This is a genomic window from Microcoleus sp. BROC3 (assembly GCF_036702515.1).
GTDB lineage: Bacteria > Cyanobacteriota > Cyanobacteriia > Cyanobacteriales > Microcoleaceae > Microcoleus.
The window spans coordinates 1-57671 of the sequence record NZ_JAUBTQ010000047.1 but is presented as its reverse complement, the minus strand read 5'-3'; the positions used below and the strand labels follow the sequence as shown (position 1 = coordinate 57671).

The 57671-nt window shown below is 46.3% G+C and carries 57 protein-coding genes (1 of these 57 running past the window's edge); 29 read left to right on the top strand and 28 right to left on the bottom strand.

The genetic code is table 11. The features are described from left to right. From QUB30_RS25165 to ureC, 4 genes are all read left to right on the top strand, one after another. Positions 1-779: the 3' portion of an urease accessory protein UreD gene (locus tag QUB30_RS25165; RefSeq protein ID WP_333339081.1), read on the top strand. 97 nt of this gene lie to the left of the window's left edge; 779 of the gene's 876 nt are visible here — the last part of the coding sequence; the start codon falls outside the window, past its left edge; it ends in the stop codon at positions 777-779. A 112-nt stretch (positions 780-891) separates the two neighbouring features. Further along, positions 892-1194, top strand: a complete 303-nt coding sequence (ureA, locus tag QUB30_RS25160) for an urease subunit gamma (protein WP_015179363.1) — start codon at positions 892-894, stop codon at positions 1192-1194. 33 nt (positions 1195-1227) lie between these two features. Continuing rightward, on the top strand, positions 1228-1539 hold the full coding sequence (locus tag QUB30_RS25155; protein ID WP_333339078.1) for an urease subunit beta: 312 nt from the start codon (positions 1228-1230) through the stop codon (positions 1537-1539). A 49-nt stretch (positions 1540-1588) separates the two neighbouring features. Next, positions 1589-3325: an urease subunit alpha gene (gene ureC, locus QUB30_RS25150; protein WP_333339076.1), complete on the top strand. Its 1737-nt coding sequence runs from the start codon at positions 1589-1591 to the stop codon at positions 3323-3325. Here the strand turns inward: ureC and QUB30_RS25145 are convergent. From QUB30_RS25145 to QUB30_RS25130, 4 genes are all read right to left on the bottom strand, one after another. Continuing rightward, positions 3322-3465, bottom strand: a complete 144-nt coding sequence (locus QUB30_RS25145) for a hypothetical protein (protein ID WP_333339073.1) — start codon at positions 3463-3465, stop codon at positions 3322-3324. The genes ureC and QUB30_RS25145 overlap by 4 nt on opposite strands. 155 nt (positions 3466-3620) lie before the next feature. Beyond that, complete coding sequence (locus tag QUB30_RS25140; protein ID WP_333339070.1) at positions 3621-4250, bottom strand: hypothetical protein; 630 nt, start codon at positions 4248-4250, stop codon at positions 3621-3623. A 528-nt stretch (positions 4251-4778) separates the two neighbouring features. Beyond that, on the bottom strand, positions 4779-5774 hold the full coding sequence (locus QUB30_RS25135) for a pentapeptide repeat-containing protein (RefSeq protein WP_333339067.1): 996 nt from the start codon (positions 5772-5774) through the stop codon (positions 4779-4781). A 106-nt stretch (positions 5775-5880) separates the two neighbouring features. Next, positions 5881-7575 carry a hypothetical protein gene (locus QUB30_RS25130; RefSeq protein ID WP_333339064.1) on the bottom strand — a complete coding sequence of 565 codons (1695 nt, stop codon included), beginning with the start codon at positions 7573-7575 and terminating at the stop codon, positions 5881-5883. A gap of 70 nt (positions 7576-7645) precedes the next feature. On the opposite strand from QUB30_RS25130, the gene QUB30_RS25125 reads away from it, so the two are divergent. Continuing rightward, positions 7646-9145: an NAD(P)/FAD-dependent oxidoreductase gene (locus QUB30_RS25125; RefSeq protein ID WP_333339061.1), complete on the top strand. Its 1500-nt coding sequence runs from the start codon at positions 7646-7648 to the stop codon at positions 9143-9145. Positions 9146-9431: 286 nt separating this feature from the next. Here the strand turns inward: QUB30_RS25125 and QUB30_RS25120 are convergent, their stop codons facing one another. Further along, positions 9432-10445, bottom strand: a complete 1014-nt coding sequence (locus QUB30_RS25120) for a leucine-rich repeat domain-containing protein (RefSeq protein WP_333339058.1) — start codon at positions 10443-10445, stop codon at positions 9432-9434. Between the two features lie 267 nt (positions 10446-10712). Between QUB30_RS25120 and QUB30_RS25115 the strand changes: the two genes are divergently transcribed. Next, complete coding sequence (locus QUB30_RS25115; RefSeq protein ID WP_333339055.1) at positions 10713-11171, top strand: ABA4-like family protein; 459 nt, start codon at positions 10713-10715, stop codon at positions 11169-11171. A gap of 443 nt (positions 11172-11614) precedes the next feature. Here QUB30_RS25115 and QUB30_RS25110 read toward each other — a convergent pair whose 3' ends face one another. Beyond that, on the bottom strand, positions 11615-14533 hold the full coding sequence (locus QUB30_RS25110) for a GAF domain-containing protein (RefSeq protein WP_333339052.1): 2919 nt from the start codon (positions 14531-14533) through the stop codon (positions 11615-11617). A 231-nt stretch (positions 14534-14764) separates the two neighbouring features. On the opposite strand from QUB30_RS25110, the gene QUB30_RS25105 reads away from it, so the two are divergent. Next, positions 14765-15925, top strand: a complete 1161-nt coding sequence (locus tag QUB30_RS25105) for a quinone-dependent dihydroorotate dehydrogenase (protein ID WP_333339049.1) — start codon at positions 14765-14767, stop codon at positions 15923-15925. Positions 15926-16270: 345 nt separating this feature from the next. Here the strand turns inward: QUB30_RS25105 and QUB30_RS25100 are convergent, their stop codons facing one another. After that, entirely contained in the window at positions 16271-17719 is a 1449-nt protein-coding gene (locus QUB30_RS25100; RefSeq protein ID WP_333339046.1) for an anthranilate synthase component I, read from the bottom strand. Between the two features lie 116 nt (positions 17720-17835). Next, entirely contained in the window at positions 17836-18507 is a 672-nt protein-coding gene (locus QUB30_RS25095) for an aminotransferase class IV (RefSeq protein WP_333339044.1), read from the bottom strand. 122 nt (positions 18508-18629) lie between these two features. On the opposite strand from QUB30_RS25095, the gene QUB30_RS25090 reads away from it, so the two are divergent. After that, positions 18630-19016 carry an ElyC/SanA/YdcF family protein gene (locus QUB30_RS25090; protein WP_333339041.1) on the top strand — a complete coding sequence of 129 codons (387 nt, stop codon included), beginning with the start codon at positions 18630-18632 and terminating at the stop codon, positions 19014-19016. Between the two features lie 112 nt (positions 19017-19128). Here QUB30_RS25090 and QUB30_RS25085 read toward each other — a convergent pair whose 3' ends face one another. After that, positions 19129-19359, bottom strand: a complete 231-nt coding sequence (locus QUB30_RS25085; RefSeq protein ID WP_333339038.1) for a hypothetical protein — start codon at positions 19357-19359, stop codon at positions 19129-19131. Between the two features lie 279 nt (positions 19360-19638). Here QUB30_RS25085 and QUB30_RS25080 point away from each other — a divergent pair, with 279 nt between their 5' ends. The 4 genes from QUB30_RS25080 (at position 19639) to QUB30_RS25065 (ending at position 24823) form a co-directional block, all read left to right on the top strand. Beyond that, complete coding sequence (locus QUB30_RS25080) at positions 19639-20277, top strand: transaldolase family protein (protein WP_333339035.1); 639 nt, start codon at positions 19639-19641, stop codon at positions 20275-20277. Positions 20278-20685: 408 nt separating this feature from the next. Then, positions 20686-22386 (top strand): calcium-binding protein, encoded by a 1701-nt coding sequence (locus QUB30_RS25075; RefSeq protein WP_333339032.1) that lies wholly within the window; start codon positions 20686-20688, stop codon positions 22384-22386. A 139-nt stretch (positions 22387-22525) separates the two neighbouring features. Then, positions 22526-24226, top strand: coding sequence for a calcium-binding protein (locus tag QUB30_RS25070; RefSeq protein ID WP_333339030.1), 1701 nt, complete (start codon positions 22526-22528; stop codon positions 24224-24226). 45 nt (positions 24227-24271) lie between these two features. Beyond that, the gene (locus QUB30_RS25065; protein WP_333339028.1) at positions 24272-24823 is read left to right on the top strand and encodes a GUN4 domain-containing protein; all 552 of its coding nucleotides are present in this window, start codon (positions 24272-24274) and stop codon (positions 24821-24823) included. Between the two features lie 112 nt (positions 24824-24935). Here QUB30_RS25065 and QUB30_RS25060 read toward each other — a convergent pair whose 3' ends face one another. Together QUB30_RS25060 and cax are read right to left on the bottom strand one after the other, a co-directional pair. Further along, positions 24936-27005, bottom strand: a complete 2070-nt coding sequence (locus tag QUB30_RS25060; RefSeq protein ID WP_333339025.1) for a serine/threonine-protein kinase — start codon at positions 27003-27005, stop codon at positions 24936-24938. A 773-nt stretch (positions 27006-27778) separates the two neighbouring features. Beyond that, positions 27779-28900, bottom strand: a complete 1122-nt coding sequence (cax, locus tag QUB30_RS25055; RefSeq protein WP_333339022.1) for a calcium/proton exchanger — start codon at positions 28898-28900, stop codon at positions 27779-27781. A gap of 203 nt (positions 28901-29103) precedes the next feature. Between cax and QUB30_RS25050 the strand changes: the two genes are divergently transcribed. From QUB30_RS25050 to QUB30_RS25020, 7 genes are all read left to right on the top strand, one after another. Further along, positions 29104-29652 (top strand): GNAT family N-acetyltransferase, encoded by a 549-nt coding sequence (locus QUB30_RS25050; protein ID WP_333339021.1) that lies wholly within the window; start codon positions 29104-29106, stop codon positions 29650-29652. An 83-nt stretch (positions 29653-29735) separates the two neighbouring features. Further along, on the top strand, positions 29736-30260 hold the full coding sequence (locus QUB30_RS25045) for a GrpB family protein (RefSeq protein WP_333339019.1): 525 nt from the start codon (positions 29736-29738) through the stop codon (positions 30258-30260). A 64-nt stretch (positions 30261-30324) separates the two neighbouring features. Further along, a complete protein-coding gene (locus QUB30_RS25040; RefSeq protein ID WP_333339017.1) occupies positions 30325-30741 on the top strand; it encodes a VOC family protein in 417 nt (138 codons plus the stop codon). A 79-nt stretch (positions 30742-30820) separates the two neighbouring features. After that, a complete protein-coding gene (locus QUB30_RS25035; protein WP_333339014.1) occupies positions 30821-32020 on the top strand; it encodes an FAD-dependent monooxygenase in 1200 nt (399 codons plus the stop codon). A gap of 32 nt (positions 32021-32052) precedes the next feature. After that, entirely contained in the window at positions 32053-32874 is an 822-nt protein-coding gene (locus QUB30_RS25030; RefSeq protein WP_333339011.1) for an alpha/beta hydrolase, read from the top strand. Continuing rightward, positions 32871-33704, top strand: coding sequence for a class I SAM-dependent methyltransferase (locus tag QUB30_RS25025; RefSeq protein ID WP_333339008.1), 834 nt, complete (start codon positions 32871-32873; stop codon positions 33702-33704). Before QUB30_RS25030 ends, QUB30_RS25025 begins: the two co-directional genes overlap by 4 nt. 18 nt (positions 33705-33722) lie before the next feature. Further along, positions 33723-34187 carry a GNAT family N-acetyltransferase gene (locus QUB30_RS25020; protein WP_333339005.1) on the top strand — a complete coding sequence of 155 codons (465 nt, stop codon included), beginning with the start codon at positions 33723-33725 and terminating at the stop codon, positions 34185-34187. A 3-nt stretch (positions 34188-34190) separates the two neighbouring features. Here QUB30_RS25020 and QUB30_RS25015 read toward each other — a convergent pair whose 3' ends face one another. The 4 genes from QUB30_RS25015 to QUB30_RS25000 all read right to left on the bottom strand — a co-directional run bounded on the left by QUB30_RS25015 (position 34191) and on the right by QUB30_RS25000 (position 35781). Then, positions 34191-34739 carry a hypothetical protein gene (locus tag QUB30_RS25015; protein WP_333339002.1) on the bottom strand — a complete coding sequence of 183 codons (549 nt, stop codon included), beginning with the start codon at positions 34737-34739 and terminating at the stop codon, positions 34191-34193. Continuing rightward, a complete protein-coding gene (locus tag QUB30_RS25010; protein ID WP_333339091.1) occupies positions 34736-34951 on the bottom strand; it encodes a DUF4365 domain-containing protein in 216 nt (71 codons plus the stop codon). The genes QUB30_RS25015 and QUB30_RS25010 overlap by 4 nt, the downstream gene beginning before the upstream one ends. Before the next feature lie 56 nt (positions 34952-35007). Continuing rightward, positions 35008-35190 carry a DUF4365 domain-containing protein gene (locus QUB30_RS25005; RefSeq protein ID WP_333339088.1) on the bottom strand — a complete coding sequence of 61 codons (183 nt, stop codon included), beginning with the start codon at positions 35188-35190 and terminating at the stop codon, positions 35008-35010. Between the two features lie 69 nt (positions 35191-35259). Then, on the bottom strand, positions 35260-35781 hold the full coding sequence (locus QUB30_RS25000) for a hypothetical protein (RefSeq protein ID WP_333338999.1): 522 nt from the start codon (positions 35779-35781) through the stop codon (positions 35260-35262). A 10-nt stretch (positions 35782-35791) separates the two neighbouring features. On the opposite strand from QUB30_RS25000, the gene QUB30_RS24995 reads away from it, so the two are divergent. Then, positions 35792-35929, top strand: coding sequence for a hypothetical protein (locus QUB30_RS24995; protein ID WP_333338996.1), 138 nt, complete (start codon positions 35792-35794; stop codon positions 35927-35929). Between the two features lie 199 nt (positions 35930-36128). On the opposite strand, the gene QUB30_RS24990 is transcribed toward QUB30_RS24995, so the two are convergent. After that, positions 36129-36332 (bottom strand): DUF1016 N-terminal domain-containing protein, encoded by a 204-nt coding sequence (locus QUB30_RS24990; RefSeq protein ID WP_333338993.1) that lies wholly within the window; start codon positions 36330-36332, stop codon positions 36129-36131. 792 nt (positions 36333-37124) lie between these two features. Between QUB30_RS24990 and QUB30_RS24985 the strand changes: the two genes are divergently transcribed. Both QUB30_RS24985 and QUB30_RS24980 read left to right on the top strand, forming a co-directional pair. Beyond that, positions 37125-39893 carry a DUF3536 domain-containing protein gene (locus QUB30_RS24985; protein ID WP_333338988.1) on the top strand — a complete coding sequence of 923 codons (2769 nt, stop codon included), beginning with the start codon at positions 37125-37127 and terminating at the stop codon, positions 39891-39893. Positions 39894-40175: 282 nt separating this feature from the next. Continuing rightward, on the top strand, positions 40176-40409 hold the full coding sequence (locus QUB30_RS24980) for a ferredoxin-thioredoxin reductase variable chain (RefSeq protein WP_242722517.1): 234 nt from the start codon (positions 40176-40178) through the stop codon (positions 40407-40409). Between the two features lie 291 nt (positions 40410-40700). Here the strand turns inward: QUB30_RS24980 and QUB30_RS24975 are convergent, their stop codons facing one another. The 4 genes from QUB30_RS24975 to QUB30_RS24960 all read right to left on the bottom strand — a co-directional run bounded on the left by QUB30_RS24975 (position 40701) and on the right by QUB30_RS24960 (position 44171). After that, positions 40701-40934: a hypothetical protein gene (locus QUB30_RS24975; protein WP_333338985.1), complete on the bottom strand. Its 234-nt coding sequence runs from the start codon at positions 40932-40934 to the stop codon at positions 40701-40703. A gap of 290 nt (positions 40935-41224) precedes the next feature. Then, positions 41225-42019: a YdcF family protein gene (locus QUB30_RS24970; protein WP_333338983.1), complete on the bottom strand. Its 795-nt coding sequence runs from the start codon at positions 42017-42019 to the stop codon at positions 41225-41227. Positions 42020-42192: 173 nt separating this feature from the next. Continuing rightward, entirely contained in the window at positions 42193-42420 is a 228-nt protein-coding gene (locus QUB30_RS24965; protein WP_333338980.1) for a hypothetical protein, read from the bottom strand. 185 nt (positions 42421-42605) lie between these two features. After that, positions 42606-44171: an AAA family ATPase gene (locus tag QUB30_RS24960; protein ID WP_333338977.1), complete on the bottom strand. Its 1566-nt coding sequence runs from the start codon at positions 44169-44171 to the stop codon at positions 42606-42608. 166 nt (positions 44172-44337) lie between these two features. On the opposite strand from QUB30_RS24960, the gene QUB30_RS24955 reads away from it, so the two are divergent. The 3 genes from QUB30_RS24955 to QUB30_RS24945 all read left to right on the top strand — a co-directional run bounded on the left by QUB30_RS24955 (position 44338) and on the right by QUB30_RS24945 (position 46581). Beyond that, positions 44338-45354, top strand: a complete 1017-nt coding sequence (locus tag QUB30_RS24955; RefSeq protein ID WP_333338975.1) for an adenosine kinase — start codon at positions 44338-44340, stop codon at positions 45352-45354. Between the two features lie 200 nt (positions 45355-45554). Continuing rightward, positions 45555-46208, top strand: a complete 654-nt coding sequence (locus tag QUB30_RS24950) for a Uma2 family endonuclease (protein ID WP_333338973.1) — start codon at positions 45555-45557, stop codon at positions 46206-46208. Between the two features lie 121 nt (positions 46209-46329). Beyond that, a complete protein-coding gene (locus tag QUB30_RS24945) occupies positions 46330-46581 on the top strand; it encodes a DUF2281 domain-containing protein (protein ID WP_333290344.1) in 252 nt (83 codons plus the stop codon). An 89-nt stretch (positions 46582-46670) separates the two neighbouring features. On the opposite strand, the gene QUB30_RS24940 is transcribed toward QUB30_RS24945, so the two are convergent. The 3 genes from QUB30_RS24940 to QUB30_RS24930 are packed head-to-tail and all read right to left on the bottom strand — an operon-like array spanning position 46671 to position 47366. Further along, positions 46671-46943, bottom strand: coding sequence for a type II toxin-antitoxin system RelE/ParE family toxin (locus QUB30_RS24940; RefSeq protein ID WP_333338970.1), 273 nt, complete (start codon positions 46941-46943; stop codon positions 46671-46673). Continuing rightward, a complete protein-coding gene (locus tag QUB30_RS24935; RefSeq protein ID WP_333290342.1) occupies positions 46940-47143 on the bottom strand; it encodes a hypothetical protein in 204 nt (67 codons plus the stop codon). The genes QUB30_RS24940 and QUB30_RS24935 overlap by 4 nt, the downstream gene beginning before the upstream one ends. 40 nt (positions 47144-47183) lie before the next feature. After that, positions 47184-47366 (bottom strand): hypothetical protein, encoded by a 183-nt coding sequence (locus QUB30_RS24930; protein WP_333138223.1) that lies wholly within the window; start codon positions 47364-47366, stop codon positions 47184-47186. Between the two features lie 308 nt (positions 47367-47674). Between QUB30_RS24930 and QUB30_RS24925 the strand changes: the two genes are divergently transcribed. Beyond that, positions 47675-47998: a DUF433 domain-containing protein gene (locus QUB30_RS24925; RefSeq protein ID WP_333338968.1), complete on the top strand. Its 324-nt coding sequence runs from the start codon at positions 47675-47677 to the stop codon at positions 47996-47998. After that, positions 47982-48317 carry a DUF5615 family PIN-like protein gene (locus QUB30_RS24920; RefSeq protein ID WP_333338966.1) on the top strand — a complete coding sequence of 112 codons (336 nt, stop codon included), beginning with the start codon at positions 47982-47984 and terminating at the stop codon, positions 48315-48317. Before QUB30_RS24925 ends, QUB30_RS24920 begins: the two co-directional genes overlap by 17 nt. Here QUB30_RS24920 and QUB30_RS24915 read toward each other — a convergent pair. After that, entirely contained in the window at positions 48312-48482 is a 171-nt protein-coding gene (locus QUB30_RS24915) for a hypothetical protein (protein WP_333338963.1), read from the bottom strand. The two genes, QUB30_RS24920 and QUB30_RS24915, sit on opposite strands and share 6 nt — an antisense overlap. 49 nt (positions 48483-48531) lie before the next feature. Then, positions 48532-52386, bottom strand: coding sequence for a hypothetical protein (locus QUB30_RS24910; protein ID WP_333338960.1), 3855 nt, complete (start codon positions 52384-52386; stop codon positions 48532-48534). Between the two features lie 364 nt (positions 52387-52750). Between QUB30_RS24910 and QUB30_RS24905 the strand changes: the two genes are divergently transcribed. Next, a complete protein-coding gene (locus tag QUB30_RS24905) occupies positions 52751-54361 on the top strand; it encodes an ATP-binding protein (protein ID WP_333338958.1) in 1611 nt (536 codons plus the stop codon). Between the two features lie 120 nt (positions 54362-54481). On the opposite strand, the gene QUB30_RS24900 is transcribed toward QUB30_RS24905, so the two are convergent. Continuing rightward, complete coding sequence (locus QUB30_RS24900) at positions 54482-55462, bottom strand: ABC transporter ATP-binding protein (protein ID WP_333338954.1); 981 nt, start codon at positions 55460-55462, stop codon at positions 54482-54484. Between the two features lie 110 nt (positions 55463-55572). Here QUB30_RS24900 and QUB30_RS24895 point away from each other — a divergent pair, with 110 nt between their 5' ends. Continuing rightward, complete coding sequence (locus QUB30_RS24895) at positions 55573-55779, top strand: hypothetical protein (protein WP_333338949.1); 207 nt, start codon at positions 55573-55575, stop codon at positions 55777-55779. A 202-nt stretch (positions 55780-55981) separates the two neighbouring features. Here QUB30_RS24895 and QUB30_RS24890 read toward each other — a convergent pair whose 3' ends face one another. Continuing rightward, positions 55982-56911, bottom strand: a complete 930-nt coding sequence (locus QUB30_RS24890) for a phosphoribulokinase (RefSeq protein WP_333338946.1) — start codon at positions 56909-56911, stop codon at positions 55982-55984. Between the two features lie 263 nt (positions 56912-57174). Then, on the bottom strand, positions 57175-57330 hold the full coding sequence (locus QUB30_RS24885) for a hypothetical protein (protein WP_333338944.1): 156 nt from the start codon (positions 57328-57330) through the stop codon (positions 57175-57177). Positions 57331-57671 lie beyond the last annotated feature (341 nt).

The window sequence follows — 57671 nt, the reverse complement described above, 5'->3', positions numbered from 1 at the left end:
AAATCATTCACAATCAAATGCAAGCGCCCCTCAAGGTGCAGCGTCCGTTTTATCCTGAAGGGAAAGAGATTTGCCACAGCGTCATTTTGCACACGGCTGGGGGAGTTGTCGGGGGCGATCGACTTTCCAGCCATTTTAACCTCCAACCCAACGCCCAAGCCTTGATTACCACGGCCGCCGCTGGTAAAATCTATCGCAGCAGCGGACTAGAATCACAACAAAATATTGACATTCAGCTAGATACTGGTGCTAATTTAGAATGGCTGCCACAGGAAACAATAGTTTTTGACGGCGCAATATATCGGCAAAATTTGCGGGTAGAATTAGCACCAACAGCAAGGATTTTACTGTGGGAAATTACCAGATTTGGACGCAGTGCTAGGGGCGAAAAGTTCTTGTCTGGAGAATGGCGATCGCACACCGAAGTCTGGCAACAAAACAGCCCTTTATGGATTGACAGACAATTGCTCAAAGGTGGAGAAAAAATGCTCGAAAGCCCTCACGGTTTAGCAGGAAAACCCGTAGTCGCTACCCTCGCTTGGGTAGGCGAACCCGTTACAACCGAACTCGTGGAAAAAGTGCGAAATTTGCCATCTGAGGCAACAATTTATCCTGGTAATTCCACCGTCGGCGTGACTCGTATTCCTAACGGTTTGCTGTGCCGATATCGCGGTACATCCACCACCGCAGCTAGAGACTGGTTTGTCAGCATTTGGCACTTGCTGCGCTTATCTTTTTCACAACGCCCTTGCTGTTTGCCTAGAGTTTGGATAAAATAGGATGATCTTTGAGTTTCAAATCTATGATAGTATAAAAAACTAGCATTGAAAAGCTAGCGCTACTGATAATTAAACTCTCACAAATAATTCGATCGCACTTACAAGAATAAAAATGCAACTCACCCCCCAAGAAAAAGACAAACTGCTGATTTTCACCGCAGCCCTCGTAGCAGAGCGCCGGAAACAAAGAGGTTTAAAGTTAAACTATCCAGAAGCACTAGCTTACATTTCCGCAGCCATTTTAGAAGGAGCCAGAGATGGTCTCACGGTCGCCGATTTAATGAGTTATGGAACAACTCTCCTGACGCGGGAAGATGTGATGGAAGGGATACCAGAAATGGTGCATGAAGTCCAGGTTGAGGCGACTTTTCCCGATGGAACTAAACTCGTTACAGTACACGATCCGATCCGTTAAAAAATCAACCACAGAGACTCACAGGAGGAAAAAATGATTCCAGGGGAAATGATGGTTTTAGCAGGTGAAATAGAACTAAATGCAGGGCGTAAAACAGTACGGTTGCTGGTAGGAAATAAGGGCGATCGCCCGATCCAAGTTGGTTCCCACTACCATTTTTACGAAGCTAACGAAGCCTTAGAATTTAATCGAGAACAAGCAAAAGGAATGCGATTGGATATTCCGGCGGGAACAGCAGTTAGATTTGAACCCGGAGATGAAAGGGAAGTGCAATTAGTACCTTTTGTAGGTAGTCGTGAAGTCTACGGCTTTAATGGAAAAGTGAATGGTGAGTTAGATGGATGAGATAAAACTCGACTATTATCAATAAAAATGAAGTAAGGAGTGCATTAATATGAGTTATAGAATGGATCGCCGCGCCTACGCGGAAACCTTCGGGCCGACAACGGGCGATCGCGTGCGTTTAGCCGATACAGAATTATTCATAGAAGTTGAAAAAGACTTCACAACCTACGGGGATGAAGTTAAATTTGGTGGTGGCAAAGTCATTCGCGACGGCATGGGACAGTCGCCTATTTCTAATGCTGACGGCGCAGTTGACACGGTAATTACTAATGCTTTAATATTAGATTGGTGGGGAATTGTCAAAGCAGATGTTGGGATTAAAGAAGGCAAGATTTTAAAAATTGGCCAAGCCGGAAATCCTTACATTCAAGACAGAGTAGATATTGTTATCGGGCCCGGTACAGAAGTAATTGCCGGCGAAGGAATGATTCTCACTGCCGGGGGAATTGATACTCACATTCACTTTATTTGTCCGCAACAAATTGAAGTAGCGATCGCCTCCGGCATCACTACAATGATCGGCGGCGGTACAGGCCCCGCAACGGGTACAAACGCCACCACTTGCACTCCGGGGCCTTGGCATATGTACCGAATGCTGCAAGCAGCCGACGCTTTCCCCGTAAATCTAGGATTTTTAGGTAAAGGAAATAGCAGTCAACCCCAAGCATTAATTGAACAAATATTGGCCGGTGCAATGGGTTTGAAACTCCACGAAGATTGGGGAACTACACCAGCAACGATCGACACTTGTTTGAGTGTCGCTGACGAGTACGACGTACAAGTTGCAATTCACACCGACACTCTCAACGAAGCGGGATTTGTGGAAGCTACAATTGCCGCTTTTAAAAATCGGGCGATCCACACTTACCACACCGAAGGTGCAGGCGGCGGACACGCGCCGGATATTATTAAAGTCTGCGGGCAAGCTAATGTTTTGCCCTCGTCAACTAACCCGACTAGGCCTTACACAGTCAATACTTTAGAAGAACATTTAGATATGTTGATGGTATGCCACCATTTGGATCGAGGTATTCCTGAAGATGTGGCTTTTGCTGAATCGAGAATTAGAAGGGAAACTATTGCTGCTGAGGATATTTTGCACGATTTAGGTGCGTTTAGCATGATTTCTTCTGACTCTCAGGCGATGGGAAGAGTGGGAGAGGTGATTATTCGGACTTGGCAAACGGCTCATAAAATGAAGGTTCAAAGGGGTAATTTACCCCCCCTAACCCCCCCTTACCAAGGGGGGGAAACAGAGGAAGTTAACGATAATTTTAGGGTAAAGCGGTACATTGCGAAATATACAATTAATCCGGCAATTACTCACGGAATTAGTCAGTATGTCGGTTCGGTGGAAGAGGGGAAATTGGCGGATTTGTGTTTGTGGCGGCCGGCTTTTTTTGGGGTGAAACCGGAACTGGTAATTAAAGGAGGGGCGATCGCCTACGGGCAGATGGGAGATGCTAACGCCAGCATTCCTACACCGCAACCGGTGCATATGAGGCCTATGTTTGGGAGTTTTGGCGGTGCGATTGGGGCGACCTGTCTGACGTTCGTTTCGCAAGCTGCGCGCGATCGAGATATTGCCGCACAGCTAGGTTTACAAAAGCCAACTGTAGCAGTTTCCGGGACACGGCAGATTAGTAAAAGAGATATGAAACTCAACGATTATTTGCCACAAATGGAAGTCAATCCAGAAACTTATGAAGTTAGGGCGGATGGGGAATTGTTAACTTGCGAACCGGCAACAGTTTTGCCAATGGCGCAGCGCTACTTTTTGTTTTAACTGATATTTTGCACCATTTTCAGCAACAGGCAAGATGCCTGTTCCACAAAATATAAATTTTCTTGTGGAACAGGCACCATTTTCAGCAACAGGCAAGATGCCTGTTCCACAAAATATAAATTTTCTTGTGGAACAGGCATCTTGCCTGTTCATAAAAGGCTAATTCACAATGGTGCAATATCTCTGTTTTAACCGATTATACAATCATGTAGCGGCGGGTTTTACCAACAATATTTGCCCAAAACCGACAATCTCAAAAATCCGCCCCCACCCAACAGCAAATCTTCATCTTACTTCATTCTGGATTTAATTTCGTGTTAGAAAAGTTGAGCGATCGCACTATCAAACCCTGGCACAAAAACCAAAAATAAAGTGCAATATTAATCCCGCTCAACAGCTTCGGAATTCCCTCTGACAAGCTGGAGACAATTTCATTTTTCAGAGGCAGCGCTTCTGCAAAAAAAGCAACAAATAACAAACCAACGCCACTCAGCAGTAAATGGTAAGGAGTCGAGCGAATTTGCTTCCGAAAAGTCAATCCGTAAGCCGCAGCCACCCAGGCGTAAAATATGACGATCGTTACTTTCGGAAAACCCGCACGCCCCAGATGAACGTGGGTGCGAAAAACTTCATTGAACAGAAAGCAACCTGCAAACAGTGCCGAATATAAAATAAATCGATTTTCTGGGCGATGGGGTTGAATAATTCTCAGCAATCCAAAGGTAAAAGCGCACACCATTACCGATAAATAAAATAACATTTGAAACGCAAAAAAAAAGAAACCTGCACCCGGATACGTGGCAGAGCAAGGCGGCAAAAATAACCCTTTTACCGAAGAACCGAATAAACTCAGACACGCCGTCACTAGCCCAACTAGCACTAAAGTTACACTATTGAACAAAAAAACTGTTTTATAATTTGCCATAGTTAATAACTAAAAACTAACAACAGTATATTGCGCGTCAAACCATTTTTTGCTATGGCTTTGGCATGGGGGGTTCCGAAACCGGCTTTTTTACGAAAATACTGGGTTGTGACCCGCATATTCGGTAAAAAACCCGGTTTCTCTGTCGGAGTGCGTAAGTCGCGATCGTGTTCTTTGAGTAAAGGTGAAATATTCGGTGAAAAGACAAAGCATTGCTGTGTTTCTACAGCAGGCAATTGAGACTTGGCAGATATCTAAACAGATCTGAATAGTTGCTGCCTATTATTTCTAGACTCGCTTTCCGACCTAAATGATCGAGAATTTGTAATGCCCCTTCATCAGGTTGTGTCTGGCTTATTTGCAGCAATTCCTCGCTCTCATTAACACCCTCTTCATCTATAGTAATCCTAAATGAGTTGTGAGAAACAGGCATAGGTAAAAAGCTTTGAAAAGTCAATGAGATTCATGCTCAAAGAAGACGACTAACGGCTCGGAGACAATCTCGCATTACCAATTACCAATTCCCAGTTAGCCGTGCATTTCTCCATTTGGCATGATTGTACCGCGCAACTGAGCTCCCGCTAAATTAGCACTGCTCAAATCTGCCCTAATCAAAGTTGTGCGGTGCAAAATTGCATCCCGCAACTCTGTTCTAGCCAGGTAAGCATCAGTCAGATCGGCTTCACTCAAATTTGCCTGATTAAAGTTAGCTCGACTCAAATCAGCCCTCACCAAATTAGCTCGACTCAAGTCAGCCATAACTAAATTAGCATTGCTCAACTTAACATCAGGAAGAAATGCACCTTGCAAGTTAGCGCCCGCCAATTCAGCATCAATTAAGACAGCTCTTTCCAACCTAGCACTTGTCATTACAGCCCAGGAAAAATTCGTTTCTATCAAAGTTGCTTCAGTCAAAAATGTGCCATCTAAAATAGCTTCGCTCAAATTCGCCTGAGTCAAATTTGCTTCCTGCAGAGATGCTTCAGTCAAGTTCGCTTGACTGAGATTAGCTTTAGTTAAATCTGCACCTAGCAAGTTGACGCCCCGCAAATCGGCACCTTGAAAATTTGCACCCCGCAAGTTTGCACCCTCAAAAATCCGCTGCTCCTTGCGCAAATTTGCACCGCGCAAGCAGGCACCGCGCAAATCCGCACCTTGCAAATTGACTCCTCGCATATCTGCATCGGTCAAATTTGCATCGATAAAAACTGCCAAAGAGATGTTAGCTTTGCGAAAGTCTGCACCTTGCAAAGTAGCTCCATGGAAGTCGGCATCGGACAAATTTGCTCCGCTCAAGTTGGCCTGATTCAAATTAGCACCATACAACTTTGCAGTAGTTAAATTTGCGCGCTGAAGGTTAATTCTACTCAGGTACGACATCGCTAAGTTTGCACCCCAGAGGTCAGCACTGCTTAAATTTACCCCAATTAAATCGGCACCCCTCAGGTAGACGCCTCTAAGATTTATACCTTGAAAATCTAGTTCTCCTGATGTATATCGCCTTAAAATTTCGCTGGCATTCATGTTTTTTGTTGTTACTTGGGCAAAATATACTATTTCTAGACTTCTTGATTTACAGTCCTCGCCTTGCCGACTTAATTTGTGTCGCCCCAGACTTGAGTCTGGGCATTTAATGAGTTTGATTCACAAATTCTTGAGTCCAAGCGACTGTTTTGTTTCCTAACTGCCGCCCGTGAATTTTCACGTGAGTAAGATATTGTGATTGTAAAGTACACAGTTTTTTGTGAATGTATATAGCTGTACCCTGTTGGTTTGGTACTTGGGTAGACTCCAGAATGACGTGGAGCCAACCGTCTTTAAATCCCGCTGTAGCACCAATTCCTTTTGGCTGTAGCAATTGATTGATCAATTGGGCGATCGCCTTTGGTTTGCCTTGTTTTGCCATTTCCACAAGCTGATACTGATTTGGTTTCTGGCTAGAGAGTTGCTGCTCTGTTTCGGAAATATTTTCTACAATATTATCCTGCGTTTCTGAAGAAGATATCCCGTTTTCTCTTAACTCCACTTCGCTCAAAATTTCGATTAATTTGTCGGTAAATCCCTGAACTATTCCCAAATAATCTCTGAGACTTTTATATTTCCAGTTCAAACGATCGTCTGCACTTTCTGTATAAAGTTTTTTGTTCAAAGCAGATTCTAACTCGCTGAAGATATTTTCTATTTGCGCCGTTGCGAAGTTAGCACTTTGAGTGACTAACCCTTTCATTTCTTCTTCCAATCCCAACTTGCGTTTGATGGAATCGCTAATATTTAGCGTAACCGGAGCTGCCGGAGCGAAACTGTCTAGAATTGTCGGCGTTTCTGCCACTAGGAATGTTTCTACCAATTCCTGTCTGAAATCGGCAGCGGAATTATTGCTGCTGGTTTCAGGTTCTTTAAAATTTACATTTTCTGCCGTGTCCGGCACTAAGTAACTGTTTAGGGGGTCATAATGATAGTGAGTTGGAGCAGCTTGAATGATTTGAGTAATATCCCCAGGCTCAAAATAATCGCTGCGCCTGTCAATCTGCTTGATCTCTTCATAAAGACTGTTGTTTAAATGCGTCTGATCGTAATCTTCGCTAGCAGAATCTTCGGAGCGCTCGCGTTCTTCCTGTTGTAATTTTGCGTAACAAGGATTCATCGCTTTGATAATCACGCTAGCCGCTTGGTCGCATTCATCTGTGTTGTCGAGATTGCCCGCCGTTGTGTACAACTGAGATTCGAGCTCGGTCAGCGTGGGACAAACATTAAACAGTTCTCGCAGCAGATTGTCAAGTTCTTGGCTTTTCAGCAGGAGCAAGTCGCGATCGCTAAAAGTAAACTGGTGATAAAGACTAGAAAAAATTAGGACTTTAGCCCTCAGCGGATTTGTTTGCTGCAAAATTTTTTGTCGGACATCAAATAAATTACCGGGGTTTCTTTCCCTTTTTTTGCTGGTGGATAGTTCAGAACTGAAGTGCTCTTCAAATGCGGGTGATTCCTGACCGCCAAAACTAGATATGTTTGTTTCTAATTTGGTGAAGTCTTCAAATTCATACAGCCTGCTAAGCTGACAGACTATGAGGTCGGATACTAAAGCATACTCGTTTTTTTTATTAACCTTAGAAACTATATTATTTAAAACAGCTTCAATATCTTCTAACCTGCTATATTTGGCGCAGAGTTCTTCGATTAAACTCCTTACATCTGCGCTGGCGAGTTGGGCAGGATCGTTTTCCCAAAAGTCTTTACAAGCAAAAAATAATATTTTTTTAAGGCGCGAGAGATGGACATCTTGTTCTAATTCGCGAACAACTTCATCTAAAATAGATAAAGGTTTCATAGTTTTCCTCTCCAAAAAATACCCTGTCAACAGTCAGCAAGAAATAATACAATTATACCACATTTGATAAATGCAAGACTTTGATACGATCGTAATTGGCAGCGGTATTGGCGGCTTAGTCGCCGGCTCGATGCTAGCTCGCTACGGCAAGCGGGTTCTCGTATGCGAGAGCCACACCATAGCGGGCGGGGCAGCTCACAGCTTTTCGCGCCGGGGATTTCACTTTGATTCGGGGCCTTCTTTTTATTGCGGTTTGACTGACCCGCAGTCGTTTAATCCTTTGCGGCAAGTTTTTGATGTTTTAGAGGAATCGATCGCAGCAATTTCCTACGATCCCCTGGGGCATTACCATTTTCCAGAGGGAAGTTTGCCGGTTTATTCTGATGCGAGAAGTTACTTAGATGCTGTAGCTAAGTTCGCACCGCAAGGTGCTGTAGAATTGCAGCAATTTCAACAAAATTTATTAGTTTTGTATGAAGCTTTGCGTGGAATTCCGGCTTTAGCCCTGAGATCCGACTGGCAATTGATACCTGTTTTGCTGTCTCGGTACTCGCCTGCGTTGCTGAAGTTGTTGCCGTTGGTAGGTGCGATCGCGGGTTCTGCTGGTTCCTTGATGGATCGGGACGTGCGCGACCCTTGGGTGCGGCGTTTGATCGATTTGGAGTGCTTTTTGCTGTCGGGTTTGAAAGCGCACGAAACTGTCGCCCCGGAAATAGCTTTTATGATTGGCGAACGATCGCGCTGTGCGATCGAATATCCTGTAGGTGGCAGCGGTGCGATCGTCGATGCTTTAGTCAGAGGCTTGCAGCGCTGGGGAGGAAAATTGCGCCTGGGATCTCCCGTCGAGCAAATATTAGTTGAATCCGGCAAAACCACCGGCGTTCGCTTGAAAAATGGCGAAGTTATCCGCGCCCCAATTGTCATTTCAAATGCCACCGTCTGGGATACTTATACAAAATTACTGCGGCCTGAAGATTTGCCGGAAAGCTACCGAAAAACCTCCTTGTCAATGCCCGCAGTAGACAGTTTCATGCACCTGCATTTAGGAATTAAAGCCGAAGCACTCGAAGGTTTGACCGGCCACCACGTCGTCGTTCACGACAGCAAGATTGACATTACAGTACCCGGAAATACTTGCATGATTTCAATTCCTACAGTGTGGGATGCAACTCTCGCGCCGCCCGGACATCACGCCGTTCACGCTTATACATTGGAACCTTACGAAGGTTGGGAGTACGGCGATGGTTATCAGGAAAGAAAACGAGAGCGATCGCAATCTCTGTTTCAAGCTTTAGAAAAAATTATACCTGATTTGCGATCGCGGATAGTCTTAGAGTCGATCGGCACACCGCTAACCCACGCCCGATTTTTGCGCCGATATCAAGGAACTTACGGGCCTGCAATCGCCGCCGGAAAAGGCACATTTCCCGGGCCGCAAACACCAATCAAAGGCTTGTATCGGGTGGGAGACAGCACCATGCCGGGAATTGGCGTACCCGCCGTCGCAGCCTCAGGTATTTTGTGCGCGAATACTTTGGTAAATTCCGATGTGACAGCACAATTTTTGTAAATTGGTAGAGGAAGCGGGCGGGTTTTGCCAAAGATATGTTCGGCAACTCCAAAAATAGATCGACCCGCCCTCTCGTAACCCGTAAACTGCTTTCTGGGGCGCTGATAAGTGCTAAAAACTGATTATCCACCAGCGGCAAAAGCGCCCATAATTGCGATCGACAAAGCCAAACCGGGCAACAGCAGCAATCCTAACATCAAAGCATCGTGTCCGCTCATTATTTTCTCCTGATATTTACGTTCAACATTATACTATATAAACCGCCATCTTGCCTCGACCTTACGAATTAAAACCGACATATAGATTCAGGATTGACAGGGCAAATTTTATTAACAATGGGATTTCCGCGCAAGTCCAAGGTAGTTAAATTTTGCAAACATTGCAGGGAACTGATATCTGAGATTTGATTGTTGTACAAGTCAAGCAAAAATAACTTATTTAAAGCTTGCAGCGCGCTGCTATCGGAAATTGGATTGTTGAACAGATAAAGTTCAGTCAAATTAGTTAAAGATTTCAGCGGACTGATATCTGATATTTGATTGTTACCGAGGTTGAGTTCAATTAAATTAGTGAGCGATGTCAAAGGACTAATATCTGATATTTTATTTTGGAATAAGACCAATTTATTTAAGTTAGTTAGAGAACCCAGCGGAGTCAGGTCAGATATTTCATTTCCGAAGAGAAACAGCGTATTGAGATTTTTTAAGGAAGCCAGCGGGGTGATATCCGATATTTTATTATTGTAAAGGTAGAGTGTCTGGAGTTCAGTTAAATTGGCCAGAGGAGCGAGATCGGAAATTTGATTGTTGTAGAGAATCAGTGCATTTAAGTTAGTTAAATTTTTCACCGGAGTGATGTCGGAAATTTTGTTGTCAAACAAGACAAGTGCGGTAAGATTAGTTATATCTGCCAGGGGACTGATGTCTGAGATTTGATTGGTATCGAGAACGAGTCTTGTCAGATTTATTAGAGATGAAAGCGGACTGATATTTGATATTTGATTGACATCTATAATCAGAGTTTTCAGGTTAGTTAAATATTGCAGGGCGGCGATGTCAGATATTTGATTACTGCCGAGGATGAGATTAGTAAGTTGAGTGAAAGATGAGAGGGGGCTGATATCGGTAATTTGAAGATTTTTGAGGTTAAGTTCTTTTGTATTAGAAAGCAGTTCGTTGGCTCGATCGCACTCGGAAGTGTCTGATATTTGCAACAGTATTTCTACCGTATGTTTGGCGCTGGAAGAGAGAGTTTCTTTGTGCAAACACCAATCTAAAAAGTTATTATAAGTTGTTGTCATGGGATTTTAGATTTGCGATTTTAGATTTGCGATTTTAGAGTCGCGCGAAACCTAATTATGTAGGGTGCGCAATGCGCACCTTACCGCTGTAGCGCCTCAAACGACTTTTTGTGTAAGTCCTAGATTTGCGATTTTCGATAAGTATAGCAATTCTATTTCATTTGTAAATGAGATTTTTTTCGGGTTTTGAGAAATTTCAGCAAAAATTGTGTAAAGTAATCTTAACATCCTTAATTGAATTGCATTCGCAGGAGCCAAGAGCCAACTATGACACCAGAACTAATTTTTAATGCCGGTAATCTGTTCGTTGTGCCTTTCTGGGCAATTATGATTTTATTACCCAACTGGGGAATTACCCGAAAAGTGATGAATTCTTTTATTCCGTTTGCCGTGCTAGCCGTTTTGTACATATATTTGTTTGGTAGCAGTCTAACTGCGGAAAATGCGGCAGCTTTGTCCAATCCCAAGCTAGCAGATATTGCTAAGTTTCTGGGGGAGGAAACGGCTGCGGCTACGGGATGGATACATTTTTTAGTGATGGACTTGTTTGTCGGGCGCTGGATTTATTGGGAAGGACAGCGGACAGGAGTTTGGACGGTTCATTCTTTGGCTTTATGTTTTTTTGCTGGGCCCATGGGATTGCTTTCTCATATTGTAACTGCTTGGATTACTCAAAGGTTTTTCCCGAATTCTGAGGAGGCGGAAACTGTTACTTCATCGGTTTAGGCAGAGGGTTTTTAATACCTTGGATGTTATATCGCATCCGGTTGCATCGGAATGATTAAACCGCGAAGGCGCTCTTGTCGGGAAGGAAGAGAAAGAAGAAGGTGCAGTTCTTCCTTCGCGCTCTTTGCGTCTTCGCGGTTCATTTAATCTTACTATCTAACAGAACTCGATCTAATACAAGTCCCAATCAAACGGAATTGATATCAATCATCCATTTCTGGACGCAGAACGTAATTAAGCTGTCGCGCATTTAAATTTTATATTCAGGGCGGGCGGGACGCCCACCCCACAAAACTTTGATTTTTTTTACAGACAATTTAAAAGCCGCAACAGCTTATGTAGGGTGCACCTAAAGCACTTTACCGCTAGAAGTTGGGTTGGGGCTGGTTTATAAGTACCTAGTATGTGAATTGCAGATAGGGTGAACTCGCCCGTACAGAATTTTAAGAATTGGCTAGGGGCAGCACTAAACGAGCCACAATTAAATTGTTTTCTAACATTTCTAAAGAAAAGTTTCCCCCCATTAAGCGTACTGCTCGCTGACAAATTAAGAGATTTTGCACGATCGACCTATTTGCAGAAACGGCTAATATATCGGGTTGGAAACCGCCGTTGAAGGCAGCAATTAACTGTCGATCGCACGCGCCGCTATCGATCACAGACAATTCTAGCAAACCTTGCCCCAACAACTCAAAACGAATCTCAATCTTGTCACCAACTCCAGAGCGCCTGCAAGCAGCCGCCAGCAATTCGCACAGGATCAAATCCAGCTTGATACTGTCCCCGCGAACGCTCAAAGTCTGGCCAGCAGGCATCGACACAGCAGTTTCTCTGTGGACTTCCAGCAAGACTTGCGACTGTTTGACCAGGGAGGCCGTTCGATCGATCGATCGCCTCAGCAAAGCGCTCACAGGCACCGCATCTTGTACGAATTGCAACCGCCACTGCTCCTGTTTCAGCAGCAAATGAGTTGACCCCAAAGCATTGCCAATTTGCCGCAAAACCTGTTGGTAGCGCAAAGTTTTCAGAGCATCCTTTTGTTCCTTCGCCGACTGGAAAATCGACTGACTCAACTCCCCCAACTCCTTCACCCCCGCTGCCACAGTGCGGTAAAACTCTTCAAAACGGCGCTGTTTGTACCAATTGAGCAGCTCCAGATCCAATCGCTGCGACTCCTGGGCCGATTGCACCGCCAAATACCTGCGCCACCAAGCCAACTGAGATGCCATCGAGCTGAGTAAACTCACCGACAACTCCGACCACTGGCGGCCCGGAGCGTCTGCAGCCACCACAATGCCCGCCGGAGCGTGTTCTGGGGCCGTCCGCAGCGCCACTGTCAGAATCTCGCCAATTCCCGGACTGCGGAGCCACCGCTTCGTCGCCTGTGGCAGTTGGCTCGTGCTCTGTTGCAGCACGCCCCCTTCTGCCAGGGTTTGTTGGATCAAAGCATCTGTTTGGACAGGAATCACCGCCTCGGGATTGAGGGCAAATACGGGATTGGCAGCTAGGGCCGTCGCAATTGAACCTTCCTCCTCACCGGGATTCCAAGTAATTACGGCTACTAAAGGACAGGAAATTGTCTGGGAAAGGTGTTGAGCAAAGTTACGATCGAGCTTTTGCAGCGGCAACTCTGGGAACAACGTCGGTGAAGCTGCAGATATCGGTTGCCCAGATTGCTCCTCAGGAGAATGCTGCAAAACCGCCAAACCCGATTTGAGCGAGCGCTCAAATTGCTGATATTTGTCGATTTCCGCACTCTGCTGCCACGAGTGCAGGATCAATCCTAGCTGTTGGCTCACTAGCCCAACTAATTCTTGCTCAGATCGCCTCCAAGTGCGAGTTGCACTGTGCCCGACAACCAGTAAACCCTCGATCGATTTTCGATTGGCGATTTTCGATTTTAGATTGGGGTTTTCTCCCTCTTCCTTTTTCCTCCGAGTGGTCGATGCCAAAAGCGATCGCACCCCCGCCTCCGCCAGCACTTCCCGCCAAGGGCCCAACCGCCCGTCTTCTTCCCAATTTTCAATAGCCACAGGTGCGCTTTCTTGCAACAGCCCCACGTCAGCCACATCTAGGGCGTTGAGCGGCGACGGCACTGGCCTGCGGTTGCGGGGGAAATTTTGGCAGACAATCTCAAAGCGATTTTCTTCTTCGCCGTACAGCAGCAGCAAAAAGTATTCGCATTTGAGCCGCCCGCACAACTGCTCGGCGGTATTTTTCAAAGTCGCCTCCCAGTCAGCATCGCTGTAGATGGCGCGAGCTATTCCGGCAGTTAAATCTCGATCGATCTCAATTTGCTGAATTTTCTCCTCCATCTCCGACACCGGAGCCGTCAGAGCCACTAACTGCGCCACTCCCCGCAGGTAATGCTTTTCATTGTCTTGCCAAATCCGGGGTTCGCTGGCTTCGACTGCCAAAAATCCCAACAATTCCCCTTCCGAAACAATCGGCGCAGCCAACAGAGAGCGAGCGCGGATTTGCTGCATTAACCGCCCCGTCAGCTCAGTTTTCAGAGAACTTTGAGATTCACCGATCCAAACCATTTCTTCCCTGCCCAAAGCCTGATAAAATTCGCCCAAGTCTTGGACGGTGATGCCCGAAGCCGGTCGCTCGGGCCCGCCCAAACCCTGAGCAACTTGGCGGTTGCTGACTCGCCGCCAAAAATAGCGCCGCTCTCGCTCGAACCAATAAATATTGGTGCGCGTCGGCTCGATAAATTCATGAGCTTGTTCGACAACAGCTTGCAAGTATTGGTCGAGCGATCGCAGTTCCCCCAACTGCGAAATCAGCGCTAAAAGAGACTCGTCTGGGTGTTTGACTTGTTGTCGCTGCCAGTCTTTTTCTATTTGGTAAAGAGCAGTTGCCAGCGCTCCAAATACGATCGCCAACTGCGTTTTTTCCCCCGATTTTGGCGACGCTCCCCACAGGTCAGTCCCGAGCAAAATCACGCCGTAGCAGCGGTCTTTGTAGCGGAGCGGAAACAGAGTCGTGCCTTGAATATTGAAAGTTTGAGCTGCTTTGCGCCATTCTCCGGCTCTACTTTCCGATCGCAAATCCGGGACTCCCACCGGCCGGAGTTGAATCACCACTTGTTCCAGCAAATCCCCCGGACTGAGGGCAAACCGCTGTTTGAGAAAAGACAGGTCGCCGTTAGGAGTCATGCCACCTTTCCCGAACAATCTGTGGGCCTGTCGATCGTACAACCCGATCCAAATCAACCGCCAGTCAAATTCCGCTTGCAAGTAACCCAGTGTGGTCGAAAGCAGCACTTCAACATTCTCCTCTTCTCGCAGAGTCTGGAGAACCCGCTCCAGGGCCGCGATTTGTTCGTCTAAATCCTTCGGTCTTTGCTGCTGCCCCATTTCCAAGCTTCCCCGCACTTTTGTTCAATTTAAAATTACCAACTTAAAAATTTAAAAAATTAAAATGGAAAACAATCAACTTATAATATAATCGTCTCACTTATCCTTTAATCTCAAACATTGCATAAAGTCGATCGAAGTTGAAGTAACAACCTCGTCTTTGCTGTCGGCTCGTGAATACTTTTATTTCCCTTCTGATTTCTCATTTGTAAACTGCCCCAGTACAAGTCATTGGATATTTATCAATCAGGTGTACGGCCGCTGTTGTTTTCCGTATTGAAAACCGATGCCGAGTGGCTGCACAACCGCACTCTTCAAGTCCTCGAACTCGCAGCCCGAACTCAGTCAAACCCCGCAACCAGCCAAATGCTCTCCCGATTGCAGAAATCTTTGGGAGTGCAAGATTCTCGCCTCGAACAATATTTGTGGGGACTGAGCTTTAAAAATCCTGTCGGCTTGGCCGCGGGATTTGATAAAAACGGCGTAGCTGCTGAGATTTGGGCAAATTTTGGCTTTGGCTTTGCCGAACTCGGCACTGTCACTTGTCAACCGCAGCCGGGAAACCCCCAACCTCGCTTGTTTCGCTTGACGGACGACTGTGCAGCCCTCAACCGCATGGGATTTAACAATCAAGGAGCCGCGGCAATGGCAGCCCGGTTTCAGGCAGCACAGAAACAGTCAAAATTCGATGCCTCGCGCCCCATGCCTCAGTCTCGGTTCCCCTTGGGCATCAATCTCGGTAAATCTAAGGTAACACCGTTAGAGCAGGCAGCAGCGGACTATTTGGAGAGTTTTAAGCTGCTCAAAGATTGGGGCGACTATTTTGTAGTCAACGTTTCGTCTCCGAATACGCCTGGGTTGCGATCGCTCCAAGATGCTGCTGGGCTCAGCACAATTTTGGAAATTTTGCAACAGGAAAATCAGGGAATCAAGCCAATTTTAGTCAAGATTGCGCCGGATTTGGAGTCGGAGGCGATCGTATCTATCCTCGACTTAGCAAAAACCTACCAACTAGCAGGAATTATCGCCACAAATACCACCATCCGCCGCGACGGATTGAAAACACAAATATTGCGAGAAACAGGCAAACCAATCGCCGAAGAAGCCGGGGGAATTAGCGGGCTTCCAGTGCGAGAGCGATCGACAGAAGTAATCCGATTTATCTGGAAATATACAAAAGGCGAATTACCCATAATTGGAGTTGGTGGCATTTTCACCGCCGAAGATGCTTGGGAAAAAATAGCCGCCGGTGCGAGTTTAATTCAAGTTTACACTGGTTGGGTTTACGAAGGACCTTGGATGGTGCGTCGGATTCTCCAAGGTTTGTTGCAAAAGTTAGAAGAACGCGGATTTAGTTCTATTTATGAGGCAGTAGGTTCGGACAATCAATAGACATAGAACTGTTGACAGTTGACGGTTGACTGTTGCCTGTTGACTGTAGAAGGAGGGGTCAAAAAAATGAAAATTGCGCGAATTATTTGTTGGCAGCTTGATTCGACTTTACGCCCGACGATTAAGCGCGGATTTGATATCATTCCGGCCTGACTGCCGGAATTGATATGACTCACAGTGCGATCGCTAAAAAAACTATCAGGCAACACTATACCAACAGTTCCCTAACATTAATACTACAAGAAATCTTTTGTTTTCGAGCGATTTCAATCACTCTTACATCAAAAGTAAATCGGCGCTCAAAATCTTCAACACTCTTAATAATTAGATTTATCTAACACGAATCTAATCAAATATTTCCGCTAATTTCAAAGCATTAACTTGAGCTTGAGCTTTATGCAGCGACTCCTGCCATTCCCTTTCTGGATCGCTATCAGCAACAATCCCCGCACCCACTTGTCCCCAAACAACTCCCCCCGTCGTACCGTCACTTTTTGGTGCATATAAAAGGGTGCGAATCAAAATATTTAAATCCAGGTTGCCGCGCCAGTCCAAATAACCGCAGGAACCGTAGAATAAATTGCGCTTCACGGGTTCCAATTCTTCGATGATTTCCAGACAGCGCACTTTCGGACAACCTGTAATCGTACCCCCCGGAAATACCCCTCGAATTAAGTCGATCGCGTCGCAATCTCCTCTTAATGTACCGATAACATTACTGACGAGGTGCATCACGTGACTGTAGCGTTCAATGGTCAGAAATTCGTTAACTTTTACCGAACCCCATTCACAAACCCTCCCGATATCGTTGCGCTCTAAGTCAACTAACATAATATGTTCGGCTCTTTCTTTGATATTCTCTATTAATTCCTGTGCTAACTGCTCATCTTTAATGTAGGTTAAACCTCGCGGTCGCGTTCCCGCGATCGGTCTAGTATCCACTTTTTTTCCTAATAATTGAACGAGTCTTTCCGGCGAACAACTAACTATCGCCCCCCACGGAGTTTGCCAATAACTTGCAAAAGGCGAAGGATTGATCCGTTGCAAAGCGCGGTAAATTGACCAACTACTGCAATCTGTACGGGCTTCAAACCGCAAAGATAAATTAGCCTGAAAAATATCGCCCGCATGAATATACTTCTGAGCTTTTCGCACTATTTCTTTATACTCACTCTGAGAGAATTGGAAAATAGGAGTAGCGGAATTTTGTTGATAATTTTCCGGTAAATTATGCTCGATTATTTCTCGCTCGGTTTGCTCTAATTTATCCTGCATAACATCGAGGTGAGAAGGTTGACTCGCAGCCAACCAGAGAATTTGCGTTTGACAGTCTAAAACCGCAAAAGATTCTGGTTCGTACCAACAGCTAACCGGGAAAGGAAGCGGATCGGTATTGAGTTGGGGCAGGTGTTCGATTTCCCATGCTAAATCATAACCTAGCCATCCCAACCAACCCCCACTAAAAGGAATCTCCGGCGGTACATTCACTGCTGAATTTTGCTGTTGAGAGTCCAAAAGAGCGCGCAAAAAAGGTAATATTTCACCTACTGGCGGTGTCCATAGCTGAGATTGACCGTCAATTATCCGGGGAGAACCTGCACAAATAGAATATCGTGCCAAGTTAGTAGAAGATGTAACTGGACTTTCTAGTAGAACGGCCATATCGCGGGGGAAACCAGATATTGAGCTTGCACTGTCGGCAGTTTTACCGAGAAATAAAATTTGAAAAATCTCAGAGCCGCTGCGCTGATTTAGCGGAAGCTTTCGCCAATGCCAAGGTTGTATTGGTTTCATAATAAATTGCACTATGGTTAACACTTTCAGGACTTACGCAACAAGTCTATTTTGGCACTATTTGTAGTAGTAACTTGCACAGATAGCACCTACTAAAATCGATTGAAAGCGTTATGTTAGCCATTGCTTACAACTTTCCAAACATCTCGGTTTGCCGCTTTTTGGAGGCGTATCCAGCCCCTAACGGAGTTAATGAGAAATAGAGTTTGGCTACTGTGCAAATCCTCTAAGGTAATTAATTGTTCTCTGATTTTTCCCTCCTCTAAAAGTTGAGAACGAAACGTCCCCGGTAATAAACCGCACTTGACCGGAGGTGTGATGAGACCTGCGGGTGTATCGATCACGATATTGGCGATCGTGGATTCGGTGATAACTCCATCTTGATTCCACAGAAAGACATCCTGATATTCGGGCTGCGACTCCAAAGCCATTGTATAAGGCAATCGGTAAGTTGTCTTGTGGTAAAGAAATGGGTTTTGAGAATCGATCGGTTTGCGGGCAATTCCCACAGATGCACCGACTTTTAAGATACCGCTATCTAGTGTCTGAGCTTGTAATGTTATGTCTCCCTCACAAGATATTGTTAACCGTATTTTTTGTTTGACTCGCCCGCAAGTCATACTTAATGCTTGTAAAGCTTTGCTTGCTTCTGTTAGCGATAGGAGGAAATTAAAATAATCTGCCGATATCTCTAATCTTTTAAGATGTCTGTCTAGCAAAAAATAGCCGTTTTTGGGTTCCCATAATAATGATTCCAGCAATTCAAAGTTTGGCTGTTGTTGAATCATATTTTTGTCAATATAATGTAAATTAGGTAACAAGACAATTTTTAGACCCGCGAAGCGGTCTGTTTGTGTAATTATATAGGAAGTTAACTTAAATTTATGTTGCCTAAATCATTTATATTTCAATGGCACCTTGCCATCTGGCTGTTAATATTAGCCTTAGTGCTCACACCCCAGCCCTCAATTACTACGTCAGGCTAGTTACAAGCAACTACCTGCGCACCGATTTAGCCAAGGTTCCCGCCGAACCAATTGCCATTGTTTTCGGTGCGGGAGTTTGGGAAGACGGCACTCCAACGGCAATGTTAGCCGATCGAGTCCAAGCTGCGATCGAGCTCTACAAAGCCGAGCGAGTTAGCCAACTTTTGATAACGGGAGACAACAGCAGCAAAGACTACAGCGAGGTGAAAGCAATGCAGGAATACGCAGAAGCACAAGGCATAGCAGCTAACGATCTCACCCTCAATGGAAATTGGAAAGCCTGTACTATAAAAAGCACAGGCGAGGGATGAGGAATTGGATGTTAAAACTTAAAGATTCATGGCACTCTGGCAGAATAACCAATCTTTATTACCAATAACCAATAACCAATAACCAATAACCAATAACCAATAACCAAAAAATTTACTTGCGTTTAGAAAGTCCTGCCAGCGACCAAGTTAGACTCACCATCATCAAGCGTCCTAGAGCCTTCAAACCATCTTCACCGTTATTTTCAAATGCTTGAAACTCTGTTTGAGAATTATCATTTTCCGACAAGTCTTGAGTGGCTGCTGCTAGTGTTTCCAACTCCGCTTTGTCACAAGAAGATATCTCAAGGCTGACTTTTGACGGCTGATTTTCTTTTTCTATCATTTTATGAGTCACCTCCTTGAGTTATTGCATACATAACTCATACTACAAATATAAACTGTTTGTTTCCGGCATTTGGCTATCGAAGTTTTCCTACCTGACGATCGCCATCAGCAAGTGACGTGATACCCATCACTTAATTGTTATTGTTACTTACTAGCAATATTTTGATTGATCTGCTACAGTTAAGGCCTAACAATCAATTTCACGCTCAGTGACCTTAAGTTGAAAGTAAGCATCGGAAAACTCAGAATAAACTAAGAAAATAAAGGTGTAGATTTGATGGGAATTTATCTCGATACTGCAATAGTAGCAGAAGCCAAAGAGGCGAGCAAGTTCGGCTGGCTTTCGGGTATTACTACTAATCCAACCCTCCTGGCCAAAAGCGATTTATCTCCAGATGTGACGCTCAAACAACTGGCAAAACTTATTCCTGGGGAAGTATATTATCAGCTAACTGCATCTGATTTTGATGGCATGGTAGCAGAAGGAAAAGCGGCTTTTGAATTAATTGGACAGCAAACAGTGTTGAAAGTTCCGGCAACGTCGGCTGGTTTTCAAGCAGTAGCGCATTTGTCACCGGAAATTTCTTGCGCGGTGACGGCGATATACAGCGCCGCACAGGCTGCAGTGTCGGCGGAAGCTGGGGCAAAATATGCGATCGCCTATGTGAATCGCGCCACCAGATTGTTGGGAGACGGTTTTGCCTTAGTGCAAGATATGGCAAATGTCTTGCAGAAAACTAATACTGAAATTTTGGCAGCTAGCATTAAATCGCCGGAAGAAGCGGTGAAGACTTTATTAGCTGGAGCACATCATTTGACATTGCCTTTTGACCTGTTGCAGGCGATCGCCGTTCACGAATTTTCGCAGCAAACTGTTGATGAATTTGCCAAAAACGGGCGGGGAATTAGTTATTAAATGTTGCAATAGAGCAATACTCCGGACAGTTTTTGGAACGATACTACAAGCTTTACAGGCTAAGGATTGTGAAAAAGTCGAATTAAATGCAAGTCAGGGGTGGACATGACTTTGATTTAATTATCCACACTGGCTCAAAGTCAAGCGAGGATAAGTAATTCAGCCATAGAAAAACTGTCCGAAGTATTGATAGAGAAAACTTCATTAATTCGGGAGCAAGTATCATTCGCTCGCTGAGTGTATATGAGTTTGGCTATTTTGTCTACTGTGGGTAACATTTGTTGATAAATATGACTTTTATAAACTCAAGGTTATGAATTTTATGAATTGACTTTGAGAGCTGCTTATTGAATGATGTCAATCAACCGCACGGCATCTCCAAACTTGTACTCTTAAATGTCAGGGTTTATGACCATTACTCGCGTCTCAGTTGACTCAGCAGGCAATCAGGCGATCGGCTTCTCCTTCCGTCCCTCCATCTCAGCCGACGGGCGGTTTGTCGCGTTTTCCTCTTTGGCGTCCAACCTCGTGCCGGGGGACACTAACAGTACCGACGACATCTTCGTGCGCGACACGCTCGCCAATTCCACCACCCGCGTCTCTGTAGATTCAGCAGGCAATCAGGCGAACAACAATTTTTTCGGCGTCGCCTCCATCTCAGCCGACGGGCGGTTTGTCGCGTTTTCCTCTTTGGCGTCCAACCTCGTGCCGGGGGACACTAACAATCGCAGCGACATCTTCGTGCGCGACACGCTCGCCAATACCACCACCCGCGTCTCTGTAGAGTCAGCAGGCAATCAGGGGAACGACGGCTCCTCCATTGGCTCCTTTTTTCCATCCATCTCAGCCGACGGGCGGTTTGTCGCGTTTTCATCTGATGCCTCCAACCTCGTGCCGGGGGACACTAACAGTACCGACGACATCTTCGTGCGCGACTTGTCAACCAACACCACCACCCGCGTCTCTGTAGATTCAGCAGGCAATCAGGGGCTCGGCGAGTCTTCCGACGCCTCCATCTCAGCCGACGGGCGGTTTGTGGCATTTTCATCTTTTGTCCGCAACCTCGTGCCGGGGGATACTAACGCTAGCCGCGACATCTTCGTGCGCGACACGCTCGCCAATACCACCACCCGCGTCTCTGTAGATTCAGCAGGCAATCAGGGGCTCGGCGAGTCTTCCAACCCCTCCATCTCAGCCGACGGGCGGTTTGTCGCGTTTTCATCTTTGGCGTCCAACCTCGTGCCGGGGGACACTAACGCTAGCCGCGACATCTTCGTGCGCGACTTGTCAACCAATACCACCACCCGCGTCTCTGTTTCAGGGGCAGGCAATCAGGGGAACGACTACTCCTCCGACGCCTCCATCTCCGCCGACGGGCGGTTTGTAGCGTTTGAATCTGACGCATCCAACCTCGTGCCCGGGGACACTAACGCTAGCCGCGACATCTTCGTGCGCGACTTGTCAACCAACACCACCATCCGCCTCTCTGTTTCAGGGACAGACAATCAGGGGAACGGTTATTCCACCCTCCCCTCCATCTCCGCCGACGGGCGGTTTGTAGCATTTTCGTCTGATGCCCCCGACCTAGTGCCGGGAGATACTAACGCTAGTCGCGACATCTTCGTTTCTGACACCGGCAGCACTCCAGGCGTCATCAATACTCCTAGTAACAACATCAACGGCACTCCCGGCAACGACAACCTGATAGGCACGAACGGCAGCGATAATATCAGCGGTTTGGAAGGCGATGACGCACTCACCGGCAGACAAGGCAACGATATCATTGTGGGCGGCGGCGGCAGCGACAACCTGTCTGGCGGCAAAGGTTTTGACACCCTCAACGGCGGCTTGGGAAACGATATTCTTGTCGGTGGCGCGGGCAATGATGTATTTGTTTTAGGTGCGGGATTGGGAATTGATACCATCTCTGATTTCACCAACTCTCAAGATACCTTTCAATTAATCAATGGCTTGACTTTCGGACAGCTATCAATTTCTGCTGGAACTAACGGCACATTAATTAGAGTAGCCAGCAGCGGTGAAGTTTTAGCTTCTTTGACAGGCGTTGCTCCCAACCTCATCGGTCCTCAAGATTTCCTCTCTGTTTAAATATCTGTAGATTCTCACTTGCCTGCTGTGTTCTTTCGCCGAAGCTCTCACTTTTACTCAAAGAGCGCGATCGAACTTCGCCAACAATCCATCAATCGCTCGTCTATTTACCAAATTTGCAATTTTAGGGTGAGGACTTATGACTATTACTCGCGTCTCTGTAGACTCAGCAGGAAATCAGGCGAACAATGGCTCCGGCGATCCCTCCATCTCCGCCGACGGGCGGTTTGTGGCGTTTGCATCTCGTGCCCCCAATCTCGTGCCGGGAGACAGTAACGCTAGCCTCGACATCTTCGTGCGCGACTTATTAACGAACACCACCACGCGCGTCTCTGTGGATGCAGCAGGCAATCCGGGGAACGGCGAATCCTACGTCCCCTCCATCTCCGGCGACGGGCGGTTTGTGGTGTTTGCATCTGATGCAGCCAACCTAGTACCGGGAGACACTAATGGCAGCCGAGATATTTTCGTGCGCGACACGCGCTCCAACACCACCACCCGCGTCTCTGTTGACTCAGCAGGCAATCAGGGGAATGGTATCTCCAACCCCCCCTTGAGCAAGCCCTCCATCTCGGCAGACGGGCGGTTTGTGGCGTTTGTATCGACAGCATCCAACCTCGTGCCGGGGGATACCAACATTAGGGACGACATCTTCGTGCGCGACACGCTCGCCAGTACCACCACCCGCGTCTCTGTAGATTCAGCAGGCAATCAGGGGAACAACAATTCCATCTCTACCTCCATCTCAGCCGATGGGCGGTTTGTGGCGTTTTCGTCTGATGCCACCAACCTCGTGCCGGGAGACACTAACAGTAGCACCGACATCTTCGTGCGCGACTTATTAACCAATACCATCACCCGCGCCTCTGTTGACTCAGCAGGCAATCAGGGGAACGGGTTGTCCGGGTTCCCCTCCATCTCGGCAGACGGGCGGTTTGTGGCGTTTTCGTCTATAGCAGCCAACCTAGTACCGGGAGACACTAACAATAACACCGACATCTTTGTGCGGGACTTGTCAACCAATACCACCACCCGCGTCTCTGTTAACTCAGCAGGTAATCAGGCGAACAACAATTCCTTCGCGATTGCCTCCATTTCCGACGACGGGCGGTTTGTAGCGTTTAATTCTGCTGCCACCAACCTCGTGCCTGGTGACACTAACGGTAGTCGCGACATCTTCGTGCGCGACACGCGCGCCAACACAACCACCCGCGTCTCAGTTGACTCAGCAGGCAATCAGGGGAACGACATCTCCTTCTCTACCTCGATCTCGACCAACGGGCGGTTTGTGGCGTTTGATTCTAGTGCCACCAACCTCGTGCCGGGAGATACCAACAACACCACCGACATCTTCGTTTCTGACACCGGCAACACTTCAGGCGGCATCAATAACCCTCCAAACGTCATCAACGGCACTCCCGGCAACGACAACCTGACTGGCACTCCTGGCAACGACACCATCAACGGTTTGGCAGGCGATGACGTGCTGACTGGTTTGCGGGGCAACGATATCATCAATGGTGGCGACGGCAGCGATAACCTGTCTGGGGGAAAAGGTTTTGACACCCTCAACGGCGGTTTGGGAAACGATAATCTTGTCGGTGGCGCGGGCAACGACGTATTTGTTTTAGGTGCGGGATTGGGAATTGATACCATCTCAGATTTCACCAACTCTCAAGATAACTTTCAATTAATCAACGGCCTGACTTTCGGACAGCTATCAATTTCCCCTGGAACGGACGGCACATTAATTAGAGTAGCCAGCAGCGGTGAAGTTTTAGCTTCTTTGACAGGCGTTGCTCCGAACCTGATCGGCTCTGAAGATTTTGTCTCGGTCTAGAGATGGTAAACTGATTACTTGTTAAACCACTTTTACTCAGGGAACATGATTAAACTTCGCCAAAAATCACTCGCATTAATATGCACATTTGTGGCAGTTTTGCAACCAGCATTTACCGCTAATTCACAAGAAAGCAACAGCGAATTTAGCAAACTTCAATCGTTATTAGAAGCCAAAAAATGGTACGAAGCAGATCAAGAAACAGTCTCTCTGATCCGCAACAACCCCGCCAATCTGTCTTGTCCGAACCTCCGCGCGATCGATCGGCTGTGGATGCAATCGAGCAATGGCAAATATGGATTGACTCCACAGTTAGAGATTTGGCAGAAAGTCGGCGGTTCTAACTGTCGCACTTGCGAAGGTCAAATTCAAGATTTTAGCAAGCAAGTAGGATGGAACATGAGCTCGCAAGTAAGTCCTATACCAGGGGAGTTTCCAGCCCAGTATCCAACTGTTGCTTCATTAAGTTGGCAAAGTTATGTTGACAGCGATAAAAGCATAACTAGGTACAGTCTTTTTGCTGGCGCGCAGACATGGCAAGCGTGGAGAGTTACAGAATTTAACCTGTTTTCTACTTTTGCCAATTGCGGCAAGTAACAGTTGTAGGGCGGGCAATGCCCAGACTTCCACCTCGGAGTCGGGATGGGATTTATCGATCGCCTCGACTCTTCAATCTAAAATCTAAAATCTAAAATCTAAAATAGTAGGACTATGGCATTCGCCAAATCTTAATAGTACGATCGGGACTGCCGCTGACAAAAGTCTTGCTATCTCTGGCAATAGCAACAGAATTTACAAACTGAGTGTGACCAGAAAGAGTGCTTCTTTCTTTTCCCGTCTTCAAATCCCAAACTATAATATCTCCGCCCCCGCTGATCAAACTGCGGCTGTCCGCGCTAAAGGCGATCGTTCTCACCCGACCCGAATGCCCTTTAAAAGTGTGGGTGCGTTTCCCGTCTTGCACGTTCGACAAACGGATCGTATTGTCGCTGCTAGCACTTGCCACAATTCGCCCGTTCGGACTAAAAGCTACAGCATTAACCGCGCCCCCGTGACCTGTGATAATTCTTCTGACTTGTCCGGTGTCGAGATTCCACAAACGCACAGTTTTGTCATCGCTGCCGCTAGCGAGAGTTTTACCGTCCCCGCTCAAAGCGATCGCGTTTACTCCTCCGGCGTGGCCGCTCAAAGTCCGCAACCTGCTGCCGGTTCTGGGATTCCACAAGCGAACAGTTTTGTCATCGCTGCCGCTAGCGAGAGTTTTACCGTCCCGGCTAAAAGCGATAGCGTTGACGCCGGCTTTGTGAGCGGGAATCGTCCGCACCCGTCGTCCCGTCTTCAAATCCCACAAAATCACATTATTGTCGTCGCCCCCGCTGGCCAAAATCGAGCCGTCCGGGCTCACCGCCACCGTCTTGACCGATTTTTGAGAATGCACCGACTTGAGAGTCCGCACCAGACCTCCCGTCTTCACATTCCAAATTCTAATCGTCCCAGAGCTTGCGCTCACCAAAGTTTGACCGTCAGGCGACAGGGCGATCGCATTTACACTCCCGACATTATCCAAACTTTTTTGCAAAAACTGACTGCTAGGCAAACTAGAAAGCAGCCACACCGGGTTTGCCGGAAACACCCCGTAACGCAGCGAACCGTAAATTTGAGACCCGCCAATACCCAGCATCAAAACCGCAGTGCCCGCCAGCAACTTCTTTTTCCAATCAAAAACCTCTTTCCCGGTCTTGTTCAATGTCGAATTGAGAGGTCTGAGGCGGTTCATGGAACTCTGCTTCGTCGCCCCAGCCCCCCCGGAAGTTCCGCGAATTTTAGTTTGCCCCGTCGTCGGCAACTGAGTCGGCAACTGAGTTTCTGCACCGTCGAGATTAATTTCCTCCAAGCACTGCAAAACCATCTGCGGACTTTGAGGTCGATTTCCCGGAAAAGGTGCCATCAGGTAATCGATCACATTAGCCAACGGGTCGGAAACCTGAGGAGCTCCTTTGCGCCACATTAATCTTCCCGTGCGCGGGTTCTCTGGAAACGCAGTCGGCGGCTTCCCAGTCAGCAAATAAACAAAAGTGCGCCCCAAAGCAAAAAAATCCGACTGCGGAACAGCCTTCCCATTAGTTTGTTCCGGCGGCGTGTAGCCGGGGGAAACAATACCAGTCACATTTTGGCCCTGGCCCACCTTCGCGAAATAAGTCCCCGACACTTCCCTAGCAGTCCCGAAGTCTATCAGCACTAACTGCCCGTTCGGCTTGCACATAATATTGTGCGGCTTGATATCCCGATGAAAATAGTTGAGTCGGTGAACTTGGTCTAAAATTTCCGACAGTTGTTTGAGCCAGTTGAGAGCTTGTTCTTGACTGATTGGGCGGCCCCGATGTTTGAGCCAGTCTTGCAAATTGGCACCAGCAATTTTCTCCATCACCAGACAGTGAAAAGACTCTGTGGTGTGAGCTGGCGAAAATATAAAATAACCGTCGCGATCGACTTTTGGAATACCTGGGTGTCTCAGCCTGACCAATACGTCGGCTTCTTGCTTAAAAAGTTCTACAGCTTTGGGATGTTCTTTGAGCAGGACTTTGAGCACTTTTCGGGAGCCGTTGTCGTCCACTTCAAAGGTTCTGCCAAAGCCACCGCCTCCGAGAGGCGCGACTAGCCGATATCTACCTTGCAACAAAAGTTCAGACCCGCAGTGGATACACGCGGATTTGCCAGAGTTGGCTGGATCGGAGGGATTCGGGCATTTGGGATTGAGGCAATAACTCACAGAAGCCACATAACCCTGACTGAGGTTGCTCTATCAAGTTTTACTTTGACACTCTCAGCACTCTTGGTGACTGAGATTCTTGGTTCAGCGAAGTCACTTACCTTGACAGGATTACTCGAGCCAAAGTAGAGGTGTCTTCTCCTCAAGCGTGAATTCCGGTATGCCCTACCGTACTTGATTAGTCCTCTTGAGATAGTTAGGTGTTGATTCAAATAGGAGTTTTCCTAGACGGCAACACGGTTAGGTGTGACTGCGTACTCAAAAAAAATAAGAGTACGAGTTTTTATGTTGTCTAGTTATACTCACTTTTCAACTTATGACGATCGTAGCACACCTAGTACAAGACTCATGAGCACTCTTGATTGAAATCTTCCACTCTAGCTCAAGTCAAGCGGACTAAAGTCTCCCTGGTTTTCCCCATCCCGTCTGTTTCTATAACCTGGGGCGATCGCATCTAACGATCGGGTTGAGGCTCAAGGTTCTGTTGTTTGTCCCAGCCGATCGATCGAGGTCAAAAACCCCTCATGACAGCAGATGGTTGACAAAAAAATCAGAACTAATAAATGAGAGCTGCCAGATTTCAATTGTACGATCGCAACGAAAACTCTCGAAGCAACAGAGGAAGAGCGGGAGTGTGGGGGACGGGGAGTGTGGGAATCTGGGAGTGTGGCAAAGTTGAAAAAATCTGCCTTCTGCCTTCTTCCCTCAACATCCATCCCTTAAATCGGTTAAATCTCGTAAACTGTTTCGTTGCCGAACTTCCTTCTGCAGAAGAAAGCCTGTTAAACAAGTCCCTCAATTACCGGATGGAAGTAGAAAGCCAGCCCCAAAACCGTATAAGCTGCCAACAGCAAAGTACCTTCTAGCCAGTTAGAGTTGCCGTCAGAACTGATAGAATTGGCGATCAGCACCGACACCGCAACCGCTACAAGTTCAAACGGGTTGAAGTTCAAGTCCATCGGTTTGCCCAAGACAAAACCTGCCAAAACCAATACCGGGGCAACAAACAAAGCAATTTGCAAACTCGAACCCATTGCCACAGAAACCGACAAATCCATTTTATTTTTCATCGCCACCGTCACCGCCGTCGTGTGTTCGGCCGCATTGCCAATAATCGGCACTAAAATTACCCCGGTAAACAGTGATGTCAGCCCCAAACGCGCCGTCGCTTCTTCGAGAGTACCCACCAACAGTTCCGACTCGACAGCTACCATCAGGGTACAGGCCAACAGCACCCCAATCCACAGCGGCAGATTGACTTTGTGGTCAGGACTGTCTGGTGCTAAGTTACTTTCGGCTAATTCTTCAAGCATTTCTATTTCTGCCACCCCTGCATCGTACAGATAACTGTGGGTTTTCATCGAAAACAGCAGCGTCAGCACGTAGACGACAATCAGGACTACAGCAACAGCGCTAGAGAGGTTCTGCATAGTTGCGGGAGGGATGCCAATAGAGGTGGCATTAACTGCCGTCGGCACCAAAATGGCAATCACGGCTAAGTTCATCGCTGAAGCATTCAACCGGGCGACTGTCGGCTGAAATTCTTGTTCTTTGTAGCGCAAGCCGCCCAGCAGCATCGCAAATCCCATCACCAACAGCAGGTTGCTCATAATGGAACCGGTGAGGCTGGCCTTGACAACATCTATTAGTCCAGCGTTGAGGGCGACGATGCCGATAATCAGTTCCGTAGCATTTCCGAAGGTAGCGTTCAGCAAACCCCCCAAATTGGCACCGAGGACGACGGCGATTTCTTCGGTGGCCGTCCCCATCCAGGCGGCTAGAGGGATGATGGCTAAAGCCGAGGTGATGAAGATTGTGGAGGATTCCCAGCCGAGAAAGTGTCCGGCGATGGAAACCGGGATAAATAACAGCAGACTGGAAATTATTGTATTTGTGTTTAGCATTTAGATTCTCAAAAGCTGCCAACCGTCAATCATAGCCTGCCACAATGTTTAACAAAGGGGGAGGGTTCGATATTTGGATGTGGGCTTAAAGCTGGGGGTGGGCGATCCTCTTCGAGGGCTTCGCCGCTAACGGGCGATCGCTGCATTGCCGCTTTCACGGATGTGACAAACTAAGAGAGCGATTTGTTTAGCCGATCGGTTCAATGGATTTTTGTATTCGATTAGCTTCCTTAGAAGACATTCCTAAGCTGACAACTTTAATTCCTGATTCTGCTAGAGCTTTGCAAGCAGGGTACTACACTTCAGAGCAGATTGAAGGCGCACTGGGCACAGTTTTTGGGGTTGACAGTCAACTGATTCAAGACCAAACATACTTTGTTGCTGAGAACAATCACCAAATTGTTGGTTGCGGTGGTTGGAGTAAGCGTAAAACGCTTTATGGAGGTGATTCAGGCAAAAATAATCCAGAAGACAGCCTCCTCAACCCAGACAGCGACTCGGCAAAGATTCGTGCATTCTTTATTCATCCAGCATGGGCACGTCGAGGAATTGGAAGTCAGATTATGCGAGTATGTGAACTGGCTGCTGAGCGTGCTGGATTTAAGGAAGTTGAGATGATTGCGACGCTGGCGGGAGAGCCATTTTACACAAAATTTGACTATCAGGTGATTGAGCGGTTTGAAATTTCTCTCCCAAACAGTCAGTTCCTCCCCGTTGTCCGTATGTTTAAGAGCTTTGGGCGCAGCCCGTAAAATAGGAGGCATCATAAAATCAGTTTCGGTTAAATGCGATCGTAAATCAATGAGATGACAAAAAAAGCCAATAATTATCAGCCATGTCAATAAAAGTAGAAGTCGTCCCGCACGATCCCAATTGGCGCAGCGCCTTTGAAACTGAGTCGAAACTGATTGCACTTGCACTTAGGGAAAATGTGGTTGCTATACATCACATTGGTAGCACAGCGATTCCACAAATTCATGCAAAGCCGATAATCGATATGTTAGTTGAGGTTAAAGATATTATAAAACTCGATACACATAGTTCAGAAATTGAGGCATTAGGTTATCAAGCAATGGGTGAGTTTGGGATATCCGGTCGTCGTTTTTTTCGCAAGGGTAATGAAGCAGGGATTAGAACACACCACCTTCACGGGTTTGAAGTGAACTCAGCGCAGATAGATCGCCATTTAGCGTTTCGAGATTATATGATTTCCCATCCTGAGGACGCGCAGCAATACAGCGAACTCAAACGAGAACTCGCAAACAAATACCCTGATAATATTCAGGGGTACATGGACGAAAAAGATGGGTTCATTAAAGCAATGGATCTGAAAGCTGCCAAGTGGCGAGCATCTCATTAAAATTATGATATTGGAAGTGGCAATTCTTGATGTTAAGCCTAATATGACGGGAGCAACATAACATATGAGTGATATCGGTCTCACACACATCGCACTGCCCGTTTCAGATGTCGATCGCACTATCGAATTCTACTCCAAGTATGCTGGAATGCAGGTCGTTCACCGCCGCATTGATGCCAAAGCAGGTGTTGCTGTGGTCTGGCTTTCCGATCGCACTCGCCCTTTTGTAATTGTGCTAATTCAAACAGACTCCGTACATCCCGTTCTGTCTCCTTTTGCACACCTCGGAGTAGGTTGCAAAAGTCGCGAATATATGGACGAACTCTGCGACAAAGCACGTCAAGAAGGCGTACTGCTTGAAGAAGCAAAAGATTCTGGATATCCGATCGGCTACTGGGCTTTTTTGCGAGACCCGGACGGTCACACGCTGGAACTATCATACGGGCAAGAAATCGGATTTACAGTGGAGAAAGCTATTTGATGAAGAGCTGCGGCAGTGCTTTATCTCTTAGGATGGAAATTAAGCGGGGAAATACATTAAAAAGCAATGGGGAAGGGCAATGAGGCAAGTTGTAATTGTGGGATCGGGGCCAACTGGTGCGGCACTTGCCTTGCTGCTGGTGAAACGAGGTATTGCTGTAACCTTGGTTGAGGCGGCAAAAGATTCCTACCGAGTGTTTCGCGGTGAAGCGTTAATGCCCAGCGGATTGGATGCGATCGCACAAATGGGCTTATCCACTATGCTAGAAGGTGTCCCACACCGACAAATTGATGCCTGGGAGTTCGTTGTGGGCGATCGGCAACTATTTCGAGTTGATGAGCCAATGGGGTCAAATCGACCTTGTACGCTGGTATCGCAACCGCCTTTGCTAGAAACACTAATTTCAGAAGCTAAGTTGCATCCAGAGTTTGAATTTATCTCAGGTGTTCCCGTAAAAGATTTACTGTACAGCAACGATCGCATTGCGGGTGTAAAGCTAGGAGATGGGCGAGAGATTCCTGCTGCACTTGTGATTGGTACAGATGGTAGAAACTCGGTTGTACGACAGCGTGCAGAATTAGAGTTAGTAAAACAGCAGAATAGTATAGATGTTCTGTGGTTTAAACTTGCTGCTCATCCTCGGTTTGTGGCGGATAATGTATTTTATTCCATCCTGAATGGCGGTAGCGGATTTAGTGTCTTTCATGGGGCAGAATCAGGAAAACTTCATCTGGCTTGGGTGCTATCTCCAGATGACAAAACCGATTGGAAACACACAGACTGGGCAGAAACTTTCGCATCGCGATCGCCTGCGTGGATGGCAGAACATTTCCGCAACTGTGCCGATACGATCGAATCTCCGATGCGATTATCTGTTGTGGTTGGTCGCTGTCCGCGCTGGCATCAGCCAGGAATCATACTTTTGGGGGATGCTGCACATCCCATGTCTCCGGTTCGCGCTCAAGGAATTAACATGGCGTTACGCGATGTAATTGTTGCCGGCAATCACCTTGTACCTTTATTGAAAGCAGGGGCTAATTGCGAGGATATTGACTTAGCATTATCGCGGATTCAGGCAGAACGCGAACCAGAAATTATTCGCGCCCAACAACTTCAAGCACAAGAAGCGTGGAAAGGCGAACAACTGCGAAAAAATGGATTATTGCGTTTATTAATGATGCAAATTGCTCCGTTTTTGGGTGAAAAAATTAAACAATTTTGGGTAAAAGGACAGTATGAATTGCGCCAAGGAGTAACAGAGGTAAAATTGGTTGTGTGAAAAGAGGAAATTCACAATTAGGAGAAAATTGTATGCGATCGACAAATATCAAAGGACCGATCGGCACTATTCACATCATCGAAGCCAGCCCCCCTGTCACCGCTGGGGAATCCGAGGCGCTGCCGGTGGTGTTCGTGCACGGTATGACAGTTTCCGCGAGCATTTGGGAGGCGCAGCTTGCCCGTGTCGCCCGTACCCGACGCGCGATCGCCCTTGATATGCGGGGACACGGTGATTCCGCACCGCCGGAGGACGGCAACTATGCGCCCGCCTCCTGTGCAGCGGATGTTTTGGCGGTACTAGATGGGCTGGGACTCGATCGAGTGGCGATCGTCGGACACAGTTTCGGTGCTTGTATTGCCCTCGCCACAGCAGCCGCCGCACCGCACCGCATCGCGCAGTTGATCCTGGCAGACCCACCTGGAGACTTTACCAAGGTGTCTGCAGAGGTGCACGAGGCACGGATCGTCCCCTACCAGAGGGTTCTGGAGACGGAGGATTGGCGGGCTGCTGTGGAAACCAGCTTTAACGAGGCGCTGACAGGAAGCAGGGCCCATACGCGCGATCGGATACTCGCTTGGTTGGCGGCGACTCCACGGGATTGTCTGTGTGGAATGTATCGCGGGATGTTTGCCTTTGAAGCTGTTGATGCTCTCGATCGCTACCTAGCAGCCCCTGGAACACGGGCCCACGCCATTATTGCTCCCTCAAACACTTTTCCGTTCAGCCTCCACATCCTCCGTCCCACACTGACGACAAGTACGATTCCCGATACTGGACACTGGCTGATGCTGGATGCGCCAGAGGCCTTTGCTAGGGAACTTGATATTTGTTTGGGAAAAGAATCGATATGAATGACTCCTCGCTAAGTAGCTACAAACAGCAAATTCTTAATGACTTTAACAACCGTCAAACCTACGAGACTGAGCTTCATATACGGGCTGCAAACCGATTAGTAGAGTTGGCAAAAATACAACCAGGTCAGCAAGTTTTAGATGTCGCTACTGGAACAGGTTTAGCGGCGATTGCTGCGGCTTTTGCTGTTGGTTCCACAGGTCGTGTTTTGGGAACTGACTTTGCTTCGGGAATGCTGCTGCAAGCCGAGCATAAAGTCGCTGTTTCGGGACTGACGAATATCAGGTTTGAGAAAGTGGATGCAGACGAGCAAGAGTTCCAGGAAAGCCAATTTGATGTTATTTTGTGTTCGTCGGCGATCGTCTACTTCACAGATATTCCGACCTCGCTGCGTCGATGGCACAATGCTCTGAAACCAAGAGGGTTACTTGCATTTTCCTGTCTGGCAGAAACCTCCCCTACCGCGTCTGTCTTGTTTCGGAAAGTAGTACAAAGATACGGTATTGCTATCCCGAATCCCAATGAGTTACTGGGAACGCGACAGAGGTGTTGCCAAATGCTTGACAATATCGGGTTTGAAGACATCGAAATCACGACTGAGCAATTGGGCTTCTACTTGCAAGATGCGGAAGCTGCGTGGACTGGCAATGCCAAGAGTGCATTCGGGCTTCAAAATGTGAAATGGTCAGATGAACAGTGGCAGCAGTGCAAGCTAGAATATTTTACAGAAATAAATGAAGCTTCAACCGCAGCAGGTTATTGGAACGATATCACAATGTTCTTTGTCAGAGCCCATAAATCTGGTCAAGTCGATGCACTCCTTACTTAACAAATCTTTTTTCAAAGTATGCAGCATATTCATATCGCTAAAATTTCCGAGTTTGATGAGGGATTAATTATCCATTTAATTGACGAAAGTCTGTCCCAAGGTTTTCAGTTTGTTGAAAGACTGGTTCGAGATTATCGTAATGGTTATAACTGCTTCGACAAGGTTGGTGAAGCTTTATTTATAGCGTCATCGCAGGAAAGAGCGATCGGAATTTGCGGCTTGAATCGAGATCCTTATTTCAACGATCCAAAAGTTGGACGATTGTGGCATTTGTATGTTGAGTCAGTTTGGCGGGGAAAGGGGGTGGGGCGTTTATTGGTCGATCGGCTGATTTACGAAGCCAGTCAGCATTATCAGTTATTGACGTTGCGAACAGATACGCCAGCAGCCGACAGGTTTTATCAAAAATTGGGATTCAAGACTCAGCGCAATTGGCAGCATACGACGCATCATTTACAATTGAGCGAGATAGACTGCGCGTGACTTTTAGTTTTGCCATAATTCATCGAGGGTTAAGTTGCGGGGGTTTTTGAGGGTGAAGGTTTGATTTTCTTTGATTAAGTCGCCCGTACAGAGGACGGGCAAGCGTTCTTGATAGGCTTTGATTGCGAGGATATAATCAATGTCGGCCAGGGAGGTTGGAATTTTCCGCAGTTTGTAGGCAATGACGCCTATTAAGGTTATTTCGCCGCTTAATTTGTCGGCGTTGGGAGTGTGAATTTGCATGACAATTCCCTGTAGGGTAATGTTGGGAAGTGAAGTAATCAGGTCTGCTAATATTTCAATTTGAGAGCGCTTTTCGGCAATCTCCAGTGTTTCCATGACTTCGTACATCCGCAGAGCAAAACCGCTGACTTCTGGTTTTAGAGCTAACAAAATTTCGTAGTCTTCGCCTGCTTCATTCTTGCGAGTCCAGATGGATGATTTGTCATCGTCTCGGCTTTGTTCATGCCATCCGTGTTTTTGTAAATAAGCAGCGACTTGAGGCGGTTCTAAGGTTTTGAGAATATCGGGGTCGCGGACTGTTACTATCATAGGAGTTCTCCTGATTCAATGCGCTGCATGAGAGTTTTTAAAGCGTCTGTGTTGAAAATGTTTTGTATGGGTATTTGAACAGTGACAGTGTTTTGATTTTGGGTGGGCGGTAGCCCTCGCAATGAGGCCCAGTAGCCACAATAGCGCAGGGAGAGTTCTTGTTGAGATTGGCGCAACCAATCCTCTTGGCTGTCGGGTACTAAAACGATAATCAGAATGCGGGGGACGAAAGGGTTTTCTAGCCTTAATTCTTCATAGTTTTTAACTTCTAGGGATCGCGGATGGAGTTATCGTCTTGGATATCTCTTGATGTAGATTTTAACTGCAATTCTAAGCGAGGTGCTCTAATGGGGCCTGTCCCGCCTTTCGCAGCTACTCCCCAATCCACGCTATCATCGTCTACGAAAGGTTTGTAGAGGGAATAGCCGGCAACGGTGGTGACAGCTTGCAGGTAGATGTTGCTTAATTATTCTTTTTGTTGGTTGATGTCATTAATTAATCCTCTCTGTATTTGAGTAGTTTACTTGACTAAGAAAGAAGATAAAATTACGTCAATAGCTGACAAAATAGCAGCGCATATTAGTGCCCAGATAGCCCCTTTAAACAAATCTGATATTTTGTCTCTAGTTTTTGCCAATTCTTTGATGGATTGATTCCAGTTTTCTATGATTAAGAGTCTATACTCTTCCTCTGTTATGTCAAAGCATTTTTCTATTAATTCGGCGGGCAAAATTATTTCCCCTGCTATTTGCGACTTAAATCCCAAGAAACAATAAATCAAAGAAATTATTAAAGCCAGGTAACTTGAAAATTTTAAAACCAAACAAAAATTACACTCCAAAGAAATATCCAAAGCATCAATATTTACTGCAAGCGAACGATCGGGCAAGCTGGAAAAAAAGCGAATTAGAGCTGCATCAAATCCCAGCACTACACCTAGTTTTGTAGTAAGCCTATTGCTACTCATATCTAAATCTTTTAATGCCTGCTCTGCGTATTCGTAAATTAGGGTTATATTGGGATTACATTCATTATTACTCAAAGGAACCTCCATGTCTAATAATTCAGCCGATCAGCAAGAGTCTAATACTTCTCGAAAACCTCCCGAACCTCCAAAACCTCCAAAACCTCCTGAACGCATCAAGTTTGAAAAGACGGTGCATAGGAAAAATGATGGTGCGGGTTCCTGATATTTCTAGCTAGGTTCTCTAAATCCTTCACCCCAATCTCACCTGAGAGCACCTTGGGCCGCAAAACATCACTGGTTACAGCTAGGGTGAAGGATTGCTCTAAGATTTTTCATAATAGTTATCTTGACTTCGCACTCTCCAATTTTATCATTCCTCCTCAATTTCCACATCCACCGCTTCTAACTCAGCTTCCAACGGCTCAATCGTCGGCAAACATCATTTCAGGCAAAGCTGTTTCTAAGTCAATACCTAAATTGTCTATAACTTTTGCTCCCCATCCTCGCTGCTGTTGCCTGTTTAAAATATTCCGTCCAATTGGCCAGTAAAGCAACACTAATTCGCGATTAACAGAAAGTACGGCCCGCACTTGATATTGCACAATACGTTCCTTAATTTCTCGCAAAAAATCATGATAATCTTCAGCAATTGACGAACTATCCGCCAGAACCCACCCTCTGCAGATTTTCCCGAATCATCGCCTCTAACTTGGCACTCTCGGCAAATTGGCTCTCCAACTTCGCCGTCAAATGCAGCATCTTCTCGTCCAAACCCTCCTCCTCCTCCTCCGCCTCCGCCCTCGCATACCTCTCAGGAGTTAAAACCTAACACTTACCGTTTTGCTTTTTTGTTGCCTTTTGACTCCGCACCAGTGTTACAACTCTTCTGGAAAGTACATTTGCAGCAAATCTGCCTCGCCCTAACCCAACCGGCCTAACTTCTCCAGAACTTAGGTAAAAAGCACCTAAAGTATGATGCGAAACTCGGGCAAAACTCTTACTCTATAAATTCATCGGGCCTTAAACCGATATCCACAACCGCCAAGATTTATTGCCAAAAATTAAATCTTTCCGGCGAAAAGTTGCTATTTAATGAATAAGACTTTACAATCCAGCAAGGTAAATGAAACTCTCAATGAGCAGCCCTGCAAGCACTAACCCGAAATGGGTCGCAAGTGCCAAAAAGCAGCAAAAGCTACCTTTTTTAACTCTTTCAACAGCAAAGCATTGGCAAAAAAACCAGGGATCGACGGTTGGCATCTTGGAACGAATGCTTTGCTCGCAATACTACAAATGTATCAAAACTTGTCTGCCAAATTTAGTCCTAACAGATGCCTATCTGTAACCCTTGCTGCGTAAGGTTTCAGTTTCTAATTAGGCTGGTTTTATTGTCTTTAACTACTTGAGGATTCGATCGCATGGTTTCGATTTCTACTACTCAATCCGATGTGCTGCCTTTGTCTTCGCCAACCGTAACCGCTGCAACCCAAACCAGCGTGGCTGCAGCAACTGGGGTCTGCGTGACGGTTCACGGTCACTTTTACCAGCCGCCCCGGGAAAACCCTTACCTGGACGCGATCGAACGCCAAGCCAGCGCCTCTCCAGCCCACGACTGGAACGAACGCATTGACAACGAGTGCTACCGCCCGAACGCCTTTGCCCGCATACTCAACGATCGGGGCGAAGTCGCGGGGATCGTCAACAACTACGAGTATATGAGCTTTAACATCGGGCCGACCCTGATGAGCTGGCTGGAACGCTACGACGCGGAAGTCTACCAGCGGATTCTGGAAGCCGATCGCAAAAGCTGTCAGCGTCTCAACGGTCACGGCAACGCGATCGCCCAAGTCTACAATCACATCATCATGCCCCTCGCTAACGAGCGAGACAAATACACTCAAATTCGCTGGGGTATCGCTGATTTCCGTTCCCGGTTCGATCGCGATCCCGAAGGAATGTGGCTCGCCGAAACCGCCGTAGACTACGCCACCCTCGAAGTTTTAGTCGCTGAAGGCATCCGCTTCATTGTCTTAGCCCCCTCCCAAGCCGAACGCTGTCGCCCGCTAATCGGGCAAAACCAAGAAGGGGAACCAGCGGAAAATTCCGAATGGCACGAAGTCGGCGGCGGTCAAATCGATCCGACTCGCCCGTACCGCTGCTATTTGAAACCGGAAATGCGGTTGATGGCTGACCACCAACTCTCGCCGCTGAGCACTCACCATTTTGGCCGCAGACACTTCCAAAATTCCGCAGCAACACCTACCAACACTCCCTACATTGATATCTTTTTCTACGACGGCCCGATCTCGCGAGATATGGGCTTCAATGACGTTCTCAGCAGCAGCCACCACTTGGTGGGGCGCTTGGGTCAAGCAGTACGGGGAGACCACCGACCGGCTCAATTAATCTGCGTGGCGACGGACGGCGAAACTTTCGGCCACCACAAAAACGGTACCGAAAAATGCCTCGCCTACGCCTTCACAGAAGAGTTTCCCCGCCGCGGCTGGACGGTGACGAATTTTGCTCATTATTTAAGTCAAAATCCGAGCGCTTGGGAAGTGGAACTCAAACCCGTGACGGCCTGGAGTTGCTCTCACGGGGTCGATCGCTGGCAAGATGATTGCGGCTGCGGTGGCGGCGGCGAGTGGAACCAAAAATGGCGTCGCCCTTTGCGGGATACTCTCAATTGGCTGCGCGATCGGCTGATTCCGATTTACGAAGAAGCGGGGCGCAAGCTGTTGTGCGATCCCTGGAAAGCCAGAGATGAATATATTTATGTCATCCGGGATCGATCGGCCGCTAATGTTGACAGTTTCCTCGAACGCCATCAAGTGCGCCCCCTCGACGCCTCCGAACAGGTAGACGCACTGCGACTGCTGGAAATGCAGCGCCACGCCCTGTTAATGTTCACTAGCTGCGGCTGGTTTTTTGAAGAAATCTCGCGGCCAGAAGGCGTGCAAATTCTGCGCTACGCGGCCCGGGCGCTGGAATTGGCGGGCGAAGTTACCGGCGTCCAGCTAGAAAAGGATTTTGTCACTCAACTAGCCCTCGTACCCAGCAACGTTGACTATTTCAAAACAGGGGCCGAAGTTTACCGCAAACTGGTAGTGACAGCCCAAATTAGTCTCAGACAAGTGGCCGCCCACTACGCGATCAGTTCTCTGTTTGCCAAATATCCCCGCGAACAGCGAGTTTACTGCTATCAGGCCCAGCAGGAAGACTTCCAAATTCAGCGCATGGGATCGATGACTCTGGCTGTGGGTCAATTGCAGTTAACCTCGGAAATTACGCGGGAAACAGAGATTTTTGTGTTTGCTGCGTTGCACCTCGGCGGCTGGGACTTCCACTGCTGCATTCAGCCTTTTGGCAGCCGCCGATCGTACACTATGCTCAAAGAGCGGTTGTTTGGAGTTATGCAAGAAGCTTCGGCGGCCCACGCGATTCTGGAAATGGTGCGGCTGTTTGGGGATCAGTCCTTTAGCTTGCGGGATTTATTCGCTGAGGAACGCCACCGGATCGTGCAGTTGCTGAGTCAGGAAAATTTGACTCGGTTGGATCAGCTTTACACTCAGGTTTACCGCGAAAATTACGGGGTGATGATGGCGTTCCACCGCGACGAGCTCCCGGTGCCGGTAGAGTTGCAGGTGGCTGCTGAGGTGGCTTTGGGACACCGCTGTTTGACGGCGGCGAAGGCCCTGGAAGTGGAAACGGAGGATGTGGAACCGCTGCTGGCCGAAATTGAGGCGATCGCCACTGAAAGCGGCCATCTCCGCTGTCGGTTGAACGTTCCCGAAGTCAAGCAAATTTTGGAAAAGCTGGTTTGGCGATCGCTTGACGCGCTGCTGCAAGCAGGATCGGGCGCGGAGGACCGCTCGCCTGTCAAGTTGGAAGCTGATATCCGCACGATCGAGCGTTTGATTGCGGTGGGCGATCGGCTGAGTTTGGGTTTGTGTCTGGACAAATCGCAGGAACTGTATTTCGATTCTCTGTACAGTCAAATTGTGCCTCTGTGTTTGGGCTGGCTGCAACTGCAAGATGCCTCGGCGGGCGACAGTGTGGTCGCTGCCGTTGCCTTGGGGATTGCAGGTTCCGGCGCCGGCTGGGACTTGTCTTCGATCCGGCAGTTGCTGGAGTTGGGTCAAACCTTGGCCGTTGATGTTGAGTGTTGGTTAAATCAGTTAGGTTAATCGTTTCTCGATTAGCCAAATCAATTCCCGCCCTTGAGAATCCGCCCGATCGAGCTTGAAATGCCGATCGGGCTTGCGCGATCAACCCAGAATCGATTGACATTTCGGCTTCCCTGCCTCGCGGCTGGGGATCGAAGCACCGACAGACAGAGAACGGCCAACTTTCTGTGAGTTTTCGCTCTACTTGTGTGGGAAGATAAAAAGACTGTCCGCAAAGCCTACAAGTGTTAAGCACCAGTAGGCTTTGCAGAGTTTTGAAGAGAGAACACTAAATATAAGTCTATGAAAGTTGGCGATCGCGTTTGCATTAAAAACTCTGTTGTTGTCTACCACCACCCTGAAAATCGCAGTCAACCATTTGATATTAAGGGTATGGAAGGGGAAGTCGTGGCGATCGTTCACGAATGGCACGGCCGACCTGTCAGTGCCAATTGGCCGGTTCTAGTTCAGTTTGACAAAAAATTTCGAGCTCACCTGAAAGAGGATGAGGTCGAATTGATATCTTCGGAAGTCTAGCTGTCTCAAAAGTTGAAGCCGGAGCCCAAAGACAATATCAAATCCCGTCAGTCGATTTTAGATTTTAGATTTTAGATTTTAGATTTACTCCACAGATGAATCTGGAAGCTTGAACTAGAGTCTAAAATTTTGCGCCGATCGCGACTTCTGTCCGAAAGCAAGTATCCGTTTGTGGGCGGGAGTCATATAGCTGTTGTACAGTTTGTAGTGAGGACTTCAGTTTTTTCTGTGGCTTTTAGTCGATCGGCGGGACTAAAGTTCTTACTACAAACCACCTTTTTTATTTAATCCTTAATTTTTCGACCGTCCCCGGCTGAACCAGCCGAAGATATTCAAATCTCCCTGCATTTTCTGCAATTCCTGCTGATTCTGCTTGGCTGTAGCGTAATACCACTGGCAGTGAAGTTCTAGTTCTTGACGGTACTTAATTTCGTCGTAAAACTCGCGGACAATTTGGTGTCTCTGAAAAATTTCGGCCGCGGGAGTCGGTTCTGGGGCAATGTTTTGCAACTCGTGGGGCAGCATGATTGTTTGGGGGCGACTGTGGCTAATATTTGCTGTAATGACTTTAAGCTAACACACTCAATCAATTTTGGATTTTAGATTTTAGATTTTAGATTTTAGATCTAAGATCGTATCCGTTTGATTTGGAATCTTATCTGATGAAGTTTTGTAGGGGCAGGTTCGCCCAGATATTTGATAAGTATAGACAAATTATATAAACCCGCCCCGCCCCTATAATTGCGATGCAACCGGATTTGATATTAGTTTAAATTCTTCAATCTAAAATCCAAAATTTAAAATCTAAAATTCTGTTAAAGCCATCCCCGCAGACGATAAACGATTAAGCCGATGTATTCTTTCAAAGCTTTAGTTGACTGGTTTAACTGATAGGTGTCCGGCAATAAATCCAAGGCGACTGCTTGCCAATTGCTTTGGGATGCTGCGATATCCTGCTGCGTGATCTGAAAGTCTGTTGGTGCGGCAATTGCTTTTATTCCCTGACGCTGGAAAATTAAGAGCGATCGAGTCATGTGCATCGCCGATGTCACTAGCAAAACCGGCCCTTTTATGCCTTTAGCATCTAAAATTTTTCGCACGTTGACGGCATTTTGATAAGTATTGTGTGAATCGGGGTCTTGCAGAATTGCTGATGCCGGTACACCCATTGTTTGGGCAATTTCTGCCATGTCTGCCGATTCGGGAGCCCCGCCGCCTTTCCAATCTACTCTACCGCCGCTGAGAATTAGCAGGGAAGCTTTGCCTTGCCGGTAAAGTCGGGAACCGTAGATTATTCGATCGCCCGCTTCCGCTAATTCTACCCAAGGACGGGGAGATAAAGCTGCTTTGACACCGCCGCCCAAGACGATAATCGCTTCAGCTTGGGGGAGTTCGGCGGTTGGCAAGTTTTGCCATTCGAGCGATCGAACTAACGATTTTGAAACCCAACCGCTACTTCCTAGCAGTAAAATAATTAGAGCCATAGCAATTGGTGCTGCCACCCATTTTGGACGCTTCCAAAGTGTGATTAAAGCCGCCATCATTAACAGGCAACTCAACCCCAAAGGATAAATAAACAGCGGCAGAAGTTTCGACAGAAATACAAACATTCAGCAAGTAATTCAAATTGCTAGTTAGCGGTAATGGGTAATTGACTATTGTTAATCGCTAATAGGTAATTAGTAATTTAGGTGGGAGAGTTGTTAACTTTTACGATTGAGTTGGGAATTATGAACACTTTAACTTAAAGCTTAAAACTCAATCCTAAAAACTATTTTCGGTGCTAGCGACGATCCTCTGGCCCTGATAACCAGCCAAACAATGTAGCAGCTTCACGCCTAGAAGTCTTGCTATATTTAAGGTCGTCCGTCTGCACTACTTCTTTATTGACGATAGCATCCGAGGTTGTATCTTTGGAACGTTTATTCGGGTTGAGTATTAGTTCGTTGTGCCACCAAGCGACAGTTAAACCTGCTGCTACGCCGCCGATGACGCCAAGGCCGAGACTCATCGGCAGCCTACATCCTACTAAGCGAAACCCAACGGTAAACAACACAAACCATATCAGCGCGGGGCTAAACCCCTTGGAGTCTCCGGTAAATTTTGGCATGAGCTGCGAGTTGTGTTTGTAATAACACTGAAAGATATTGACAATATTAGCAGACAATCAAATTGGCAAAGGCGATCGAGCTGCAACTACTCCCCACAAATCAAGTTTAATTGTACCTCTAAGTCTTGCGCGGTATCTACAATCTTTACAGAAATTTGCTCTAATTCTGTAAAAGGTTCAAAAGCTGCTTGCTGCGAACTCAATAGTTCGGCTGTCGCGTCGGCAATATCGCCCCTGCGCTGTTGCAGTCGTTCTCGCAAGACTTCAATTGGTGCCGTGCAGTAAATGATTTGCAGGGGCAAGCCGTGGGATTGAGCCTGATTAATTGCATCCGTTCTCAAGTTTTGGCGATCGAACTTTGCATCTAAAATCACATCCCAACCTCGCTCAGCCAAAATTATCCCCAACTCTAACAATCTACCATAAGTCTGCGCGGTCATTTCATCCGAGTACAAATCTTGCCCCCCGCGTTCATTTAAAGGAATTCCGCCTAAATGTTTGCGAACCGCATCGGATCGAATGTGAATTGCCCCAGTGCGGCGAGCCAAATATCGAGCTGCTGTACTCTTGCCAGAACCCGACAAACCCGACATCAAAGTTAACTTTCCCTGGCGCGGTTGTGTGTATTCCCAAGCCAGTTTATAGTAATGATCTGCTGTCTGTGAAATCTCTGCTTTTTGGGCAGTTGAAATAGCGGCATCGTCCAACATTAACGAAGTTACTTTTGCTCTAACATAAGCTTGACGGCTCAAATACAAAGGCAACAGTTGCAGTCCTTCCCAATCCCCTGTTTGTTCGATGTAAGTATTGAGAAAAGCATTGCCTAAGTCTCTGCGCCCCCGCGATTCCAAATCCATTACAGTAAAAGCCACATCGTACATGACATCAACAAAGCGAAAAGGTTCGTTAAATTCAATGCAGTCGAATAGCAATATTTTCTCTTGCCACAATGCTATATTCCGCAAGTGCAAATCTCCGTGACACTCGCGAATTTTATTCTTGGCAATCCGCAGGTTAAATAACTCTTGATTTTCCGCAAAAAACGCATCAGTATAATCTTTAGTTTCCTGAAATTGTGCCTGAGTCTGCGGCCCGCCGATATATTTTTGCGAAATCAGGTAATTGTTGTCTATGGCTTTGCGAATCTGACTGACTTCGCCAAATGTGCGAATGTAGCTATTACTAATTGCCGTGCTGTGAAAGTTGGCAACTTCCCGCCCTAAGTCGGCCATAATTTGCTCGGTCAACAGTCCGCGTTCCAACAAACTAAGCAACAGCGAATCTTGAGGAAACTCCCGCATTTTAAGTGCGTATTCTACAGCAACTTCAGCCGGAGTTATAGCAGGTAAGTTGCTGCCCAATTGAAACGCATCCCCAATTTGAATAATTGGCAAAACTTCTAGATAAATTTCCGGAGCAGTGCGTCTGTTCAGCAGCAATTCTTCGTTGCATAAATGCTGCCTTTTCTCCAAAGTTGAATAGTCCAAAAAGCCAAAGTTGACTGGTTTCTTGAGTTTGTAAGTATAATCTCCTGTCAGCAAAACAAAGGAAGCGTGAGTCTGAATTAGCTGCACTGGTTCTGTCACCCCGTGCGGGTAAAACCCGGGATGCAACATTTGCTCAATCAGAGGTGGGAGACAAGTATCAGTCATATCGATTTTAGATTTTAGATTTTAAATTTTGGATTTTGGATGTTGGATTTTGGATTAGATCGATTGGGGCTTGGAGATTTATATAAAGATAACTTAAAGAAAATAGATGTTGAGTTTAAGTCGATTTATTATAAAGTTGATAATTAGTGTAAACCAAAAATTACTGATGACAGAAAACAATCAAGATTCCCGTTCGGTGGATGTGTTTGGCGTGGGAAATGCCCTGGTAGACATCCTAGCATTGGTAGAAGATGAATTTGTACTCGGTCACGGGCTGAGTCGCGGCGGGATGACGCTGATGAATTCGGAAACGCAGGGGGGGATTTTGCACGATTTAGAGCACAATTCGCTGCAAATGCGATCGGGGGGTTCGGCGGCAAATACGATGATTGGTTTGGCTCAGAGCGGCGGTAAAGCGTATTATTCGGGGAAGGTTGCTAAGGATACTAACGGGGAATTCTACCGGCAAGATTTGCTGGCGGCGGGGATTGATTTTAACGTGCATCCTGCTGCTGAGTCTAAGGAGCCCACGGGTACTTGTGTAGTGCTGACTACGCCGGATGCGGAACGCACGATGTGTACTAATTTGGGTGTTTCTACTACTCTGGCGGCGACTGATATTGATGTCGATCGCCTGAGTCACTGCAAGTACAGTTATGTTGAGGGCTATCTGTGGGATGCTCCCGATCCGAGAAAGGCTAGCATTGAGACGATGGAACAGTCTAAGCGTCTGGGTGTGAAGGTGGCTTTTACTTTTTCGGATGGCTTTTTAGTCGATCGATTTGCTGATGATTTTCACAAGGTGGTTTCGGAATATTGCGATGTAATTTTTTGCAATGCTGATGAAGTTCGGAGCTTTTTTAAGGAGGAATCTTTGGAAGAGTGCGCTCGGAAAATGAGCGAGATTTCGGATTTAGCTTTTATCACTAATGGGGATAAAGGCTGCATGGTGGTGGAGAACAAACAGATTGTTGATGTGGCGGGATTTCCGGTAAAGGCGCTCGATACTGTGGGTGCTGGGGATGCTTTTGCGGGCGGTGTTTTGTTTGGAATTACTAACGGTTTGAGTTCTGTACAAGCGGCGCGCTGGGGCAATTATTTGGCTTCTAGGGTGGTGCAGATTCACGGGCCTCGGCTTGAGGGTTCTCAGGCTCATCTTTTGAGTGAGGTGATTTCTGGTTAGGATTTGAAATGGGCGATCGCACTTTTTGTCGAAAGGGCGATCGCTCTTTTTTTAACTGCTTCCATAACACAGGCGAGACGCCCGGGCCACAGTGGAAATGAGTCACTTCCCAACCACAGGCGTCCTGCCCGTGCCACAGTGGATGCAGATGAGAAAAGGCCGTGTTAAAATCAATAAAAGCTTAACTAATCGTAGCTCCTATGGTAACAACCACATTGACTCCTCCTATACAAAGTAGCGAGGAAAAACTAATTACTTTGACAGGCATTAAATGGTCAACATTTAAAGCGATAATGTCTGATGTCGGCGACGGTAGAGCGTGGAGAATTGCTTATGCTGAAGGAGTTTTAGAAATCAGAATGCCCTTACCTAAACATGAAAGACCTAAAGTCATGCTCGAACTATTTATTGGAGCTTTAGCAGATGAGTTAGAAATTGAAGCTATGAGCCTCGGTGCGTTGACTCTGGAACGGGAAGATTTAGCTCGTGCTATTGAACCAGATACTTGTTTTTACATTCAAAATGAATCTTTAGTTAGAAATAAAGATGAAATAAATTTAGCCGCAGATCCTGCACCAGATTTAGTTGTAGAATCAGATTACACGAGTTCTTCTTTGAATAAGTTCTCAATTTATGCTGCTCTGGGAGTTCCTGAAATCTGGAGATATCGCAATCAAAGTCTTTTGGTGTATCAATTGGTTGAGGGGAATTACGAAGAGAGAGAGAACAGTTTGGCTTTTCCGTTTTTGCCGATCGCCGAAATTCCAGGTTTGATAGAGCAAAGTAAAAGTATTGGACAAAGGGCGGCTGTGCGTTTATTTCGGGACAGGGTTAGGGAAGTTTTGGCGCAGTGAGTTTTGGAAAGAGTAGGAATGGGCGATCGCACTTTTTTGCACCGCAGATGAACACTGACATGAAAAGGTCGATCGCTATTGCTTAAATAAAATTTAACGACAGTTTATTTCTCACCAGATTATGACTATCATTGAACAGATTTACGCGATCGTCAAAACCCTTCCCGAAAACCAAGCTAGCGAAATTCTCACTTTCGCTGAGTTGATTCGTGCCAAGTACCTGAATGAGAACCAATCCACCGACACAGTAGGTTCTTTAACTCCTTCGACAGAATTGGTTTATTCCCTAGCTGGAACATGGGCCGAAGACTTTCCTACTCTGGAACAGATTCGTGCGGAGTCGGGGGAAGACATCTTGCGGGAGAGCTTTTAGATGTACATTTTGCATACAAATACATTAATTTACTATTTCAAAGGACAAGGACAAGTTGCCCAAAACATTCTGCCATAGTAAAAACAGCTTTATGGTGGAAAGTAGCGATAAATATCTTTCCGGTGAAGCACCCTGGCAAAAGTAAGAGTTTCGCCATCAAAATAAAAACCTATTCGATAGTCTCCAACCCGAAGCCGATACGCATTATCATCACCTTTCAATTTTTTTAAGTTAACAATTGTTTGTAAATCATTACTATTGGGAATTTCCGCAAAAGCAAAATCCTTGATTTGCTCAAACACAGGCGTACTTTTAAGACCTTTTAAATCTTTCAAAAAACTGGGTAGATATTCGACTTTCATTCACTTTCCAGTTCTGCAAGTGCTTGCTGTAAATTTAACGGGTTTTCATTTTTTACTTCGCGCATAGCCTGGAGAAGTCCTTTATCTTCGATCGCTTCTAGGAAATACTGATAGTCGGTATAATCTAGAATAACTTGACTAATGTTGCCTTCGGCATCGAATATCAATTCTTTAGCCAGTGGATAGTCTTCTATTTTCATACACTTTTATGGTGAGATGAGTTATGAGGGAATGATGCTTCTATTTTAACAGCGATATCTCAGAACCCGATGAAGTGCGATCGGGTATGTTGGTTATTGGGTCTAATAAAATTTGTCCGGCTTCGTTGACGAGAACGCGATACTCTGTTGACTTGGGTTCGAGGTTTAAACTGAGGTGTCCTTGTGGATCTGTGCTGATTAAGTTTTTCAGAATCCAAAACATATCTTTCAGCTATTATAAAGTTGGGTAAAACTCGGTTGGTTGAGTTTTACTTAATTATAACAAATTAGATGTTGTTTGTCTATTCTGATTTTAAGGGCGATTCCCTACGGGATAGCTCCGCTTCACGCACTTTTTGTCGTAAGGGCGATCGCTCTTTTTTGAACCGCAGATGAAGGCAGATGAACGGGGATGAACGCAGATGGAGCAAGGGCGATCGCTATTATTCCAAATTCCAAGCGAGCGAGCTTGTAAAAATCTCTGTTTTGGCTATAATAGTATTATTTTTGAATCATACCTAATAAAAAATCATGACAACAACAGTAAGCGTAGAACACATTGAAAGAACACCGGGAGTACGAGGCGGGAAACCCCGGATTGCTGGGACGAGAATCGCCGTACAAGATGTGATGGTGATGCACCTAAAAATGGGTTATTCTCTTTTAGAAATTGCCACTAAGTACGATCTGCTTGTAGCAGCAGTTTATGACGCTATGGCTTATTATTACGATCATCGCCAAGCAATTGACAGAGAAATGGCAGAAGATGATGCTTTTGTGGATGAATTTATGCGTCAAAATCCAGGGAGGTTACAAACAAAAATCAAGGAATTAAAAGGTGAGTCTGCGAATTAGGTTTCATTTAGATGAGCATATCGATCGGGACATTGCTAGGGCGTTACGTCTCTATGGTATTGATGTGACGACAACGGTTGAAGCAGGATTAAGGACTAAGATAGATGAGCAGCAGTGGTTGTTTATTCAACAGCAGCAGCGAGTGCTTGTCACTCAGGATCGAGACTTTCTAGTTATAGCTGGTATGAGTAAGAATCATCCTGGTGTCGCTTATTTTAAACAGGCGAGTCGTTCGATCGGACAAGTAATAGAAATGTTGATTTTGCTATATGAAATTTACACACCGGCAGATATGGTCGGAATGGTAGAGTATTTATGAGGATGAAGGGCGATCGCTCTTTTTTTTACCGCAGATGAAGGCGGATGAACGGGGAGGGATGAAGGGCGATCGCACTTTTTGTCGTAAGGGCGATCGCTCTTTTTTGAACTGCAGATGAATGCGGATGAACGGGCAGGGATTAAGGGCGATTGCACACCATACCATTGTATTTTTAGCACTCATATCAGATACAATTGAATATCGATCCTAATGCTCAAGTTGGTATTTCTGTCAGTCTCAAATCACCCTTCGTGAACCACTCACCCTTGAGCACAGCCAAATACTGACCATTAGCAATAATCGCTGTCTTTTGGTTAAATAAACCGCCCAATCCTTCACCCAATTTTTCCACTTCAATTTGCTCTGGCTTTAAACCGTTGAGTAAGCCAATTCCGCTGATACCACGAAGATCGCCGCCTATGCCGTCCGGCAAGAAACCTGCACGAAAATCCTCTATTATGTCAACTTTGTCTAGATTAGCTGTATCTGTAATAGGTAAACCTGTATCAGTAGCCAACAGAAACAAATTATTACCTAAACCGCCGATTAGGGTGTCTTGCTGTTTGTCCAATCCACCAAAAATAACATCATCATCGTTCCCACCATCTAATCTATCTGAACCGGTTCCACCAGTGAGGATATCTTTGTCACCACCGCCTGTTATTAAATCATTACCCTCACCGCCTTCAAGTACATCTTTTCCAGAATCAAATAACCCATTGCCGCCTATGAGCGTATCGTTACCTGCTCCACCATCTAGAGTGTCATCACCACTGTCGCCATTAATTTCATCATTACCAGTATCACCGAAGATTTTGTCATTTCCTGAGCCTGTAAAGATAGAGTTACCAGTCACCCCTAAAAGACCATCGAAATTACTTCCGTCTAGCTTGAGATCGCCTATGTTACTATCAATGCTACCGTAGACTATATCATCATTTGCTGAGTTGGTATCCTTACCAGCAAGAAAGATTGGTCTATCTGGTGCTTGAACTGACAAAATTCCTTCATGAACAAACAGCTTTTCAGATAGACGATCGATAGGATTTGTAAGGTAAAAGTAAGCATTTTGTTTTGTATTGAAGCGCCCTCGCTCAGTGAGGATGCGATCTTTGATAATTTCTTGCTGGAGTAATCCTAACGGCTGATCCTTTTTTATCTGATTCAGCAAGTTTGTGAAAGTCTGAACAACTTGACCGTGTTCATCTACTGGCACGCTCAAACCACCAAAATCCATCTGGAATGACTCATCAGCAGTGGCAGCAAGTTGCTGATTTCCGGCAAGGCTTCGTGCTCCCACAAGTGCTAGAGAGTAATTAGAGACTTCACTAAATTTATTGGGCGAATCTGCTTGAGTATTTCGACCATCTAAATCATAGTCAACACCTCCAAGGGTTAGGAGATCGATGCTGCTTTCTGATGGCGGATCTAAAGCAGTAATAGTGTTAACACCTACTCCATTTGGTTTTATTTCGTTGCCTTTGTCATCTTTGAAGCCTTCTTTGTAGAGGCGACCAATTTCACCGCTGACTAATGATCCCAGACTATGACCTATTAAGTTTAGATTTTCGCTAGCTGCCACAGAATCTATTTTTAATTTGTTTAGTAGTTCCGTGACTACAAATTCTGCAACTGGTCTAATCCACTTAGCAGCAAAATAGTTACCTACTCTTAGAGATGACTCTAAATCGTTTTCATCATCATTAGTTAGGCGACCATTAACAGAAGCTTGCTCCCAGTTTAAGAAATAAACTTTATCATTAGGTCGGACATTTGCTAAAGCTGCTGCTAGTTTGGGTAAGTTTCCCGTCGGCCCATCATTCCACCCGTGAATAACAACCCAGGTTTTTCCTGTTTCAGTTTCTGACTCAAAGGGAGATGGTTGCTTATCTGTAGAGCTAAACAGTTTTAGCTCGATTTCGCGCTTTTCCCGAGAAAAATTGTCGGGATCTGTGATTTCAAACTTTGTACGACCCAAGACTCCATAAGGAAAAGATCCGGCACCTTCACCAAGTTTTGGAACAGCATAAGCGGCTCCTACTGCTGTAGCAAGTCCAGCTAATGGGTTAACAAAGGTTACTCCTATTGCACCACCAAGAAGACCCCCAGCCGTTGCTACCAAAGTCTGTTGCAATAAAAAATCATCAGGCGATAATTTGAAGTCACCAGTTACAGAACCTTGTATGACTGCGGGAGGGTTGTTGACTGACGTGGGAACTCGCTCTGTAACAATATTAATCTTCGTGTCGCCAAAGCCAAGAGCCCGCAAGTTCAAAGTATCATCACCACCTTTACCATCAGACTTTAACTTCACTCTGAAAGTCAGGGTTTGTCCTGGCAAAACGTCAGTAAACTTAGGCGGTGTGATCTCCTTGACATAACCGAATTCATCACTAACTGGAACAACATTAATTTCTCTTCCAACTACGTCTAACCCTGTGGCGATCGCATCCACCAAATTAGAACTATCGGATTTTAATTCTACCACAGAACCAAATCCCAATCCATCACCATCGCTGTCATCAACCAAATCTCTGTAAGTGGCAATTTGATCCTCGGTGACTGCAAAAACGGGTACAAGATTAGCATTAATTAATGCTTGCCTAACTTGTGGAACCGATGGATAATCTTCTCCTGTTCCCGGCGGATTTCCATCAAGAATCGTGTCGAGATTATTGGGTTTGGTGATGCCAAATTCTCTCCCATCGCCCGCCTGATGAAAGTCTGCATCCGTTGCTAAAACAACGACACGCCGAGAACTGTCACGGAAACCAATTTCACTTTGACTGCGAAGTGCCGTTTGCAGTAGTCCTTCCAGTTGCGCTTCAGGAAAATCTCTGCCTGAGCGAATGATAAAATTATTTACTGTTGACTGTAGGGCAGCCGTATTCGTCGTTAGGGGCAGATTTGTGCGGTAAACATAATCACTATTTGCTGAGCTACCAAACGGATTTATAGGCTTGTCTATGAAGGAACCAACCCCAAATGTGGTGTTAGGTTGAATACCTTGCAGTCTGCTAACCAAATTTGGAACTAACTTTTGGACAACAGGTAAATCGTCCTCAAACGAGTCTGAAATATCTTGCAGTAGAAACACATCAAGGGGTAACTGATTAGTAACGGCTGAAGCACTCCGATCGCCATTTTCTATACTGCGAACCGATCTAATAGGCTCTGAACCATCCCCAGGCACCGTCACAGTTATTTCTAAAGTAATTTCGCCCCCCGGTGGCAAAAACACATCGATCGTATCCGCTGACAGAATAGTTCCGGGAGTGCTCGACAGTACCTCTCCTTTCTTAATTTGAATACCAGATGCTCCCCCAATTCGATCGCTAATACCCTTGACAAGGGTATCAAAAACCCCCGCTCCCGTTCCAGGATCGATCGCAATTCGCGCCCCATCCGCCGTGAAACCAAACAGCTTCTCGCCTTCAAACATCAAGGCTAAAATATTACTAAAGCCAATATCGCCAATTTTGGCTGCTTGACCAGTTAGAGACACCGCATACAAACTATCGCTTGTCGCCCCCTTCGATGTCGCTAAAAATCGATTATTCGGAGCATCAAATGCCAAGTCCCCACTGCTATTGAATCCAGTAGATTCCAAGTTAGCGATTAAAGATACTCCCGCATTAGTGGTATTAATCGCGTATAAGTTAGAATCCCCAGCCGCATAAAGGATATCATTGGCAAATTCTAGAGCATTCATGTTGACACCCGCAGGAAAGCCGCCAACAAATGAAGTTAAACCCGATATTGGATCGATTTTGAATAACTGAGTGGGCGTAATTCCAAAAATTGTCCCATCTTTAGAAACAGCGATGTCGGAGAAACTGAAGGTACTAGCAATTTGGGTGAATTTTGCTGAGGGATCGATCGTTCCAACTTGTCCGCTTAGTCCGTCGAAAGTCGAAATGAAAGACGAACTAGCCCCTAACTGGCTAGCACTGCGGGTATCCAAACCATAGGACAAGATTCGATCGCCCTTAATCTCTTCCTCTAGAGGTGTGATCGCACTCGCATCCACTCCACTACCCAACAACACATCATCTGTCAGTAACTTCATAATCCCATCTCCTCACAAATATAGTTGCGTCAAAACCAGCAAAGCCCGCCTTGCAAGCCTTCCTAGATATCTATCAGGGCCTTCATCTGCTCTTTATGCAGTTCGCCCTGTTTTTGTAATAAAACTTTACATTGCTCCCAACAGCAGATAAGCTGTATCCCCGATCGCCCGCCCGATGCACCGTCAAACGTAGCTGACAGCCAAACACATCATTTCACAATACTCCACAATCCTGAATCTGTATAGGCTTAACGGCTCACCATTTGGCTCAACATCAAAGGCTCACTTGGCTCATTTGGCTCATTTGGCTCACCAAATCATGTAACATTATTTACTAAGGCAGAGTTTCCGTAGAGGAGTAGCAATGGCAGGTTTGCTCAGAGCATCCGAAGAAGGGCTAAAAATCATTGACATGGTAAGACGCAATCTCGGATGGAATAAAACTGAGGATGCCTGGTGTGTTGCCGCTTTAGTTTCAACAGCTACCTTAAAGCGGTTTTGGGCGAAAATAGAAATTAGACGAGAGAACTTTATCAATATTTGCAAAGCAGTAGAAATAGAAAACTGGGAATACATTGCTGAAGGCTACAAAATCAAGAAAACAGAGCCACTTTTAGCCGCCGCGATCGCAGATATCCCCCTAGACAGCGAAAACGATCGCACTTTCCCCCTCCCAGAAAACTTACCCCCCATCAGAAATTGGGTACAGCGCACAAAAGAACTCGATATCTTAAAAACTACGATCGTTAACTCAGATATCACCGCCATCTCAATTGTCGGATTACCAGGCATCGGAAAAACCACCCTCGTCAGCCAACTAATTCGCCAACTCCACACAGAAAAAACCCCCTTCACCTGCGCCGCTTGGCAATCCTTGCAATCCGCAACAGGCAAAGCACCCCCCTTCGATCGCACAATTGACTCCCTGCTATTCACCCTCTCCAACGGCGACATTACCGCAGCCGTCAACGCTCAAAATGACTATTTCAAAAAAACCGAAAATCAGCTCAAAATCCTCAGAGAAAAACCTTGCTTGCTCGTTTTCGATCGCGCCGACACACTTTTGAAAACAGGAGAAGCCAAAGCCGCTGGTTATTTCGCCGAAGATTGTGCAGAATATGCTTGGTTATTCAAACAACTATTAGAAACAGAACATCAAAGCAAAATTATTTTCACCAGTCGCGAAAGCTTAGCCGAATTGCCGTCAACAGTCACCCGCGAAATCCCGCTAAACGGATTGGATCGAGATGCAGCAGTTGCCCTATTGCAATCTTTTAATCTAACTGCAAATCCAGAAGAATTAGCCGAAATGTGCGATCGCTATTCAGGACACCCCAAAGCCTTACAACTCATTGCAGCCTTGATTCGAGATGATACCGAGTTTCAGGGAAATGTCGGGATTTTTCTGCACCAGAGAGACTGGTTGCTGATTCGAGATATTGAAAGAGCGATCGATGAAATGATAGCCCGTCTCAGCGACGGCGAGCAAACTTGTCTCAGCCGAATTTCTGTCTACCAAACCTCAGAATATCCGCTATCTTTTGCAGGGATTAGCGCTCAAATGCCAGAAGTTAGCAAGTATGAACTGAAAGAAAATATTATCCAGGCACTCAAGCGCCGACAATTGCTATATTACGATCGCCACCTCAAATCCTATCAGTTGCATCCGCTAGTTCGAGAAAAGGGCGAGTACCTGCTAAGTCAAAATCCCGAAAATCTCCGTACCGCTCACAGCCAAGCCTATAGTTATTATATCAGCATTCCCATCAAACCAAAATCCGAATGGCAAGATATCGAGGATATTCAGCCCTTAATTAGAGCGCACTATCATGCCTTTCAATCACAAAATTTAGATGCAGCAAATGGGATTATTTCTGAAGTCTATGAGTATTTGCGGCAGTGGAATTGTGCAGAGTTAGTATGTGAAAATCTACAGTTGCCATTGTTAAAGGAAGTAAAAAACATTAGTCTTTAAGAGGCGGGCAAGATGCCCAACCCACAATAAACTTGATGTTTTTTGGAACGGACATCTTGCCCGTTTCTATAGTCAGGGCGGGCAAGATGCCCGCCCCACAATAAACTTGATGTATAAACTTCAACCACTAGAATAAATCCCTCTTTCTTGCAGTTGCTGCATAAAAAACTCTTCCAAACTAGGCTTAGCCAAATTCATCCCAATTAGCTGCCCTCCCGTACCGCTCAGACTAGAAAGAAACTCCTTCGGATCGCCCTGCAAATGACCGTACCACAAATCATTATCAACTTCCATATCCGGTATCCATTTTTTCAGGATATTCAAGTGACCGCCCCTACCTTCAACCCGGTAAGTTTCAGTATTACCTAGGATTTCGTCGATCGCACCAATGCAGATTAACTCACCCTTGGCCAAAATTGCCACTCGATCGCAAATCTTCTCCACATCAGACAATATATGCGAATTAAAAAAAATCGTTTTTCCTTGATTTTTTAGCGATAAAATTATCTCCCGCATCTGATAGCGTCCCATCGGATCTAAACCAGACATCGGCTCATCCAAAAATACCACATCTGGATTGTTAATCAAAGCTTGAGCCATGCCGATCCGTTGCAGCATTCCCTTAGAATACTGGCGCAACTGTTTTTTAATTGCCGCCGATTGAGATAGCCCAACTAGATCTAACAAATTCGGAATTCTCTGTCGCTGAATTGAGGGGGGAATTTGAAATAACCCCGCCGCAAACTGCAAGAATTCCCAGCCGGTGAGATAATCGTAAAAATAGGGATTTTCTGGCAAATAGCCGACTCGCTGCTTCACGGTGCGATCGCCCAAAGGCCTCCCCAACAGCAGCGCCCGCCCAGAAGTGGGGCGCACTATACCCAGCAAAGTTTTCAGCAGCGTAGTTTTCCCCGCTCCATTTTGCCCTAACAACCCGAAAGTTTCCCCCTCAGAGACAGTCAGAGTGCAATTTTTGAGCGATTCAATTTTTTCATTCATCCAGAAGCCGGTACGGTAGAACTTCCCCAGGTTAAATGTTTCCACCACTGGGGTAGCTCCGGGCATCTCGGTGGAAGTTGGCGCATCTATAAGAGGTTCCATTTTCGTAAGCGAAATAAGTAGCACCTGATTATATTCTATGGCATAAGTTCAGTAATAATTGTTCTGTTTAATGTTAAACTAATCTTAGCTGCACTTAAATATTTCTGAATATGGATCGTTCAAAAATTATTGCTATTATCACTGGGGTGATTTCTATAATTTTAGCAGTTGCCTACCTGCTGCTCGTCACCATCCTCGACTTCCGAGGCGAAATGCTGCCCGCACCTCAAAGTCATTTGCCAGTCTCGCTGCCGATTCAGCAATTGGCTAATGCTAATCTGACTTTACCAGCACTGAGGATTTATCCTCAATTGTGACACAAATAATATAATTTAAATTCCGCAATTTCGCCCGTAAATTATGTACAGAAAACTACGGACGAAATGCTGCTATTTGTAAGGTGCGCAATTCGCACCTTACCACTATTTAGTCCGCCCAGGACGTTCCGGGAAGCTCAGTCGAGCCACCGACGAAAGTTTGACTGTTGGGCGGTTGAAACCGCCGAGTTTTCTCACTAAATTAATACACGTGAATTGCTTTCATCATGTGATATGCAACCAGCAACTGCGTCAAAGCTAGCGGGTAACTTTGCAAAACTTCGCCAGTTGTGCCGATCAGTTTGCCAATTTCCGGGTTGCCTTGGGCAGTGCAAAATCCCCGCAGGTGTGGCAACTCGCTGCACAAGATCATTTCCAGTTCGTTTACTTGATCGCTGGTAGCGTGGGAGTCTACTTCCAAAACGTCAACAGGTTTGCCCATATCCCGATCGAGTTCCAAGCGAATTGCAGGTTTAAAACTATCGCTGCCTCGACCTAAAATTTCAGTAAAATCAGGGTGAGGAATTGTCGGTCTGAGCACTAAACGGACGCTCAAATTCGATTCATTGTCCGCTTCTGGCGGGTAAAAACTAACTACAACGTCGGCCGATTTGCGCTGAGGGCGAATGAAGTCTTCTGAATCCGGTTCCCGCTTTTGCATTTCTGCCAGCACCTGTTCTTCAGTATAACCGCGCTTCATGATATCCCGCTTAACTTTCCACTGAGTTCGCAACTCTTCTGGGGGAGCGAGATACACTTTTACGTCGTAAGAATCGCGGATTGTTCGGGTTGCGTAACCCAGCAAACCTTCAACTATGACAAATTTGCTGGGCTTGATGTATTCCGGCGCGTCGAATGTACCTGTGGTGTGGTTGTAGATGGGTTTGAGAATTGCTTGTCCGGTGCGCAGCAGGCTGAGGTGCTGCTGCATGATGTCGAGGTAATTGCAGTCGGGATGCAGTGCTGTGATCCCGATTTCGGCCCGCTGCTTTCTGTCGTAGCGGTGATAGTCGTCAGTACAAATCACAGTGACATTTTCTGGCCCCAATACTTGGGCAATTCCCCGCGTCAGGGTGGTTTTGCCCGCTGCGCTGTCTCCGACAATACCGAGAATAATTGGTCGATCGCTCATTGTTTTTACCCCGACGGACAATAGCAAATTTTGTTGTGAATCTTACATTTTATCAAAGTTGTGTTCGATCCGATCGCTCGATCCGATGGTTTGAGTCGATCCCCCGGACTCTCCCTAATGTGTAAAATTATTGTCATATTTCTTAATATAATGCGGCACCTGAGACTGAGAGAGTATCTGATTAAAAAATCACGCCCATTTCTCAACTGCCTGCGATGTCGATCGTACTTTTGAATCCGGCTACTGTCACAATTTGGAGAAAATTACCCTACAAAGTGTCCCGGTAGTCTGTTTTGTAGTGCTAATTGCAGCAGCGGTGCTACGGGTGGGATATTTTTGGTTTCAAAACCGGCAGCAAGCAGTGAATCAATTTGCCACTCAATCAATCGAGGCGGAGGCTGACCAACTTTACCAGCCATAGGAAGTTTTAGCCAAAGCTTTCGTTATTTTGACAAATTAGTATAAATTTGAGTTCTGGACGCAATTAGGCCCTCAATAACCTGTCTTTTTTAGTCTTGCTTGCCTGCTGCAAGGCGTCTTTTTGTGAAAAAAATCAGTTTCGACGCACCCGTGCGTAATTTCTAAATTTAAACAAATCTCAAGTTGAACTAAGCCCGTAGCAAGCCGATGAATCAACCATATTCTCACAAATTTAGGGGCAGGATTTTAATTGTTGACGACAATAGATCTCTTGCAAAATAATTTTATGATATAATGAAAAGTTTTGCTGAGATTTAATTGAATCCCAACTCCTAACTTA

Excerpts from the sequence above, each read along its gene's own strand:
- ureA (WP_015179363.1), top strand. The coding sequence starts at position 892 with ATGCAACTCACCCCCCAAGAAAAAGACAAACTGCTGATTTTCACCGCA.
- QUB30_RS25155 (WP_333339078.1), top strand. The coding sequence starts at position 1,228 with ATGATTCCAGGGGAAATGATGGTTTTAGCAGGTGAAATAGAACTAAAT.
- ureC (WP_333339076.1), top strand. The coding sequence starts at position 1,589 with ATGAGTTATAGAATGGATCGCCGCGCCTACGCGGAAACCTTCGGGCCG.
- QUB30_RS25145 (WP_333339073.1), bottom strand. The coding sequence starts at position 3,465 with ATGCCTGTTCCACAAGAAAATTTATATTTTGTGGAACAGGCATCTTGC.
- QUB30_RS25140 (WP_333339070.1), bottom strand. The coding sequence starts at position 4,250 with ATGGCAAATTATAAAACAGTTTTTTTGTTCAATAGTGTAACTTTAGTG.
- QUB30_RS25135 (WP_333339067.1), bottom strand. The coding sequence starts at position 5,774 with ATGAATGCCAGCGAAATTTTAAGGCGATATACATCAGGAGAACTAGAT.
- QUB30_RS25130 (WP_333339064.1), bottom strand. The coding sequence starts at position 7,575 with ATGAAACCTTTATCTATTTTAGATGAAGTTGTTCGCGAATTAGAACAA.
- QUB30_RS25125 (WP_333339061.1), top strand. The coding sequence starts at position 7,646 with ATGCAAGACTTTGATACGATCGTAATTGGCAGCGGTATTGGCGGCTTA.
- QUB30_RS25120 (WP_333339058.1), bottom strand. The coding sequence starts at position 10,445 with ATGACAACAACTTATAATAACTTTTTAGATTGGTGTTTGCACAAAGAA.
- QUB30_RS25115 (WP_333339055.1), top strand. The coding sequence starts at position 10,713 with ATGACACCAGAACTAATTTTTAATGCCGGTAATCTGTTCGTTGTGCCT.
- QUB30_RS25110 (WP_333339052.1), bottom strand. The coding sequence starts at position 14,533 with ATGGGGCAGCAGCAAAGACCGAAGGATTTAGACGAACAAATCGCGGCC.
- QUB30_RS25100 (WP_333339046.1), bottom strand. The coding sequence starts at position 17,719 with ATGAAACCAATACAACCTTGGCATTGGCGAAAGCTTCCGCTAAATCAG.
- QUB30_RS25095 (WP_333339044.1), bottom strand. The coding sequence starts at position 18,507 with ATGATTCAACAACAGCCAAACTTTGAATTGCTGGAATCATTATTATGG.
- QUB30_RS25090 (WP_333339041.1), top strand. The coding sequence starts at position 18,630 with ATGGCACCTTGCCATCTGGCTGTTAATATTAGCCTTAGTGCTCACACC.
- QUB30_RS25085 (WP_333339038.1), bottom strand. The coding sequence starts at position 19,359 with ATGATAGAAAAAGAAAATCAGCCGTCAAAAGTCAGCCTTGAGATATCT.
- QUB30_RS25080 (WP_333339035.1), top strand. The coding sequence starts at position 19,639 with ATGGGAATTTATCTCGATACTGCAATAGTAGCAGAAGCCAAAGAGGCG.
- QUB30_RS25075 (WP_333339032.1), top strand. The coding sequence starts at position 20,686 with ATGACCATTACTCGCGTCTCAGTTGACTCAGCAGGCAATCAGGCGATC.
- QUB30_RS25070 (WP_333339030.1), top strand. The coding sequence starts at position 22,526 with ATGACTATTACTCGCGTCTCTGTAGACTCAGCAGGAAATCAGGCGAAC.
- QUB30_RS25065 (WP_333339028.1), top strand. The coding sequence starts at position 24,272 with ATGATTAAACTTCGCCAAAAATCACTCGCATTAATATGCACATTTGTG.
- cax (WP_333339022.1), bottom strand. The coding sequence starts at position 28,900 with ATGCTAAACACAAATACAATAATTTCCAGTCTGCTGTTATTTATCCCG.
- QUB30_RS25050 (WP_333339021.1), top strand. The coding sequence starts at position 29,104 with ATGGATTTTTGTATTCGATTAGCTTCCTTAGAAGACATTCCTAAGCTG.
- QUB30_RS25045 (WP_333339019.1), top strand. The coding sequence starts at position 29,736 with ATGTCAATAAAAGTAGAAGTCGTCCCGCACGATCCCAATTGGCGCAGC.
- QUB30_RS25040 (WP_333339017.1), top strand. The coding sequence starts at position 30,325 with ATGAGTGATATCGGTCTCACACACATCGCACTGCCCGTTTCAGATGTC.
- QUB30_RS25035 (WP_333339014.1), top strand. The coding sequence starts at position 30,821 with ATGAGGCAAGTTGTAATTGTGGGATCGGGGCCAACTGGTGCGGCACTT.
- QUB30_RS25030 (WP_333339011.1), top strand. The coding sequence starts at position 32,053 with ATGCGATCGACAAATATCAAAGGACCGATCGGCACTATTCACATCATC.
- QUB30_RS25025 (WP_333339008.1), top strand. The coding sequence starts at position 32,871 with ATGAATGACTCCTCGCTAAGTAGCTACAAACAGCAAATTCTTAATGAC.
- QUB30_RS25020 (WP_333339005.1), top strand. The coding sequence starts at position 33,723 with ATGCAGCATATTCATATCGCTAAAATTTCCGAGTTTGATGAGGGATTA.
- QUB30_RS25015 (WP_333339002.1), bottom strand. The coding sequence starts at position 34,739 with ATGATAGTAACAGTCCGCGACCCCGATATTCTCAAAACCTTAGAACCG.
- QUB30_RS24995 (WP_333338996.1), top strand. The coding sequence starts at position 35,792 with ATGTCTAATAATTCAGCCGATCAGCAAGAGTCTAATACTTCTCGAAAA.
- QUB30_RS24985 (WP_333338988.1), top strand. The coding sequence starts at position 37,125 with ATGGTTTCGATTTCTACTACTCAATCCGATGTGCTGCCTTTGTCTTCG.
- QUB30_RS24980 (WP_242722517.1), top strand. The coding sequence starts at position 40,176 with ATGAAAGTTGGCGATCGCGTTTGCATTAAAAACTCTGTTGTTGTCTAC.
- QUB30_RS24975 (WP_333338985.1), bottom strand. The coding sequence starts at position 40,934 with ATGCTGCCCCACGAGTTGCAAAACATTGCCCCAGAACCGACTCCCGCG.
- QUB30_RS24970 (WP_333338983.1), bottom strand. The coding sequence starts at position 42,019 with ATGTTTGTATTTCTGTCGAAACTTCTGCCGCTGTTTATTTATCCTTTG.
- QUB30_RS24965 (WP_333338980.1), bottom strand. The coding sequence starts at position 42,420 with ATGAGTCTCGGCCTTGGCGTCATCGGCGGCGTAGCAGCAGGTTTAACT.
- QUB30_RS24960 (WP_333338977.1), bottom strand. The coding sequence starts at position 44,171 with ATGACTGATACTTGTCTCCCACCTCTGATTGAGCAAATGTTGCATCCC.
- QUB30_RS24955 (WP_333338975.1), top strand. The coding sequence starts at position 44,338 with ATGACAGAAAACAATCAAGATTCCCGTTCGGTGGATGTGTTTGGCGTG.
- QUB30_RS24950 (WP_333338973.1), top strand. The coding sequence starts at position 45,555 with ATGGTAACAACCACATTGACTCCTCCTATACAAAGTAGCGAGGAAAAA.
- QUB30_RS24945 (WP_333290344.1), top strand. The coding sequence starts at position 46,330 with ATGACTATCATTGAACAGATTTACGCGATCGTCAAAACCCTTCCCGAA.
- QUB30_RS24940 (WP_333338970.1), bottom strand. The coding sequence starts at position 46,943 with ATGAAAGTCGAATATCTACCCAGTTTTTTGAAAGATTTAAAAGGTCTT.
- QUB30_RS24935 (WP_333290342.1), bottom strand. The coding sequence starts at position 47,143 with ATGAAAATAGAAGACTATCCACTGGCTAAAGAATTGATATTCGATGCC.
- QUB30_RS24930 (WP_333138223.1), bottom strand. The coding sequence starts at position 47,366 with ATGTTTTGGATTCTGAAAAACTTAATCAGCACAGATCCACAAGGACAC.
- QUB30_RS24925 (WP_333338968.1), top strand. The coding sequence starts at position 47,675 with ATGACAACAACAGTAAGCGTAGAACACATTGAAAGAACACCGGGAGTA.
- QUB30_RS24915 (WP_333338963.1), bottom strand. The coding sequence starts at position 48,482 with ATGGTATGGTGTGCAATCGCCCTTAATCCCTGCCCGTTCATCCGCATT.
- QUB30_RS24910 (WP_333338960.1), bottom strand. The coding sequence starts at position 52,386 with ATGAAGTTACTGACAGATGATGTGTTGTTGGGTAGTGGAGTGGATGCG.
- QUB30_RS24905 (WP_333338958.1), top strand. The coding sequence starts at position 52,751 with ATGGCAGGTTTGCTCAGAGCATCCGAAGAAGGGCTAAAAATCATTGAC.
- QUB30_RS24900 (WP_333338954.1), bottom strand. The coding sequence starts at position 55,462 with ATGGAACCTCTTATAGATGCGCCAACTTCCACCGAGATGCCCGGAGCT.
- QUB30_RS24895 (WP_333338949.1), top strand. The coding sequence starts at position 55,573 with ATGGATCGTTCAAAAATTATTGCTATTATCACTGGGGTGATTTCTATA.
- QUB30_RS24890 (WP_333338946.1), bottom strand. The coding sequence starts at position 56,911 with ATGAGCGATCGACCAATTATTCTCGGTATTGTCGGAGACAGCGCAGCG.
- QUB30_RS24885 (WP_333338944.1), bottom strand. The coding sequence starts at position 57,330 with ATGGCTGGTAAAGTTGGTCAGCCTCCGCCTCGATTGATTGAGTGGCAA.